The 56,955-nt window shown below is 67.4% G+C and carries 49 protein-coding genes and 1 pseudogene (1 of these 50 only partly in view); 24 read left to right on the forward strand and 26 right to left on the reverse strand.

The annotated features are described in order from the left end of the window. Positions 1 to 36: 36 nt before the first annotated feature. Positions 37 to 444, reverse strand: coding sequence for a hypothetical protein (locus tag U5760_RS12360; RefSeq protein ID WP_322012073.1), 408 nt, complete (start codon positions 442 to 444; stop codon positions 37 to 39). Between the two features lie 81 nt (positions 445 to 525). Here U5760_RS12360 and U5760_RS12365 point away from each other — a divergent pair, with 81 nt between their 5' ends. Next, the gene (locus U5760_RS12365) at positions 526 to 2,736 is read left to right on the forward strand and encodes a heavy metal translocating P-type ATPase (protein ID WP_415914087.1); all 2,211 of its coding nucleotides are present in this window, start codon (positions 526 to 528) and stop codon (positions 2,734 to 2,736) included. Positions 2,737 to 2,743: 7 nt separating this feature from the next. Here the strand turns inward: U5760_RS12365 and U5760_RS12370 are convergent, their stop codons facing one another. Continuing rightward, the gene (locus U5760_RS12370; protein WP_415914097.1) at positions 2,744 to 7,291 is read right to left on the reverse strand and encodes a DEAD/DEAH box helicase; all 4,548 of its coding nucleotides are present in this window, start codon (positions 7,289 to 7,291) and stop codon (positions 2,744 to 2,746) included. A 200-nt stretch (positions 7,292 to 7,491) separates the two neighbouring features. Between U5760_RS12370 and U5760_RS12375 the strand changes: the two genes are divergently transcribed. Further along, positions 7,492 to 8,538, forward strand: coding sequence for an aldo/keto reductase (locus U5760_RS12375; RefSeq protein ID WP_322012075.1), 1,047 nt, complete (start codon positions 7,492 to 7,494; stop codon positions 8,536 to 8,538). Between the two features lie 120 nt (positions 8,539 to 8,658). Here U5760_RS12375 and U5760_RS12380 read toward each other — a convergent pair whose 3' ends face one another. Then, entirely contained in the window at positions 8,659 to 9,006 is a 348-nt protein-coding gene (locus U5760_RS12380) for a BON domain-containing protein (protein ID WP_322012076.1), read from the reverse strand. Between the two features lie 342 nt (positions 9,007 to 9,348). Here U5760_RS12380 and U5760_RS12385 point away from each other — a divergent pair, with 342 nt between their 5' ends. Together U5760_RS12385 and U5760_RS12390 are read left to right on the forward strand one after the other, a co-directional pair. Then, the gene (locus tag U5760_RS12385; protein ID WP_322012077.1) at positions 9,349 to 10,842 is read left to right on the forward strand and encodes an RNA polymerase factor sigma-54; all 1,494 of its coding nucleotides are present in this window, start codon (positions 9,349 to 9,351) and stop codon (positions 10,840 to 10,842) included. A 128-nt stretch (positions 10,843 to 10,970) separates the two neighbouring features. After that, positions 10,971 to 11,630: a TetR/AcrR family transcriptional regulator gene (locus U5760_RS12390; RefSeq protein ID WP_322012078.1), complete on the forward strand. Its 660-nt coding sequence runs from the start codon at positions 10,971 to 10,973 to the stop codon at positions 11,628 to 11,630. A 37-nt stretch (positions 11,631 to 11,667) separates the two neighbouring features. Here the strand turns inward: U5760_RS12390 and U5760_RS12395 are convergent, their stop codons facing one another. Then, positions 11,668 to 12,480 (reverse strand): DUF72 domain-containing protein, encoded by an 813-nt coding sequence (locus U5760_RS12395; protein ID WP_322012079.1) that lies wholly within the window; start codon positions 12,478 to 12,480, stop codon positions 11,668 to 11,670. 184 nt (positions 12,481 to 12,664) lie between these two features. Between U5760_RS12395 and U5760_RS12400 the strand changes: the two genes are divergently transcribed. The 8 genes from U5760_RS12400 to U5760_RS12435 all read left to right on the forward strand — a co-directional run bounded on the left by U5760_RS12400 (position 12,665) and on the right by U5760_RS12435 (position 19,640). Further along, positions 12,665 to 13,081, forward strand: coding sequence for a transposase (locus U5760_RS12400; RefSeq protein ID WP_322012080.1), 417 nt, complete (start codon positions 12,665 to 12,667; stop codon positions 13,079 to 13,081). 197 nt (positions 13,082 to 13,278) lie between these two features. After that, on the forward strand, positions 13,279 to 14,244 hold the full coding sequence (locus tag U5760_RS12405; RefSeq protein ID WP_322012082.1) for an acetyltransferase: 966 nt from the start codon (positions 13,279 to 13,281) through the stop codon (positions 14,242 to 14,244). A gap of 120 nt (positions 14,245 to 14,364) precedes the next feature. Next, positions 14,365 to 15,351: a zinc-dependent alcohol dehydrogenase family protein gene (locus tag U5760_RS12410; protein WP_322012083.1), complete on the forward strand. Its 987-nt coding sequence runs from the start codon at positions 14,365 to 14,367 to the stop codon at positions 15,349 to 15,351. Positions 15,352 to 15,607: 256 nt separating this feature from the next. Further along, positions 15,608 to 16,069, forward strand: a complete 462-nt coding sequence (locus tag U5760_RS12415; protein WP_322012084.1) for a universal stress protein — start codon at positions 15,608 to 15,610, stop codon at positions 16,067 to 16,069. A gap of 410 nt (positions 16,070 to 16,479) precedes the next feature. After that, the gene (locus U5760_RS12420; protein ID WP_322012086.1) at positions 16,480 to 17,013 is read left to right on the forward strand and encodes a hypothetical protein; all 534 of its coding nucleotides are present in this window, start codon (positions 16,480 to 16,482) and stop codon (positions 17,011 to 17,013) included. Further along, positions 17,003 to 17,749: an acetoacetyl-CoA reductase gene (phbB, locus tag U5760_RS12425; protein ID WP_322012087.1), complete on the forward strand. Its 747-nt coding sequence runs from the start codon at positions 17,003 to 17,005 to the stop codon at positions 17,747 to 17,749. Before U5760_RS12420 ends, phbB begins: the two co-directional genes overlap by 11 nt. A 296-nt stretch (positions 17,750 to 18,045) precedes the next feature. Then, positions 18,046 to 18,249, forward strand: a complete 204-nt coding sequence (locus U5760_RS12430; RefSeq protein ID WP_322012088.1) for a hypothetical protein — start codon at positions 18,046 to 18,048, stop codon at positions 18,247 to 18,249. Positions 18,250 to 18,659: 410 nt separating this feature from the next. Then, the gene (locus U5760_RS12435; RefSeq protein WP_322012089.1) at positions 18,660 to 19,640 is read left to right on the forward strand and encodes a hypothetical protein; all 981 of its coding nucleotides are present in this window, start codon (positions 18,660 to 18,662) and stop codon (positions 19,638 to 19,640) included. A 77-nt stretch (positions 19,641 to 19,717) separates the two neighbouring features. Here U5760_RS12435 and U5760_RS12440 read toward each other — a convergent pair whose 3' ends face one another. After that, positions 19,718 to 20,449 carry an SH3 domain-containing protein gene (locus U5760_RS12440; RefSeq protein ID WP_322012091.1) on the reverse strand — a complete coding sequence of 244 codons (732 nt, stop codon included), beginning with the start codon at positions 20,447 to 20,449 and terminating at the stop codon, positions 19,718 to 19,720. A gap of 276 nt (positions 20,450 to 20,725) precedes the next feature. Between U5760_RS12440 and U5760_RS12445 the strand changes: the two genes are divergently transcribed. Further along, positions 20,726 to 22,048 carry a TIGR00366 family protein gene (locus U5760_RS12445; protein WP_322012093.1) on the forward strand — a complete coding sequence of 441 codons (1,323 nt, stop codon included), beginning with the start codon at positions 20,726 to 20,728 and terminating at the stop codon, positions 22,046 to 22,048. A gap of 37 nt (positions 22,049 to 22,085) precedes the next feature. Here U5760_RS12445 and U5760_RS12450 read toward each other — a convergent pair whose 3' ends face one another. Continuing rightward, positions 22,086 to 22,454: a DUF488 domain-containing protein gene (locus U5760_RS12450; protein WP_322012263.1), complete on the reverse strand. Its 369-nt coding sequence runs from the start codon at positions 22,452 to 22,454 to the stop codon at positions 22,086 to 22,088. Positions 22,455 to 22,511: 57 nt separating this feature from the next. Next, a pseudogene (locus tag U5760_RS12455) lies at positions 22,512 to 23,111 on the reverse strand (uracil-DNA glycosylase family protein); the annotation flags it as partial. A 259-nt stretch (positions 23,112 to 23,370) separates the two neighbouring features. On the opposite strand from U5760_RS12455, the gene U5760_RS12460 reads away from it, so the two are divergent. The 4 genes from U5760_RS12460 (at position 23,371) to dld (ending at position 29,528) form a co-directional block, all read left to right on the forward strand. Beyond that, positions 23,371 to 24,897, forward strand: a complete 1,527-nt coding sequence (locus tag U5760_RS12460; protein ID WP_322012095.1) for a GntP family permease — start codon at positions 23,371 to 23,373, stop codon at positions 24,895 to 24,897. Positions 24,898 to 25,102: 205 nt separating this feature from the next. Further along, positions 25,103 to 26,647, forward strand: a complete 1,545-nt coding sequence (gene hpnR / locus U5760_RS12465) for a hopanoid C-3 methylase HpnR (protein WP_322012096.1) — start codon at positions 25,103 to 25,105, stop codon at positions 26,645 to 26,647. A gap of 89 nt (positions 26,648 to 26,736) precedes the next feature. Continuing rightward, positions 26,737 to 27,636, forward strand: coding sequence for a LysR family transcriptional regulator (locus tag U5760_RS12470; protein ID WP_322012098.1), 900 nt, complete (start codon positions 26,737 to 26,739; stop codon positions 27,634 to 27,636). Positions 27,637 to 27,779: 143 nt separating this feature from the next. Next, a complete protein-coding gene (gene dld / locus U5760_RS12475) occupies positions 27,780 to 29,528 on the forward strand; it encodes a D-lactate dehydrogenase (protein ID WP_322012100.1) in 1,749 nt (582 codons plus the stop codon). Between the two features lie 53 nt (positions 29,529 to 29,581). Here the strand turns inward: dld and U5760_RS12480 are convergent, their stop codons facing one another. The 5 genes from U5760_RS12480 to U5760_RS12500 form a co-directional block, all read right to left on the reverse strand. Next, positions 29,582 to 30,343 (reverse strand): DUF4410 domain-containing protein, encoded by a 762-nt coding sequence (locus U5760_RS12480; RefSeq protein ID WP_322012101.1) that lies wholly within the window; start codon positions 30,341 to 30,343, stop codon positions 29,582 to 29,584. Positions 30,344 to 30,588: 245 nt separating this feature from the next. After that, positions 30,589 to 31,935: an ATP-binding protein gene (locus tag U5760_RS12485; protein WP_322012102.1), complete on the reverse strand. Its 1,347-nt coding sequence runs from the start codon at positions 31,933 to 31,935 to the stop codon at positions 30,589 to 30,591. After that, complete coding sequence (locus tag U5760_RS12490; protein ID WP_322012103.1) at positions 31,935 to 32,648, reverse strand: response regulator; 714 nt, start codon at positions 32,646 to 32,648, stop codon at positions 31,935 to 31,937. The genes U5760_RS12485 and U5760_RS12490 overlap by 1 nt, the downstream gene beginning before the upstream one ends. 67 nt (positions 32,649 to 32,715) lie before the next feature. Continuing rightward, the gene (locus U5760_RS12495; protein WP_322012105.1) at positions 32,716 to 33,018 is read right to left on the reverse strand and encodes an EF-hand domain-containing protein; all 303 of its coding nucleotides are present in this window, start codon (positions 33,016 to 33,018) and stop codon (positions 32,716 to 32,718) included. A 76-nt stretch (positions 33,019 to 33,094) separates the two neighbouring features. After that, positions 33,095 to 34,087, reverse strand: coding sequence for a hypothetical protein (locus U5760_RS12500; RefSeq protein WP_322012106.1), 993 nt, complete (start codon positions 34,085 to 34,087; stop codon positions 33,095 to 33,097). Between the two features lie 374 nt (positions 34,088 to 34,461). Between U5760_RS12500 and U5760_RS12505 the strand changes: the two genes are divergently transcribed. Then, entirely contained in the window at positions 34,462 to 35,445 is a 984-nt protein-coding gene (locus tag U5760_RS12505; RefSeq protein WP_322012107.1) for a sterol desaturase family protein, read from the forward strand. Between the two features lie 43 nt (positions 35,446 to 35,488). After that, complete coding sequence (locus U5760_RS12510) at positions 35,489 to 36,199, forward strand: SDR family NAD(P)-dependent oxidoreductase (protein WP_322012108.1); 711 nt, start codon at positions 35,489 to 35,491, stop codon at positions 36,197 to 36,199. 48 nt (positions 36,200 to 36,247) lie between these two features. Here U5760_RS12510 and U5760_RS12515 read toward each other — a convergent pair whose 3' ends face one another. The 4 genes from U5760_RS12515 to U5760_RS12530 form a co-directional block, all read right to left on the reverse strand. Next, complete coding sequence (locus tag U5760_RS12515; protein ID WP_415914088.1) at positions 36,248 to 36,613, reverse strand: hypothetical protein; 366 nt, start codon at positions 36,611 to 36,613, stop codon at positions 36,248 to 36,250. A 117-nt stretch (positions 36,614 to 36,730) separates the two neighbouring features. Beyond that, on the reverse strand, positions 36,731 to 38,260 hold the full coding sequence (locus U5760_RS12520; protein ID WP_322012112.1) for a PepSY domain-containing protein: 1,530 nt from the start codon (positions 38,258 to 38,260) through the stop codon (positions 36,731 to 36,733). A 65-nt stretch (positions 38,261 to 38,325) separates the two neighbouring features. Continuing rightward, positions 38,326 to 40,728 (reverse strand): TonB-dependent receptor, encoded by a 2,403-nt coding sequence (locus U5760_RS12525; RefSeq protein WP_322012113.1) that lies wholly within the window; start codon positions 40,726 to 40,728, stop codon positions 38,326 to 38,328. A gap of 97 nt (positions 40,729 to 40,825) precedes the next feature. Continuing rightward, a complete protein-coding gene (locus U5760_RS12530) occupies positions 40,826 to 41,197 on the reverse strand; it encodes a DUF2946 domain-containing protein (RefSeq protein ID WP_322012114.1) in 372 nt (123 codons plus the stop codon). Positions 41,198 to 41,544: 347 nt separating this feature from the next. Between U5760_RS12530 and U5760_RS12535 the strand changes: the two genes are divergently transcribed. Further along, the gene (locus tag U5760_RS12535) at positions 41,545 to 42,135 is read left to right on the forward strand and encodes a YSC84-related protein (protein ID WP_322012116.1); all 591 of its coding nucleotides are present in this window, start codon (positions 41,545 to 41,547) and stop codon (positions 42,133 to 42,135) included. 38 nt (positions 42,136 to 42,173) lie between these two features. Further along, on the forward strand, positions 42,174 to 42,578 hold the full coding sequence (locus tag U5760_RS12540; RefSeq protein ID WP_322012117.1) for a thioesterase family protein: 405 nt from the start codon (positions 42,174 to 42,176) through the stop codon (positions 42,576 to 42,578). 38 nt (positions 42,579 to 42,616) lie between these two features. Here the strand turns inward: U5760_RS12540 and surE are convergent, their stop codons facing one another. Beyond that, the gene (gene surE / locus U5760_RS12545) at positions 42,617 to 43,399 is read right to left on the reverse strand and encodes a 5'/3'-nucleotidase SurE (protein ID WP_322012119.1); all 783 of its coding nucleotides are present in this window, start codon (positions 43,397 to 43,399) and stop codon (positions 42,617 to 42,619) included. Positions 43,400 to 43,626: 227 nt separating this feature from the next. On the opposite strand from surE, the gene ydiK reads away from it, so the two are divergent. After that, the gene (gene ydiK / locus U5760_RS12550; RefSeq protein ID WP_322012121.1) at positions 43,627 to 44,688 is read left to right on the forward strand and encodes an AI-2E family transporter YdiK; all 1,062 of its coding nucleotides are present in this window, start codon (positions 43,627 to 43,629) and stop codon (positions 44,686 to 44,688) included. Between the two features lie 275 nt (positions 44,689 to 44,963). Here the strand turns inward: ydiK and U5760_RS12555 are convergent, their stop codons facing one another. From U5760_RS12555 to U5760_RS12585, 7 genes are read right to left on the reverse strand one after another with little or no spacing between them, the layout of a single operon-like run. After that, on the reverse strand, positions 44,964 to 46,601 hold the full coding sequence (locus tag U5760_RS12555) for an AMP-binding protein (RefSeq protein WP_322012122.1): 1,638 nt from the start codon (positions 46,599 to 46,601) through the stop codon (positions 44,964 to 44,966). A 60-nt stretch (positions 46,602 to 46,661) separates the two neighbouring features. Beyond that, positions 46,662 to 47,069, reverse strand: a complete 408-nt coding sequence (locus tag U5760_RS12560) for a RidA family protein (RefSeq protein WP_322012124.1) — start codon at positions 47,067 to 47,069, stop codon at positions 46,662 to 46,664. 59 nt (positions 47,070 to 47,128) lie between these two features. Beyond that, positions 47,129 to 48,313: an acyl-CoA dehydrogenase family protein gene (locus tag U5760_RS12565; RefSeq protein WP_322012125.1), complete on the reverse strand. Its 1,185-nt coding sequence runs from the start codon at positions 48,311 to 48,313 to the stop codon at positions 47,129 to 47,131. 4 nt (positions 48,314 to 48,317) lie between these two features. After that, on the reverse strand, positions 48,318 to 49,172 hold the full coding sequence (locus U5760_RS12570; RefSeq protein ID WP_322012126.1) for an enoyl-CoA hydratase family protein: 855 nt from the start codon (positions 49,170 to 49,172) through the stop codon (positions 48,318 to 48,320). A 1-nt stretch (position 49,173) separates the two neighbouring features. Further along, positions 49,174 to 49,728 (reverse strand): MarR family transcriptional regulator, encoded by a 555-nt coding sequence (locus tag U5760_RS12575; protein ID WP_322012127.1) that lies wholly within the window; start codon positions 49,726 to 49,728, stop codon positions 49,174 to 49,176. Continuing rightward, entirely contained in the window at positions 49,725 to 50,507 is a 783-nt protein-coding gene (locus U5760_RS12580) for an SDR family NAD(P)-dependent oxidoreductase (RefSeq protein ID WP_415914089.1), read from the reverse strand. Before U5760_RS12580 ends, U5760_RS12575 begins: the two co-directional genes overlap by 4 nt. Further along, positions 50,507 to 52,879, reverse strand: coding sequence for a bifunctional salicylyl-CoA 5-hydroxylase/oxidoreductase (locus U5760_RS12585; RefSeq protein ID WP_322012129.1), 2,373 nt, complete (start codon positions 52,877 to 52,879; stop codon positions 50,507 to 50,509). Before U5760_RS12585 ends, U5760_RS12580 begins: the two co-directional genes overlap by 1 nt. Before the next feature lie 727 nt (positions 52,880 to 53,606). Between U5760_RS12585 and U5760_RS12590 the strand changes: the two genes are divergently transcribed. Further along, positions 53,607 to 54,698 carry an OpgC domain-containing protein gene (locus tag U5760_RS12590; RefSeq protein ID WP_322012131.1) on the forward strand — a complete coding sequence of 364 codons (1,092 nt, stop codon included), beginning with the start codon at positions 53,607 to 53,609 and terminating at the stop codon, positions 54,696 to 54,698. Between the two features lie 150 nt (positions 54,699 to 54,848). On the opposite strand, the gene U5760_RS12595 is transcribed toward U5760_RS12590, so the two are convergent. Further along, positions 54,849 to 55,625, reverse strand: a complete 777-nt coding sequence (locus U5760_RS12595) for an SDR family oxidoreductase (RefSeq protein WP_322012132.1) — start codon at positions 55,623 to 55,625, stop codon at positions 54,849 to 54,851. Positions 55,626 to 55,788: 163 nt separating this feature from the next. Here U5760_RS12595 and U5760_RS12600 point away from each other — a divergent pair, with 163 nt between their 5' ends. Next, on the forward strand, positions 55,789 to 56,709 hold the full coding sequence (locus tag U5760_RS12600) for a ProQ/FINO family protein (protein ID WP_322012133.1): 921 nt from the start codon (positions 55,789 to 55,791) through the stop codon (positions 56,707 to 56,709). Positions 56,710 to 56,920: 211 nt separating this feature from the next. On the opposite strand, the gene U5760_RS12605 is transcribed toward U5760_RS12600, so the two are convergent. Beyond that, positions 56,921 to 56,955: the 3' portion of a transglycosylase SLT domain-containing protein gene (locus tag U5760_RS12605; RefSeq protein ID WP_322012134.1), read on the reverse strand. 634 nt of this gene lie beyond the right edge of the window; 35 of the gene's 669 nt are visible here — the last part of the coding sequence; its start codon lies off the right edge, out of view; its stop codon occupies positions 56,921 to 56,923.

A 56,955-nucleotide genomic window follows, 5' to 3' on the forward strand; every position in this document is an offset into this window, starting at 1 on the left:
CTCGTGGCTCCCAAAAATGGCTTGACCCTGTAGCCGCTACAGGCTGTTCAATGATTGTGTCACTTTTGGGAGGTAACGGCCATGGTCATGGCTTTCAAGTTGCGGTTTGTCGCAGGGCAGCGATATCGGGCGCGTCTCGACGGACAGGCGGGAGAGCCGTCCGGCGGTGCGGCGGCGCGGGCCGAGGCCGACGCGATGGCGCATGCGGCGCCGGGTGGCCAGTGTGCTGGCGGTTGCGCTCACGATCATGGAACGGATTCGGGGGCGGACCGTCGGCAGGCGCAAGGCCATGGCGCGGATCATGCGCACGATCATGACCACGCGTGCGACCACGACGCTGGCTCCGATGTCGCCGTGATCGAGACGAGCGACGGCACGCAGGAGGGCTGTGGGCACGATCACGCGCACGACCATGGGCATGACCACAGCCACGGTCACGATCATGGCCACAGCGAGGCACACAACCACGCCGACCCCCTGGCCCACGCCTGCTGCCACGGTCACGACCGCGCCGCCGCACCGGCCGTGCCGCCGCCGCCCGCGCCGGACGGCACGCGGCGCGCGCGCTATCGCATCGACAATATGGACTGCCCGACCGAGGAGCGGCTGATCCGCAACCGCATCGAGCCGATGCCGGGCGTCGTGCGTCTTGACTTCAACCTGCTTTCGCGCGAGTTGACGGTTCATCACCGTCTCGACGACACGGAAGTGCTCGTCGTCGCGTTGAAGGCCCTCGACATGGCGCCGCGCGTTCTCGACGAGTCCTCCCCTGCTGTCGCCGCTCCCGAAGCTCCGCGTCTCGCGGTGCGCCAGAAACTGCTGCTCGCGGTCAGCGGCGTCGCGGCCGTGCTGGCCGAGGTGCTTGCCTGGACCACGGGGCAGGACGCCGCGCTGCCGGTGCTCGCCTGCGCGGTCGTTTCGCTCCTGTGCGCGGGCCTGCCGACGTTGCGCAAAGGCTGGATCGCGCTCAAGAACTTCACGATCAACATCTATTTCCTGATGTCGCTGGCGGTGGTCGGTGCCGTGGCCATCGGCAAGTGGCCCGAAGTGGCGATGGTCGTGTTCCTGTTCGCGCTGGCGGAGGAGATCGAGGCGCTCTCGCTCGAACGCGCGCGCCAGGCCATCCGCGCACTTACGGCGCTCGCGCCCGATACCGCCGAAGTCTGGCAAGGCGAAAGCGCCCGGGCCGCGGCCGATGCGCCGCGCAGCGCCGGACAGTGGCTCACCCGCGCGGTGGGCGAGGTGGCGATCGGCAGCCGGATTCGCGTGCGCACCGGTACGCGCGTGCCGCTCGACGCGCGCGTGGTGGACGGCCGCGCGGCGCTCGACCAGGCGCCCATCACCGGAGAAAGCCTCCCCGTCGACAAAGCCGTGGGCGATACGCTCTACGCGGGCAGTATCGCCGTCGATGGCGTGGTGGAAGCCGTCGTGACCGCCGCGGCCGGCGACAGCACGCTCGCGCGCATCGCGGCGGCCGTGCAGGAAGCGCAGGCGCAGCGCGCGCCCACCCAGCGTTTCGTCGACCAGTTCGCGCGTTTCTACACGCCGGCCGTGGTCGCGCTCGCCGTGCTGATCGCCGTGGGCGGTCCCCTCGTATTCGGCGGCAGTTGGTCCGACTGGCTCTACAAGGCGCTCGTGCTGCTCGTGATCGCGTGTCCGTGCGCACTCGTGGTTGCCACGCCCGTGACGGTGGTGAGCGGTCTCGCGGCCGCCGCGCGTCACGGCATGCTGGTGAAGGGCGGCGTGTGGCTCGAACGCGGCCGTCTGCTGAAGGTCGTCGCGTTCGACAAGACCGGCACGCTCACGCGCGGCGAGCCCGTGCTCACCGATGCGATCGCGCTCAACGCGATGCCCATCGAAGACGCGCTCAACATTGCCGCGAGCCTCGACGAGTCGAGCACCCACCCGGTCGCCCGCGCGATCGTGTCGGGCTGGCGCGCGCGTCAGCCGGGCGACGCGCTGGTGCGCATCGACGACTTCGCCGTGCTCAACGGCCGCGGCGTGAAGGCGCGCATCGACGGTCCGGACCGCGAAGGTCCGTTCTGGCATCTCGGCAACCATCGTCTCGTGGAGGAGCTGGGCCTGTGCTCGACGGAGCTCGAAAGCACGCTCGCCACGCTCGAAGGCGCGGGCAAGACGGCCATCGTGCTGTGCTCGCCGCAGGAGCCGGTCGCCGTGTTCGCCGTGGCGGATACCGCGCGGCCCGAGAGCGAGGCGGCGGTGCGCGCGCTGAAGAAGCTGGGCGTGAAGACCGTGATGCTCACGGGCGACAATCCGGCCACGGCGCGCGCGATTGCGGGCCCGCTCGGCATCGACGACGCGCGCGGCGATCTGCTGCCGCAGGACAAGCAGGACGCGGTGGCAGCGCTGGCGGCGCAGCGTGGCATGACGGCCATGGTCGGTGACGGTGTCAACGACGCACCGGCGCTCGCCCGCGCCGATATCGGCTTTGCCATGGGCGCGGCAGGCACGGCCACGGCGCTCGAAACCGCCGACGTCGCGATCATGGACGACGATCCGCGCAAGATCGCCGCCTTCATCGGCCTGAGCCGCAAGGTGGCGGGCGTGCTCACGCAGAACATTGCTCTCGCGCTCGGCATCAAGGTGGTGTTTCTCGCGCTCGCGCTGGCGGGCGACGCCACGCTCTGGATGGCCGTGTTCGCGGACATGGGCGCGAGCCTGCTCGTCGTCGCGAACGGCTTGCGCGTGCGCGGGCATTTCGCGAAGGGCCGCTGAGGCCGGTTCAATACGGACGTGCGAGCCGCGCCTGCAGCGCGGCTCGCGTCGCTTCGTCGAAATTGCCAAGGAATGCGAAGCGTCCGGCGACGAGCGTGGCGGCCGGCACGCCGTCGCGGAACACGAGCCGGTTGCCCGCCACGGCAGGCACTTTTTCGCCGGGCAGCAGCGTGCCGGCCAGATTGAGCGGATCGGTGGCCGAGACGCACATGAGCACTCCCTCGCCCGGCCCGCGCCGGCGGACCTCGCGCAGGAGCGCCACGGCCTCGGGCAGCGCGAACTGTTCTCCCGACAGGCCGGTGACGAAGCGTCCGCCGCGCACGTGGCCGCGCGCTTCCATGCGCTGCAGCACGCGCAGCAGATCGCGCCAGGGCGGCAGCCACGACGCCTCGCGGATCAGCAGTTGCCAGCACACGACGCCGTAGCGGCGCAGCAGCACGTTGGCGACGTGTTCGAGCAGTTCGGGATCGGCGCCCGGGCGGCGTGGCGCCGTTGCGTTCGCGGTGGTTTCTTCGACGGGCGCCTCGATGCGTCTCAAGACGGCCCAGCGTCCCGCGTCGGCCATCCCGCCCACGAGCGGTCCAAAGCCGCGCGGCCGCCTGCGGCCCGCATGCGCGTTGCGCTTTGCCGCCGGCTTCACGAGCGCGCGCAGGCCCGCGAAGCTATCGGCATTCACGAGGCCCGCGGCCACGAGTTCGCCCAGCGCATTCTCCAGTTCGACGCCGAGCAGATGGGCATCGGCAGCCAGTTCGTCGAAGAACATCGCGCCGTGCCGCAGCAGGGCGTCATAGACCCGCTGCGTGCGGGGCGGCAAGCCGGCGGGGTCGGGGGCATCGACGAGCGCGGTCCAGCGTGCGAGTTCGCGCCGCGGCAGGAGCACGACCGGCGTGCTGCGCACCGTCGACCCCGTGGCCGTGCGCGACGGCAGGCGGCCCCACGCGAGACGTCCCGAGCGGCAGAGATCGTCGAGTAGCATCGGCGTGAAGTCGTCGATGCGAGCAGGCAGGATTTCCTCCTCCCACGCCAGTGCCGAAGCCTCCCAGCCTTCCATCTGGCCGATCACGTCGGCGAGCGCGTCGCGCCCCGAGCCGCGTGCCGCGACGTGCTGCCATTCGAACAGGAAGCGCATGAAGTCGTGACGCTCCACCGGTTCGATCTCGCGCCGCAGCTTGCGCACGGTGTAGCGATGGATGCGCGCGAGCAGATGGCGCTCGCACCACTCTTCTTCGCGCGCGCCCGGCGTGAAGCGGCCGCGCATGACCGAGCCTTGCGCTTCCAGGGCCGTGAGTGCCTGCGCGGCGACGCTCGCTTCCAGCGCGAGCGGCCGCGCCACCTGCGCGACCGTGAGCGGCCCGAATCCGGAAAGCCGGGCGCGCAGCAGTTCGACCAGCGCGGCTTCTTCGGTCCAGTGCTCGTCGTAGCCGGGCGGCGCCTGCAACGGCGGCTCGCAGCGCGCCTGCGGATAGACCGCACACACGCAGTTCAGGCGTTCGGCGGCGACCCAGAGCGCGTCGTCTTCGGTTTCGTTGGCCGCAATGGGCAAGCGCGTCGCGCGGCCCGCCTGCGCCAGTTCGTGCAGCCAGCCGGGCCAGCCCGGCTCGCGTTGCGCCTCGTTTTGAGAGATGCACCCGAGCGTCATGAGCGCATCGTGCATCTCATCGGCATCGCGTGCCTGCGGCCAGGCTTCTTCGCGTACACCGGCGATCGCTTCGGCGTCGAGCGCGCCCAGATCGTCCGCCGATTCCGGGTCGCGCAGGCGCCGGCTCAGCACGGCCTGGGTGCGGCGCTCTTCGATCGGGGCGTCGTCGAGGAAGGCGTAGGGGCGCGCCGTGAGGATCTCGGCGGCAAGCGGCGAGGGCGCGTTGAGATCGCGCGCCACGAGCCGGACCTCGCGCCCCTCGATGCGCTTGAGGAGCGCGAGCCAGCCTTCGGTATCCATCGCATCGTGCAGGCAGTCGTCGAGCGTCTGATCGACGAGCGGATGGCGCGGGATCTCGCGCTCGCCCGCGAGGTTTTCCACGCAGGCCACCTGATCGGGGAAGACGGCCGCGAGCAGGTCCTCGCTGCGCATGCGCTGGATTTGCGGGGGTGTCTTGCGCCCGCCCGTCTGGCGCGGCAGCGCGAGCGCCGTGGTGGCGTTCCAGCGCCAGCGCACGCCGAAGAGCGGCGCGTCGAGCAGGGCCTGCACGAGCAGATGCCCGGCCGTATTCGAATGCAGGTAGCGCCAGACCTCGTCCAGCGCGAAGCTGTGCGCGCCGGTGAGCGAGAGGATGATGGCGTCCTCGGTCGCGGCGGCCTGCAGCTCGAAGTTGAACTGGCGGCAAAAGCGCTTGCGCAGCGCGAGGCCCCACGCGCGGTTGATGCGGCTGCCGTACGGCGAATGGATCACGAGTTGCGTGCCGCCCGATTCGTCGAAGAAGCGTTCCATCACCAGCGTGTCGTGGGTCGGCAAGGCGGTGAGGGCGGCGTAGGCGCGGGCGAGGTGCTCGGCGATCTGGCGCGCGGCCGCTTCGTCGAGGCCGATCGTGGCCGTGAGCCAGTCACAGACACGTTCGACGGCGGGGGAAACGGGCGCGCCAGTCCGGGCATTTTCGGCGATCAAAATGTAACTAACAGTCAGTCCCGCCGGGCGCTCGACTTCTGGCGGGCTCGGCGCCACCGGACCTTCTTTGTCTGCAAGATCAAGGGGTACAGGTTCAGCAGAAAGGAGTCGCTCCGCATGCGCTCTCAACCGCCCAATGGCGAACGAAAGCTCGTCGCTGCGGCCGGGCGCCTCGCCGAGCCAGAACGGGATGTTCGGCGGCTGCCCTTGCGCGTCTTCCACGCGCACCCGCCCCGCCTCGACCCGCAGGATCCGGTACGACGCATTGCCGAGCTGGAACACGTCGCCAGCCAGGCTCTCCACAGCGAAGTCTTCGTTGACCGTGCCGATCTGGATGGCCTGCGGCTCCAGCAGCACGGCGTAGTCGGCGTTATCGGGAATCGTGCCGCCCGAGGTCAGCGCCACGAGTTGCGCGCCGCGCCGGCCGCGCAGCACGCCGTGCACGGCATCGCGATGCAGATATGCCGCGCGCGGTCCGTGCCGGCTCGTATAACCCTCGGCGAGCATGCGCAGCACCGCGTCGAACTGGGCGCGTTCGAGCGCTGCCCAGGGCGTGGCGCGCCGCACGAGCGCGAAAAGCGCGTCTTCGTGCCAATCCTCGCAGGCCGCCTCGGCGACGATCTGCTGCGCGAGCACGTCGAGCGGCGCGTGCGGCACGGCAAGCCGGTCGAGTTCGCCGCGCCGCACGCAGTCGAGCAACGCGGCGCATTCGATGAGGTCGTCGCGCGACGTCGGGAAAAGCCGCCCCTTGGGCGTGCCGCCGACCTGGTGACCCGAGCGGCCCACGCGCTGCAGAAAGGCCGCGATCGAGCGGGGCGAGCCGATCTGGCAGACCAGATCGACGTCGCCGATATCGATGCCGAGTTCGAGCGACGCCGTTGCCACGAGCACGCGCAACTCGCCGCGCTTCAGGCGCTGTTCGGCGTCGAAGCGATGCTCGCGCGCGAGGCTGCCGTGGTGCGCCGCCACCGCTTCAGCGCCGAGCCGGTCCGTGAGGTGGCGTGCCACGCGCTCGGCCATGCGGCGGGTGTTCACGAACACGAGCGTCGTGCGGTGCTGCACCACGAGTTCGGCCATGCGGTCGTAGACGCGCTCCCACACGTCGTTGGCCATCACCGCTTCGAGCGGCACCGGGGGCAGTTCGACGGCGAGGTCGCGCGCGCGGGCGTGGCCCACATCGACGATCTCGCACGCGGGCGGCGTATGCGGGTCGTCGCCCATGCCCACCAGAAAACGGGCCACGCTGTCGATCGGCTTTTGCGTCGCCGAGAGCCCGATGCGCAGCAGGCGCCGGCCGCACAGCGCGTCGAGCCGCTCGAGGCTCAGCGCGAGATGGCAGCCGCGCTTGTTGCCCGCCAGGGCATGAATTTCATCGACGATCACGCTGCGCGCCGTCGCGAGCATGCGCCGCCCCGAGGCCGAGCCGAGCAGCACATAGAGCGATTCGGGCGTGGTCACGAGGAGGTGGGGCGCGCGCTTGCGCAGCGCGGTGCGTTCGGGCTGCGGGGTGTCGCCCGTGCGCACGGCGCTGCGGATCTCCACGGGCGGCAGGCCGAGCCGGACCAGCTCTTGCGCAATGCCTTCGAGCGGGCGCTCGAGGTTCAGGCGGATGTCGTTCGAGAGCGCCTTCAGCGGCGAGACGTAGATCACGAGCGTCGCGTCCGGCAGCGCGCCGCCGTTTTCGAGCCCTTCGCGCACCAGTTCGTCGAGCGCGGCGAGAAAGGCCGTGAGCGTCTTGCCGGAGCCGGTGGGCGCGGCTACGAGCGTCGCGCGCCCACTGGCGATCAGCGGCCAGGCGGCGCACTGGGCGGCGGTGGGGCCGGCGAAGCTGCGCCGGAACCAGGCCGCGACGGCGGGATGAAAGCGCGCGAGCGGATCGTCCGCGGCGACGGCTTCGGGGCCGGCCCCAGCGGCGGTTTCGGCATTCGCGGATGCGGAAGAGAACGATGTCATGCGCGCATAGATGAGGGCGCTTACGCGGTTGTCCAGCGGGTTGTTCAGCGGGTTGTCCAGCGTGCGCATGCACCAGTCTCGCAGTTTTCGTACGCGATTGCATGCGGCGGCCAGCCCGGGACGGTTTTCTGCACGCGCGCGCGGCGCGCAGTATTCTCGCCGGGTTGTCGTTCCCCTGTTCTCAAGACGGAGTCATCACCATGCGATACAACCCACTCGGCCGCACCGGCCTGTTCGTTTCGGAACTGTGCCTCGGCACGATGACCTTCGGCGGCGGCGACGGTATCTGGCACCAGATCGGCGACCTGCAGCAAGCCGAAGCCGAAAAACTGATCGGCCGCGCCATCGATGCCGGGATCAATTTCATCGACACCGCCGACGTCTACTCCCAGGGCGTATCCGAGCAGATCACCGGCCAGGCGCTGAAGAACCTCAAGATTGCGCGCGACCAGGTGGTGGTCGCGACGAAGGTGTTCGGGCAGATGGGCGAAGCGCCCAATCAGAGCGGCGCCACGCGCTATCACATCATGGACGGCATCAAGGCGAGCCTGAAGCGCCTGCAGCTCGATCACGTCGACCTGTACCAGATCCACGGATTCGACCCGGTCACGCCGATCGAAGAAACCGTGCGCGCGCTCGATACGCTCGTGCAGCAAGGCCATGTGCGCTATGTGGGCGTGTCGAACTGGGCGGCGTGGCAGATCGTCAAGGCGCTCGGCATCGCGCAGCAGCACGGGCTCGCGCGCTTCGATTCGCTGCAGGCCTATTACACGATCGCGGGCCGCGACCTCGAGCGCGAACTCGTGCCGATGCTGCAGAGCGAAGGGCTGGGGCTGATGGTGTGGAGCCCGCTGGCAGGCGGCCTTCTGAGCGGCAAGTTCGGCCGCGACAAGGACGGCGAGGCAGGCAGCCGCCGCACGACCTTCGACTTTCCGCCCGTGAACCGCGAGCGCGCGTGGGACTGCGTCGATGCGATGCGCTCGATTGCGGAGAAAAAGGGCGTGTCGGTCGCGCAGATCGCGCTGGCGTGGCTGCTGCATCAGCGCGTGGTGAGCTCGGTGATCATCGGCGCGAAGCGCGTCGATCAGCTCGACGACAACGTGGCCGCCACCCGGGTGAAGCTCTCGGAGGAAGAACTGGCGGTGCTCGACGACGTGAGCCGGCTGCCCGCCGAGTATCCGGGCTGGATGCTGGCGCGCCAGGGCGACCGGCGCCGCGAGCAGTTGCGCGAATCGAACCGCGAGTGATCGAGGCCGATTAGCGAGTCTGACTGGCGAGGCGCGATTCGCGCAATGCCGTAGTAAGCCAGGGCGAGGCTCGCCCGCCCTGGCATTCAACCTCAAGCGTTATCTAACCACGGCCCCGGCCTATTCGGCCACGACCTTCAGGTGATTCTTCACCGAGGTCACGCCGGAGACGTTTTCGGCGACCTGCTTCGCATTGTCGCGATCCTCGGCGGTCGGCACGGTACCGGTGAGCGACACGATGCCCTTGCGCGTCTTCACGTGAATGTGCGTGGACTTCACGTTGTTCGCGGAGAGCAGATCGGCCTTGACCTTGGTCGTGATGGTTGTGTCGTCAACGTGCTGGCCCACGGTCTCGGAACTGGCCGCCGGGGTGGTCGAGCCGTTCGTGTCGGTCTGCGCCGTGGCGGCGAGGGCGAAGGTCATGCAGGCGATACCGGCTGCGGTCTTGAGAGTCAGGATGCGCTTCATGGTGGCTTCTCCTTTTCTGGTTGTGTCGGTGCTGCTGTCCCGCAAGTGCTGTGCCGCAGTGCGCAAGACGCCCGCCATCGAGCCGGCGGGTGATGTGCCAAAGCCTGCGAAACACGCGCCGGCAAGCGGAAGATGGCGCGCTTTGGCAGCCCACGCAGCGAGTGAAGAAGAGTCGCGCATATTTTCCGGCCGATTGTAAAAACGTCCTTGCCGGGGTCGGGGTCAACGGGGCCGGGCCGCCCCGAGCAAGCGCCGATCCTGTTTCAAAACAGGGAGTTGTAAAAACTGGCATGAGTGTTGCGTCATGGCGTCCACATTCCTCTATCCCGAACAGGATCCGCCATGCCTTCCATTGCGTTACACGCGCGCCAGCAAATTGCCCTGACGCCGCGCCTGCAGCAGGCGGTGCGCCTCCTGCAGCTATCGTCGCTGGAGTTCCAGCAGGAGCTACGCGAAGCCCTCGATACCAATCCGTTTCTCGAATACGCTTCGCCGACCTCGGAAAACGGCGAGGCCGCCGAAGCCGTCGAAGGCGAGGCGGCCGGCATCGGCTCGGTGGCGGCGAATGCCTCGGCCGAATCGCTTGCCGAACCCGCCGGCGCGAGCATGGGCGACAGCGCCATGGACGACGGCGCGATGACGTCCGAACCGGCGGCCTATACCGCCGACATGCCCGCATCCGGGTCGCTGCGCGCTTCGAGCTACCGCGGCGCGGACGACGGCGAATCGGAAGCCGCCGACTGGGTGCGCGTGCCGATGTCGTTGCGCGAGCAACTGCACGAGGCGCTGCGCCTCTCTCCGCTCGACGATCGCGACCGCGGCGCTGCCCGGGTGGTGATCGAAGCGCTCGACGACGACGGCTACCTGCGCCAGGAGCTCGCCGACCTTGCCGATGTCGAGGGCATGGGCAGCGCGCTCGACGAAGACCGGCTGCGCGTGGCGCTGCGCGTGATCCAGACGCTCGACAGGCCCGGCATTGGCGCGCGCTCGCTCTCCGAATGTCTTGCCTTGCAGCTCGAGGCCATGCCCCAGGACACGCCGCACCGGGATCTCGCGCATCAGATCGTCCTGCAGCATCTCGAACGGCTGGCGCGCCGCGAGAACGGCGAGTTGCAACGCCAGTTGGGCTGCGACGCGGCCTCGTTGCAGGGCGCCTGCGCTCTCGTGCGCCGGCTCGACCCGAAGCCCGGCAACCACTACGGCCGCGCGGACGGGGGCTACGTCGTGCCCGACGTGATCGTGCGCCAGGTGCGCGGCAAGTGGGTCGTGAGCGTCAATCCGGCCATCGAGCCGCGTGCGCGCATCCACCAGCTCTATGCGGAAATGTTCGCGCGCTCGGGGGAAACGAGCCGCTCGCCGCTCGCGCAACAGTTGCAGGAAGCGCGCTGGCTGATCCGCAACGCGCACAAGCGCTGCGAGACCATCCTGCGCGTGGGCGAGTGCATCGTCGCGCGCCAGAAGGCGTTCTTCCAGTACGGCGAAATCGCGCTGCGGCCGATGCTGCTGCGCGATGTGGCCGAAGAGCTCGGCCTGCACGAATCCACCGTTTCGCGGGCGACCGGCAACAAATATATGGCCACGCCGCGCGGCATCTTCGAGTTCAAGCGCTTCTTCCCGCGCGAACTGGAGACGCGCACGGGCGGCACCTGCTCGGCGGCGGCGGTGCGCGCGCTCATCAAGGAGATGATCGATGCGGAGAACCCGCGCGATCCGCTCTCGGACGTGGTGCTCACGCAAGAGCTCGAAAAGCAGGGCGTGCAGGTGGCGCGCCGAACGGTCACGAAATATCGTCAGATGATGAAGCTGCCTGCGGCGGAGATGCGCCGGCAGATTTGAGCGCGCGGTTCGGCACACTTGGGGGCGCGCTTGCGTCCGATGGCCGTGAAGGACCGCGCTGGGCAGCGCAGCCGGACGCCGGTGTAGAATGTGAGCGATCGCTCATATCCTTACCGGCGTCCACGACCATGACCACGAGTACGACGAGACGCAGTCCGCGCCGCCGGACGATTCCGCGCCGGGCGATCCCGCTCGACGCGCGCAAGCAACCCACGCAGCGGCGCGCGGCGGCTACCGTCGACGCGATTCTCGAAGCGGCCGCCCGCATCCTCGAAACGTCCGGCCTGCCGGGCTATACGACCAACGCTGTCGCCGAGCGCGCCGGTGTGAGCGTCGGCTCCCTCTATCAGTACTTTCCGAATCGCGACGCGCTGACGGCCGCGCTTATCGAGCGCGAGAGCGAGTCGCTCCTCGTGGACGTAGATGCGGCGGCCGGGGCGGCGACGTGCGAGGCCAGTCTGCTCGCGCTGGTGCACGCGGCCGTGACCTACCAGATGCGCCGCCCGGCGCTCGCACGCGTGCTCGACTTCGAGGAGCGCCGCCTGCCGCTCGACGAACGCGATGCGCGCGTGGGCGAGCGCATTCATGCGGCGCTGGTGCGTGCGCTGGGGCTTGGCGATGCGCCTCAACTGGACGACCGCGAAACCGCTGCGCACGATGTGTTCGCGATGGTGCATGGCATGGTCGATGCGGCGGGCGAGCGCGGCGAGACCGATGCCGATGCGCTGGAAGCGCGCGTGAGGCGTGCGGTGATCGGCTATCTGTGGCGCACCGAACAGCGGCGCTAAGGGCGCTGAGGGGCACTAAGGGTGCGATGAGGCGCCGTTAAGAAGCGCCCAGCCGCTCGATCAGCGCCATCGCGGCAGCAGGGTTGCGCGCCTTGTAGCCGCTGATCACATACAGGAACACATCGCGCCCAGCCTTGGCGGCAAGCGGCTTGCCGAACGTCGCCAGATCGCCGGGCGTATCGCCGCCGGCCCACGTGCGGGCGCGTTCTGCCCACTGGTCGAGTTCTCCTGAGGAATAGCCGAGCCGCTCGTTTTCGCGGGTTCCCATGATGCGCGCATAGACGAACGGCGCGCTCGCATCGGCGATCTGGGCGTAGTCCGAATCGCCGGACACCACGATTGCCGCTGCGTGGCGGCGCGCCAGCTCGACGAATTCCGGTGTGCAGAAGCTCGTGTCGCGCACCTCCAGCGCGTGCCGCAACGGCACGCCTTCCGCTTCGGTGGGCAGCAGTTCCAGAAATCGCGCGTAATCCTCGGGATCGAACCGTTTGCCCGGCGTGAGCTGCCAGTTGATCGGGCCGAGCTTTGCGCCCAGCTGCAATACGCCTCCCGTGAGAAACCGTTCGATCGTCGGGCCGGCCTCGGCCAGCACGCGCCGGTTCATCGCGAAGCGCGGCGCCTTCAGGGCGAACAGGAAGCCGTCGGGGGTTTCGTCTCGCCAGCGTGCGAAGCTCTCGGGGCGCTGGGCGCCGTAGTAGGTGCTGTTGATCTCGATGGTCGTGAGATGACGGCTCGCGTATTCGAGTTCGCGCCGCTGGACGAGGTCGACCGGATAAAACGTGCCGCGCCAGTCCGGATAGATCCAGCCGCCGATGCCGATGCGAATGCGGGAAGCGGGGGAGGCCTTCATCGGAGTGCGCCCCTGCGAATGGGAAAGCGGCAGTGTAGCGTGCCGGTGCGCGCTGCGCCGCGCGGCAGCCCGGCGCAGGGGCATCTAGGGACATTTAGGCGCCGAGCGGTGTTTTTAGTCATCGTCTGATATTTTTGCGCCGGCCTGGGCGGTACTTTGGTCGGATGATGTCAGAGAGAATGCTATGAATCATCCGATTTCCTTTCGCCCCAGCCCGGCCTTGAGCGACGAGCAGTGGCGCAGCGTCGAATCGCTGTTTCGCGAGGGGCGCCTTGGCGCCCCTCGCCGTGGCCGGCCCGCGCACAAACCGCGCGCCGTGTTTGGCGGTATCCACTGGGTGTTGTGGACCGGCGCGGTCTGGTCCGCGTTGCCCGACCAGTATCCCGATTTTCGCACCTGCCACCGGCGCTTCAAGGGCTGGTTCGAAGCCGGCCTGGTCCAGCAGGCCATGTCGATCCTGTACGGCGACGAAGGCATTGCGCTGTGCGCCGCCATGAGCGAGCGCATGCAGGCCTGGCGGGCGCCGGCCGGTCGCAAGCCGCGTTTCCCGGTCGCTTCCACGCTCCGCTGGCCCGTGGTGCGGCCCATCGTCGTGCGCTGATCCGGTTCGGACGGCGGCGGCACCGACCCGTGCCGCGGTTTTGCAAACCGGCCCCGCAACGTCGCATCCGCCGTAATGCCGCGCCTCGCAGTCGCTCGTTCTTCGCGATTTTCAGGGCGCGGCAAAGTGCGCTTTTTGTCCTGTCGGCCCCCGTGCGCGATACTGTCACGTTTGACGCACGGATAACCAGACAGGACATGGCGCATTTCGACGTATTCAACGGCGATGCAGATGGCATCTGCGCGCTGCATCAGCTTCGTCTCGCGCGCCCGCTCGAGGCGACGCTCGTCACCGGCGTGAAGCGCGACACCGCGCTCGTCGCGCGCGTTCCGGCACAGCCGGGCGACACGCTGACGGTGCTCGACATCTCGTTCGATTCCAATCGCGACGCGCTCGTGAAACTGCTCGACCGGGGCGTGCGGGTCGAGTACTTCGACCATCACTATGCCGGCGATCTGCCGCAGACGGTCAATCTCATCGCCCATATCGACACCACGTCGGAGGTCTGCACGAGCGTGCTCGTCGACCGCCATCTACGCGGTCGCTATCGCGCCTGGGCAATCGCGGCCGCGTGGGGCGACAACCTGAGCGGCACCGCCGCGGCCCTCGCGCGCGAGGCGGGCCTCGATGAAGCGCAGTCCGCGCAACTGCGCGAACTGGGCGAATCGATCAACTACAACGCCTATGGCGACGAAGTATCGGATCTGCTGGTTGCGCCGCACACGCTTTACGAGACGCTCAAACCCTACGCCGACCCCTTCGACTTCATCGCCGCCGAGCCGATCGCGCAGCGGCTCGGCGAATGCCGCCACGCGGATCTCGCGCTCGCGCAGGCGGTGACGCCGCTGATCGCGCTCCAGTACGGCAGCGTGGTCGTGCTGCCCGATGCGCCGTGGGCCCGGCGCGTGCGGGGCGTGTTCGGCAACGCGCTCGCCAACGAGGAGCCCACGCGCGCGCACGCCGTGCTGACCGAGAACGCGGACGGCAGCTATGCGGTGAGCGTGCGCGCGCCGCTCGCGAGCCCGCGCGGCGCGGACGAACTTTGTCGCTCTTTCCCGGGCGGCAACGGCCGGGTGGGGGCGGCGGGAATCAACTGCCTCGCGTCCGACCGGCTCGACGTGTTCGTGACGGCGTTCGCGCGCGTGTTCGGGCGAGGTCACTGAAGCTTCAGCCGGCACGCAGGCCGCGGTACGCGCGGCGACCGCGTAACATGATCGCTATCACGGCCCATACGCGTGCCGCTCCCGCTTCCGGGCGCGGCACGCCGCACCAGGAGCCAGGTTATGCGAGCGATGTTGTTCGACGGCACGAGTCCGTTGCTGCGCGAAGTCGATCTGCCCGACCCGGAACCGGGCGAGGGCGAAATCCTCCTCGATGTGCACGCGTGCGGCGTCTGCCGCACCGATCTTCATGTCGTCGACGGCGATCTTCGGCATCCGAAGAAACCGGTAATTCCGGGGCACGAGATCGTCGGAACGGTGGCGGCGCTCGGGCGCGGCGTCAAGGGTTTCGCGCGCGGCGACCGCGTGGGTGTGCCGTGGCTCGGCCATACCTGCGGCCATTGCCGCTTCTGCCTGCGCAGCCGCGAAAACCTGTGCGACACGCCGGGCTTCACCGGCTACACGCTCGACGGCGGCTATGCGCAGCGCACGGTCGCCGACGCCCGCTATTGCTTCCACTTGCCGCGCCAGTACAGCGACGTCACTGCGGCGCCGCTTCTCTGCGCCGGCCTGATCGGCTACCGCACGCTCGCGATGGCGGGCGATGCCGAGCGCATCGGCATCTACGGCTTCGGCGCGGCAGCGCACATCGTGGCGCAAATCGCGCGGCATCAGGGCCGCATCGTGTACGCCTTTACCCGTCCCGGCGATGCCGCAGCGCAGCAGTTCGCACAGCGTCTGGGGGCGGCGTGGGTGGGCGGCAGCGACGAAACACCCCCCGAGGCGCTCGACGCCGCGTTGCTGTTCGCGCCTGTCGGCGCGCTCGTGCCTGCGGCGCTGCGCGCGGTGACGAAGGGCGGCAAGGTGGTCTGCGGCGGCATCCACATGAGCGACATTCCCGCGTTCCCCTACGCGTGGCTATGGGAAGAGCGCAGCATCGTCTCCGTGGCGAACCTCACGCGCGACGACGGCGCCGCGTTCATGGCGATCGCCGCCCGGCACACGCTCGAAATCGATACCACGCCTTATCCGCTCGCGCGCGCGAACGAAGCGCTCGCCGATCTGCGCGAAGGCCGCCTCACGGGCGCCGCGGTGCTGACGATGCGTTGAACGCGTCTCGCGCGATGTGGAATGCGGAGCACGCCTGTATCGACACTTTGCGGCAACGCGCCGCACGGGCGCGCTTTGGAATCCGCACCCGGATGCAGGAGGATAGTGAGACAGTATTGCGATGGCGCGCCGCTTTCACGGTTCGCGCTTCCTGCAACGGCCGGCTGGCCGTCGCGCGCCGGGTCCTGCCGTGTGCGGGCGAGCGCTGGCGCATGAGGGTAGCCGCGCATCATGGGCGTGGCCCGGGGAGGTAACGATGTACAAGCAGATTCTGGTGGCGATCGACGGCAGCCGCAGCGGCCGCCGCGCGCTCGACGAGGCCGTGAAGATCGCCAGGGCGACCGGCGCTCACGTCGAGGCGCTGTGCGTCGTGCAGCATCCGGCCCGGCTCGTGGACATCAGCTCGGGATTCGCCGAGGAGCAGACCCGCCATTCCGCGGAGAACGACGCCGCGACGGCCGCGCTCGAGGAAGCGAGGACGGTGTTCGCGCAAGAGGGCGTGAACGGCAGCACGCGCGCCGCCGATTCGAACGGCGAGGAAATCGCGGCGGTGATCTACCGGATTGCCGCGGAGGAGGAGGTCGATCTCGTCGTGATGGGAACGCGTGGCCTCTCAGGCATGAAAAGGCTGCTGCTGGGCAGCGTGGCCGAATCGTACCTGCGCGAGGCCGACCGGCCGGTCATGCTCGTGCGCAGCGAGGACACGCCTGCCGCATGAGGCGCGGCGCCGGACGTTTCGCCCCCGCGCATTTCGTGAAGCGTTTCGTGTGCGGCGTGGCGATCCGTCGCGAACGCCACACGAAAGTGATGCAAATCGGGTACCGAACTCGCGTGGGCCCGACTTCCGGGGAGGCGCCCGCGCCCGTTCATTTCCTGATACATGACGTGGATCAGCATCTGGCTGCTCACCCGTCATGCGACAGCCAATCTTCCTGCCTATGATGATGAAGTGAGCCGGCGCGCCCCCGGCGTGCCGCGCTCCCGATCGCCACAACTGCGCTGCCGCATTCGCGGCTTGCAGGCCACCTTCATCCGCTGCGCATCGTCGCGACCGCCGCGCACCCGTTCCGGGTGAACGGCCGGCATCGTGCCGGGCGACGCCGTCTTGAGATTGAGAGGACCGAGAACATGGCTACCGTTTCCAATCCGTCATTCGATGCGTACCGCTTCAACGCTTCGGCCGCGATCAAGCTGTTCGCGCAGGGCGAGCAGTGGCGTGAACAAGTTCTGGAACTGCAGCAGCGCCGTCTGGCCCGAGATCGCGCCGCGCTCGAAGGGACGCTGGAAACGCTGCGCGATGCGCGCGACTGGAGCGACTTCTCGACTGCCAGCCAGTCGGTGCTGCGCGACTATGTCAACGCGAGCGCTGCGATCTGGCAGGAGGGGGTTGCCGCCGCCATGCACGGCGCGGGCGCCTTGGCCGATACGGCGCGCGATCTCACGCAGGAGTGGCACGATTCGCTTTCGGGGCTTCAGCCCGGCACCAATACGCCTTCCGCGCTGCCCATGCGCGAATGGATGGCGGCGTTCGAGCGTGCCGTGGGCCGTGCTTATGGGGTGTCGGGCGAGGTCTTCAGCGGGGCGCCGGGCGGGGAGCGCGGCAAGCCGGGTGCCACGAACGAAGCGGTCGGCCAGGCACACGGAGAGCAACATGGCCGCTAAGCGCGTTGCGTTCGTGACGGGCGGCATGGGCGGACTTGGCGAAGCGATCAGCCGGCGCCTGTGCGACGCGGGCATGACGGTCGTGCTGTCCCGCTCGGCCGGCAACGAACGGGCGCCCGCCTGGCTCGAATCGGAGCGCGCGGCCGGGCGCTGTTTCGCCGCGTACGAGATGGACGTTGCGGACTTCGACTCGTGCCGGCGCGTCGCCGACCAGGTACTGGGCGAATTCGGCCAGGTGGATGTGCTCGTCAACAACGCGGGCATCACCTGCGACCGCACCTTCGTCAAGATGACGAAGTCCGACTGGGACGGCGTGCTGCGCACCGATCTGGATGCGCTCTTCAACGTCACCAAGCCTTTCGTGCCCGGCATGATTGAGCGGGGCTTCGGTCGCATCGTGAACATCGGTTCGGTGAACGGTGCCCGCGGTGCCTACGGGCAGACCAACTACGCCGCGGCGAAAGCGGGGATGCATGGCTTTACGAAGGCGCTCGCGCTGGAACTCGCGAAGAAGGGCATCACCGTGAATACGGTTTCGCCGGGCTACCTCGCCACGCAGATGGTCGAGGCCGTTCCGCGGGACGTGATGGAATCGCGCATCCTGCCGCAGATTCCGGTCGGGCGGCTCGGGCAGCCGGACGAGGTCGCCGCGCTCGTGGCGTTTCTCTGCTCGGACGATGCGGCGTTCATCACCGGCGCCGATATCGCGATCAACGGCGGAATGCACATGCAATAAAGCGTTCCGCGTCGCGCGCTCAATCTGGCAGGTTTGTCATTTTCTTGTGTTTTTCGAAAGATTTAGGAATCCGATTGATATCGAAAATGTGAGGAAAGTCCCGGACAATCGCCTGGAAAATCTTGAAGGTTTTTTTAAGGGCACATCCAGGCGTAACGCAGAGAAACACGGCTGTAGCAAAATTGTACGTTTGAGCGGCTATGCTGGTGGGCACGGGGATTTCTGAACAGCAACCATCTTGCAGGGGACCGGAGCCGGGGCATGAGCCCTCGTTTCCGGCCGACAGGAGAGATTCAATGCTCAGTCATCACGAACTTGCAGCACTTTTGTTGATCCGCGACGCTCGCTCACCCATACAGACGATCGATTCCGATTTTCTTGCCTTGCAGCGATATCAACTGGTCGAGATGGATTCTCTGGAAGGCGATCCGGCACTGCGGCTCACGTCGCGGGGGCAGGAGTTGTTGAAGCGACTCACGCTGGGTGGGGACGGCGGATAACGCGGGGGAGGCGGCCATTGCCTGCCAGGCCGTTTAACCCGGCGCTGCGCGCGTTATAGCTTGATAACGCGTAATGAAACCCCGCATAGCCCCGGGTTATCTGGCGCAAACCATGCCGCACGAAAGTGCGGCATTTTTTTCAATTCATTTCAATAAGGATTACTGATCGATAGGTTGGAGACCGCGAATCGCAATATGGGCGGGGCGTTGAGCGGAACGGGCGTCAGGTCTGTCTGTAATGCCATGTAAACGTTCAGCCAGCGCCTGACACGTCTTCACGCTAAGCTGTGCTGGCTCGGTTACGAGACGATTTTTTGCGATTCCCGGCAGAATAGGTCGCCGGGGTATCTGCTATGGCAGGTCGCGGCCAGGCGGCGCGCCGCGCCTCCATCGAGAGGCTTCGAAAAACGATGAAGGGAAACTGGACATTGGCCCTCGCTGCCGCCGCGCTTTCGGTCGGCTCGGGCTCGTTGCGCGCACAGGAATTCGCGCTCTACGGCGGCGGACTGAAGAGCGGCCCCGACCACACCTATTCGTGGCAGATGGATTACACGGAAGGGTTCGGCGAGTACTTCGCGGGCACCATCTCGTGGCTCAATGAAGGTCACATTCCCGATCATCACCGCGACGGCCAGATGATCCAGGCCTGGGCGCGCCTGCCGCTCGCCCAGCGACGCTTCGTGCTCGCGCTCGGTGTGGGGCCCTACCGGTACTTCGACACGGAGGCCGCGGCGCAGGGCCTCGGCTACTCGAACACGCACGGTTGGGGTCTGGTATACAGCGCGCGGGCGACCTGGTACGCCTCGAACCGCATGACCGCGAACCTGCAGGTGAATCGCGTGGTGGTGGACAGCGGTCCTTCGACGACTGCGGTGCTGCTCGGCATCGGCTATCAGCTCGATGCACCGGACTCGCCTGGCCCGCGCGACTGGGCGCTGCCGCGCACGCACGACGTAACCCACAACGAAATCACGCTGATGGCGGGCGAGACGATACTCAACAGCCTGCAGTCCCAGACTTCGGCGGCGGAGTCGATCGAATATCGCCGCGGGCTCTGGCATTTCGTCGATGCGACGATCGGCTATCTTCACGAGGGCAACGGCGTGAGTGCGCGGCGCGACGGTGGCACGGCGCAGTTGTGGCTCACGCGTGCGTTCTTCGACGACAAGCTCACGCTCGGTTTCGGCGCGGGCCTCTACGCGGCCATTCACCACGGCAAGGATGGCGACGATCGCCCGACGGGCGATGGGATACTCTCAGGTCTCGTTTCGGTCTCGGCGTCGTACCGCTTCACACAGCACTGGGCCGCGCGCGTGACATGGAATCGCGTGGTGACGCGCTACAGCCGCGACACCGACGTGATCCTGGGCGGTATTGGCTACCGCTTCTAGGGTTAGCGCTTCAGATGCTTTTTGACGACGGCCAGTGCATCCCGCGTGGGACGCACTGGCTCGGTGCAGCGAAGCGATCAGCCTCCGCCCGGCGGACGCGAACCGCCGCCACCTCCTCCCCCTCCGCCCGGGCCGCCGCCTCCGGGCGGCCTTCCACCGCCGCCGCCGCCAGGCGGCCTGCCTCCACCACCGCCAGGCGGTCTTCCGCCGCCCGGACCGGGTTGTGCCCCAGGCGGCCGTCCGCCTGGACCCGCATTGGGCGGCGGTCTGCCGCCATGGCCTGCGCCCGGTCCCCCGCCCGGCGGACGTCCGCCGTTGTGGCCATGACCGCCGCCGGGCGGCGGCTTGCCGCCATGGCCCGGTGGCCGCGGTCCCGGCCGGGGCGGCGGAGCGGGTCTTGGCGGCGGGTGCCGTATCCAGCGCGACTGGTTGCCGTACCAGGGCCGGTCGCGATAGTAGCTGCCCCAATAGGTGCCGATCGAGAACGTGACGACGGGCAGGCCGATCCGCGCGCCATAGGTGAGGAGCGGCACGCTGCTGCCCTGATACGGGTAGGTCAGGTAGCCGCCGTACACCCAGCCGCGCAGCCCCGGCATGCTGACATCGCACCAGCTGTAGCCCGCCACGCAGCCCATCACCGCGAGCGACACGCCGCCCGGCACCTGGGCGACGACCGGATAGTCGCCCGCGGGCCCGGCATAGAGATTCACGGTCGTGCTGGTGAAGGCCTGGCTCTGGGCCTGCGCCGGCGGCGAAGCCGCAAGGCCCACGGCGAGGCCGGCCAGCACGGTGCCGACAAGCTTGCGCATCGTTGTTTCTCCTTGAAGGGGGACGGCTCGACGATCGTTGCGCTTTCAGTCATTACGTTAGCAGATATGTCACCGCCGGCGCAGTTGCGCTTGTAACGCCGGATTTCGCGCGGCGTGCCGGGTGCCGCATTGCGCCATGCGGCATGACCCTATGCAGCCTGGGTCGTAGCGCCACGCGTTTGGCCAGGTTGTGAAAGAATCGCGGCTCGGCACGCCATGCAGATAACGACGCACAACAACGCGGCCATTCAGATTCGGATAACAAGGAGTAGACAGGTGATACAGCGCATTGCAGGTTTCTTTACCGGGGTGGTGCATCGGGTGCTGCCCGATCCCCTCATTTTCGCCATCCTGCTGACGGTCGTGACCTTCGTGCTGGCGTTCGCACTCACGCCGCAGCCACCCGCAGCGCTCGTGATGATGTGGGGCTCGGGCTTCTGGAACCTGCTGGCGTTTGCGATGCAGATGGTGCTGATCCTCGTCACGGGTCACGCACTCGCCAGTTCGGGGCCCGTCAAGCGTCTCCTCGTCGCGCTCGCGGGCTGCGCGCGCACGCCGGGGCAGGGCGTGATGCTGGTGGCGTTCGTCGCCGCCGTGGCGTGTGCGATCAACTGGGGCTTCGGCCTCGTGCTGGGCGCGATGTTCTCGCGCGAAGTGGCGCGCCGCGTGCGCGGCGCCGACTATCGGCTGCTCGTCGCCGCCGCCTACATGGGCTTTCTGACCTGGCACGGCGGCCTTTCGGGGTCGGTGCCGCTCGTCGCGGCCACCAAGGGCAATCCGATGGAGAAGGCGGTCGGCCTCATTCCGGTCACGCAGACGATCTTCACGGGCTACAACGCGTTCATCACGATCGGCCTGATCGTCATGCTGCCTTTCCTTGCGCGTCTCATGATGCCGAAGCCCGAAGACGTGGTTTCCGTCGATCCGGCGCTGCTCGAAGATCCGCCCACGGTGGAGCGCAAGCTCGGGCCCGACGCGACGTTCGCCGAACGTATCGAGGAGAGCCGCGCGCTTTCGCTGCTCGTGGCCGCGCTGTGCGCCCTGTTTCTCGGCGTGCGCTTTCACACGAAGGGCTTCTCGCTCGACATCGACACCGTCAACCTGGTGTTCCTCGCCGCGGGCCTCGTGCTGCACAAAACGCCGATGGCCTACGCGCGCGCCGTGGCCGGCGCCGCCAGGGGCGCCTCGGGCATCATGATCCAGTTTCCGTTCTACGCGGGCATCCAGGCGCTCATGGATCATTCCGGGCTCGCGGGCGTGATCACGAAATGGTTCGTCGATATCGCCAACGTTCACACGTTCCCGCTGCTCGTGTTCCTGAGCTCCGCGCTGATCAACTTCGCGGTTCCTTCGGGCGGCGGCCACTGGGTCGTGCAGGGGCCCTTCGTGATGCCGGCGGCGCAGGCTCTCGGCGCGGATCTCGGCAAATCGGCGATGGCGATTGCCTACGGCGAGGCCTGGACGAACATGGCGCAGCCGTTCTGGGCGCTGCCCGCGCTCGCCATTGCGGGCCTCGGCGTGCGCGACATCATGGGCTACTGCGTGACGACGCTGCTGTTTTCAGGCGTCGTTTTCATCGCGGGGATGTATCTGTTCTGATGTTTTCGCAGCGCCGCAGCGCCGCAGCGCCGCAGCGCTAGCGGCGCCCGAGCTTTTTCAGCAGAAACTCGCGCAGCACGATCGCGTGGTTGTGCTCCACGTCGCGTGAGCCATAAAGCAGGGCGACCGGACCCTTCGCGCAGGCTTCGGCCAGCGGCTGCCACGCGGCGGGGTTCGCGTCGAGCTCGGCGACGTAGCGTTGCGCGAACGCGTCCCATTGCGTCAGGTCCTTGTGATACCACTGGCGCAGCGCCGTGCTCGGCGCCACGTCCTTGAGCCACTGCACGTGCGCGAGCGCCTCCTTGCGGAGGCCGCGCGGCCAGAGCCGGTCGACGAGAAAGCACGCGTGATTCGCGGTGGGCGGCGGATCGTACACGCGCTGGATGTCGAGGGTGGGTGGGCTCATCGTGGCGTCTCCTTCTTCTCGTGAATGTTCCGGCGCACGTCGGCGCGCCGGCTGCCGCGCCGACGCCGGCGCAAGCGCCGCGGCAACGCGCTCGCGCAGCGCGGGCAGCACGTCGTGCTCGAACCAGACATGGCGCTTGAGCCAGGGCTGGTTGCGCGGCGACGGATGCGGCAGCGGCAGAAAGTCCGGCAGGTAGTCGAGCGCATGCTCGACGGTTTCGGTGAGCGACGCCCGGCGCCGCGCACCGAGAAAAGCGCGCTGCGCATACTGGCCGACGAGCAGCGTGAGCCGCACATCGGGCAACCGGGCGAGCAGACGCGCATGCCAAAGCGGCGCGCATTCGGGACGCGGCGGGTTGTCGCCGTCGGCGGCGCGGCCGGGATAGCAGAAGCCCATCGGCACGAGGGCGACCTGCGTGGCGTCGTAGAAGGTTTCGCGATCGATGCCGAGCCACGCGCGCAGACGCTCGCCGCTCGCGTCGTCCCACGGCACGCCCGAGGCGTGGACCTTCGCACCGGGCGCCTGGCCGACGATCAGAAGGCGCGCGTGCGCATGGGCTTGCACCACGGGGCGCGGGCCGAGCGGCAGCGCCTCGGCACAGACGCGGCAGGCGCGGATTTCGTCGAGCAGGCGGGGCAGCGTGGGCGTGGCGGGCACGGTGGAATGGTGCGGCTAAGGCGATGCAGTCGATGAGCGCGAGTCTATCAAACCTGCCGCGCGTGCCTCCGGCCCGGCTGCGGCTTCGCACCCGGGCGCGGCGCTTCTTTCTTTTCCGGTAACCTCGCCGATGCTGCGCCTTGCCCGCGCGCCTGCACGGAGCCGCCATGTTCGCCGGAACAGAGACGATTTCCCGACCGATACGCACGGATTTCCCGCCGCCGCCGGATCGCGCCATGCCGGTGCACGGAGCGCGGCAATGAGCACGGGCACGCTCGCGCTCGGCCTGGCCGGCATGCTCGCAAGCCTGGGCCTACTCATCTGGCTCGCGTATCGTGGCTGGAGCGTGCTTCTGCTTGCGCCGCTCGCCGCCATGCTGGCCGCGCTCATTTCGGGCCAGCCGGTGCTCGCGCACTGGACCCAGACCTTCATGGGCAGCACGGCCCGTTTCCTCGCGCAGTTCTTTCCGCTTTTCCTGCTCGGCTCGCTGTTCGGCAAGCTCATGGAGGACAGCGGTTCGGTCGATGCCGTCGCGCAGTTCATGATCGACCGGCTCGGCACCCGTCACGCGCTGGCCGCGGTCGTGCTGGGCGGCGCGCTCGTCACCTATGGCGGCGTGAGCCTCTTCGTCGCGTTTTTCGTGCTCGCGCCGATGGCCGAGGCGCTGTTCCGCTCCGCCGACCTGCCGCGCCGCCTGATGCCCGCGGCGATCATGCTCGGCACGGCGACCTTCACGATGTCGGCGTTGCCCGGCACGCCCGCGCTGCAAAACGCCATCCCGATGCCGTTCTTCGGCACCACGCCGTTCGCGGCGCCCGGCCTCGGCGTGATCGCGAGCCTCGTGATGGCCGGCTTCGGGCTCTGGTGGCTGGGCCGGGCCGCTGCCGCGGCGCGGCGCAACGGCGAGGGCTTCGTCGAGCCGGCGCGCAGTGAGGCCGGTAAGGCCGGGCAGGAGGGGCAAGCGGATGCGGCGGGCGGCAAGTCGGCGCTCGTGCGCGAACGGGCGAGCGTCGCGCAGACCTTCGATCCCGCCGAGATCGGCAGCGGCACGCCTTTCGCCGGCCAGGTGCCGGGCCATGCCGGGCTGCCGCCCGCGTGGGTGGCGCTCGCGCCGCTCGCGGTGGTGGTGGCGATGAACTTCGTGATGAACGTGGTGGTTTTTCCGCGCCTCGACGCGACGTATCTGGCCGAGCCGCGCTGGGGCGCCACCTCGCTTTCCGCCGTGGCCGGCGTGTGGGGCGTGAGCGTGGCGCTCGCCTTCGGCATCGTCGTGCTCGTCGCGCTCAACCGGCGGCGGCTGCCCGCGCTGCGCGAGAGCGTGGATGCGGGCGCCAACGCTTCGGTGCTGCCGGTGCTGAGCGTGGGCAGCCTCGTGGGCTACGGCGCCGTGATCGCTGCGTTGCCCGCGTTCGAAGCCGTGCGCGACTGGGTGCTCGGCATCGGCGGCGGTCCGCTCGTTTCGCTTGCGGTCGCCACCAACCTGCTGGCCGGGCTGACGGGATCGGCCTCGGGCGGTCTCACCATCGCGCTCGACGCCCTCGGCAGCACTTACCTGCAGATCGCCGCCCAGCACCATATCGCGCCGGACTTGCTGCACCGCGTCGCGGTGATGTCGTCGGGCACGCTCGACAGTCTCCCGCACAACGGCGCCGTGGTCACGCTGCTGGCCGTCTGCGGCTCCACGCACCGCGAGAGCTACCGCGATCTCGTGGTGGTGAGCATCGTTGGCGCGGTGCTGGCGCTGGCCGTCGTGATCGTGCTGGGCTCGCTCTTCGGCAGCTTCTGAGGCCGGTGCCCGAAGACGCAACATCCGACGCTGCTGCATTGCGCAGGCGTTGCCCAGGCGCACCGTCGCGAACGCGCATAAACTCCCACTAAGCTCCCTCCAGGCTTCCACGAAGCAGCAGTGTCGAGGGGCGGGCGCGCTTTGTGCTCCGCCGCTCGGGCCACCCGTCCGCGAGCCGTTCCGGCGCGCATCACAAGGAGGCTTCATGCGATTGCTCGCTGTCCACCCGAGCGGCCTGATGTACACGCGCGTGTTCCTGCGCCTCGAGCCGCTGGGGCTCGAATCCGTCGCAGGCGCGGCGCGCGATGCCGGCCACGAAGTGCGCCTGCTCGATCTGCAGGTCGAAACCCATGCCGACCTCATGCGCATGGTGCGCACCTTCCGCCCGGATGCGCTGTGTTTTTCCGGCAACTACCTCGCGAACATCCCCGAGATCGTCGATCTTTCGAAGGCCGTCAAGACGGCGCTGCCCGCGTGCTTCGTGTTCGTGGGCGGCCATAGCGTGTCGTTTACGGCCGGCGACCTGCTGCGCCACGCCCAGGGCGCCATCGACTGCGTGCTGCGCGGCGAAGGCGAGGCCTCGATCGCCGGGCTGCTCGATACGGTTGCGAGCGGCGGCGACTTGTGCGCCGTGCCCGGCGTGCTGACGCCCGACGGTTCGGGGCCGCCGCCGCGTTTCGTCGAACAGCTCGACACCGTGCGTCCCGCGCGCGACTTGCTGCGCCATCGCCGCAAGTACTTCATCGGCACGCTGGATCCGTGCGCCTCCATCGAGTTCGCGCGCGGCTGTCCGTGGGACTGCACGTTCTGCAGCGCCTGGACCTTCTACGGGCGCAGCTATCGCACGCGCAGCCCCGAGGTGGTGGTGGAGGAACTGGCCGCGCTGCGCGAGCCGGGCGTGTTCATCGTCGACGACGTGGCGTTCGTGCACGCGGAGCACGGCATGGCGATCGCCGAGGCGATCCGGCAGCGCGGCATCAAAAAGCGCTACTACCTGGAGACGCGCGGCGACGTGCTCCTGCGCAACAAGGACGTGTTTCGCGCGTGGCAGTCGCTCGGGCTCAAGTACATGTTTCTTGGCCTCGAAGCGATCGACGAGGAAGGGCTCAAGGCGTTCCGCAAGCGCATCAGCCTCGACCGCAATTTCGAGGCGCTGGAATTCGCGCGTTCGCTGGGCATCACGGTCGCGATCAATCTGATCGCCGATCCCGACTGGGACCGCGAGCGCTTCGAGACCATTCGCCAGTGGTGCCTGGAGATTCCGGAGATCGTAAACATCAGCGTGAACACGCCTTATCCGGGCACCGAGAACTGGCAGCAGGAATCGCGGCACCTGACGAGCCTCGACTACCGGCTCTACGACATCCAGCATGCCGTGGTGCCCACGAAGCTGCCGCTGCCGGAATTCTATGCGGAGCTCGTGCGCACGCAGCAGGTGCTCAATCGCAAGCATCTGGGCTGGACCGCGCTGCGCGGCGCGGTGGGGCAGGCCTCGCGCCTGCTCATGCACGGGCAGACGAACTTCGTGCGGATGCTGTGGCGCTTCAATTCGGTGTTCGACCCGCGACTGCAACTCGCCGATCACGTGCGCGAAGTGCGCTACGAGATGACGCCGCCGCCCGCCGCGAACGGTACGCCGCAGGTCGATATGAAGGCCGTCTATATCCACGGGCCGATAGGCCGCAAGGGCCGCAGGATCGACGATGCCACCGAGAAGTTCGTCGACGAGACGCGCATGGGCACCGGCTGAGCCTCGCGGCCGTAGGAAGGCTGAGCCGGGTCTCGACGCCGGGGCGAATCCGGTCCACTATGGCGCGTTCGCATCCAGACGAAAACGCTATGGAATTTCGCCAGCTACGCTACTTTCTTGCGGTCGCCGAGCACCTGCACTTCAGCGCCGCCGCCGCAACGCTGGGCATCGCGCAGCCGCCGCTCTCGCAGCAGATTCTGAAGCTCGAACGCGAGATGGGCACCAGGCTCTTCATCCGGCACTCGCGCCATGTCGAGCTGACCGAAGCGGGGCGGCTCTTTCGCGAGCGCGCGCAGCGCATCCTGGACGAGGCCGGTCTCGCGCTCGCCGAGGCACAGAACGCCGGGCGCGGCGAAACGGGGCGGCTGAGCCTAGGCTTCGCGGGCTCCACGGTGTTTCATCCCCTCGTGGCCAGCGTCTTGCAGCGCTATCGCAGCGCGTATCCGGGCGTGGCCATCGGCTGTGAAGAGAGCAACAGTTCGGTGCTGCTCGAGCGGGTGAGCGAGGCGCGCGTGGATGCGGCCTTCGTGCGTCTGCCGCTCGATTGCCGCGGGCTCGAGACCGAAGCGCTCGCCGAAGAGGACGTGCTCGCCGTGCTGCCTCCGCGCCACCGCCTCGCGCGCCGGCGCAGCCTCGACGTCGCGGAACTGGCCGGCGAGCCGCTGATCCTGTTTCCGCGCCCCATCGGCCCGGACCTCTACGACTCGATCATCAGCGCGTGCCACGCGGCCGGCTTCCAGCCTGTGATCGGCATGGAATCGCCGCAGATCTCCTCGACCGTCAACATGGCCGCCGCCGGCTTCGGCGTTGCGCTGATTCCCTCGTCGATGCGGCAGATCCAGGCAAAGGGCGTGACGTATCATGGGCTCAAGGGCGGCACGCTGCATACGACCATCGCGCTCGTGCACCGTCCGCGCGAGCGCGCGCCGACCGTGCGCAACTTCGTGCGGATCCTGCGCGATATCGCGCGTCAGGCAGCACGTGCCTGACGATCCATAGCTTTTTCGTCTTGATCGCGTATGAGCGCGATATTGGACCTGGCGGCGAGAGCGGCCTATGCTTTGGTTTGCCCGCCCGAAGCGGTTGTCGACACGCTCTCCGGCGCCATTCGTCCCGTGAAGGAGCCGCTTGCATGTCCACCGTCCCACACCATTCCCCGCCGTCTGCCAATATCGCTCGCGGCGCAAGCGGGGCTCTCGTCGAAACGCTACGGAAGGTAGCCGGCCACCCATACGTGCTGACCGGCGACGAAGCCACGCGGCGCTATCGCACCGGGTTTCGCTTCGGCCAGGGCCGGGTGGCGGCCGTGGTGCGCCCCGGTTCCCTGATAGAGCAGTGGAAAGTGCTCGAAGCGTGTCTTGCCGCCAACGCGATCGTGATCTCGCAGGCGTCGAACACGGGGCTCACCGGCGGCTCGACGCCCGATGGCGACGACTACGACCGCGACATCGTGATCGTCAGCATGTCGCGCATGCGCAAGGTCTACGTGATCGAAGGCGGCAAGCAGGTGGTCTGCCTGCCGGGATCGACGCTCGACCAGCTCGAGCAGACGCTCAAACCGCTCGGCCGCGAACCGCATTCGGTGATCGGCTCCTCGTGTATCGGGGCTTCGGTGGTGGGCGGAGTCTGCAACAACTCGGGCGGCGCGCTCGTGCAGCGCGGGCCCGCCTATACGGAAATGAGCGTGTTCGCGCGCGTGGATGCAGCGGGGCGACCCGAACTCGTGAATCACCTGGGCATTCGCCTCGGCAATACGCCCGAAGAAGTGCTCGGCCGTCTGGATCGCGGCGAATTGCCGGAAGGCGACATCGAGCGCGATGCGGGCGCCGCATCGGATCACGGCTACGCCCAGCACGTGCGCGATATCGACGCCGATACCCCCGCGCGCTACAACGCGGATCCGCTGCGCCTCCACGAAGCTTCCGGATCGGCGGGCAAGGTGATGGTCTTCGCGGTGCGTCTCGATACGTTTCCGATCGAAGCGGGCGCGAAGGTGTTCTATATCGGCACGAACGAGACGGCCGAACTCACCGAACTGCGCCGCCATATTCTCTCGGCGATGCCGGCCCTGCCCATTGCCGGCGAATACCTGCACCGCGATGCGTTCGACGTGGCCGAGCGCTACGGCAAGGACACGTTCCTGATGATCCAGTACCTGGGCACGAAACGCCTGCCGGCGCTGTTCGGTCTGAAGAGCCGCTGCGATGCGTTCTTCGATCGGCTGGGTTTCCTGCCGGCCCATTTCACGGACCGCGTGATGCAGGCGGCGAGCCGCCTCTTTCCCGGACATCTGCCCGCGCGGATGAAAGACTATCGCAATCGCTACGAACACCATCTCATGCTGAAGGTCGGCGCCGCGATGGTGGACGAAACACGCGCTTATCTGAAGCAGTACTTCGCCAGCGCGAGCGGCGACTTCTTCGAATGCACCGACGCAGAGGGCGACAAGGCTTTTCTGCACCGCTTCGCGGCGGCGGGCGCGGCAGTCCGTTATCGCGCCGTGCATGGCGACGAAGTGGAGGACATCGTCGCGCTCGACATCGCACTGCGGCGCAACGACCGCGCATGGTTCGAGCACTTGCCGGAGGCGGTCGAGCAGCCCATTGCGATCAAGCTTTACTACGGGCACTTTCTTTGCCACGTCTTCCACCAGGACTACATCGTGCGCAAGGGTAACGACTGCCTCGCGCTGGAGCACGAGATGTGGAAGCTGCTCGACGCGCGCGGCGCCGAGTATCCCGCGGAACACAACGTGGGGCATCTCTACTATGCGAAACCTGCGCTGAAGGCCTTCTACGAGGGCCTCGATCCGTGCAACTGCTTCAACCCGGGCATCGGCCACACTTCGAAGTTCGCGCACTACCGCGAGACTGCCGAATAAGGCAAAACGGCGGCATCGTGCCGCCGTCCCGTTCCCGTACAACGCAATTCGACCTAGCCGGCGGTGCTGACCGGCAGCCAGCCGTTCTTGGCGCTCGCTTCGGTTAGTTGCTTCACGATCGATTTTGCGAGCTTGGCCGTGTCGGCGGAAACGGCATCGTGTTTCGCTTCGGAAACGCCGTGCAAACCGCCGCTCACGGCCACCGACGTCGCGACCTGACCCGCCGCCGCGCCGATACCCGCGGTTTCGGCTACACCGGGCATATGGCCGCTGTCGGCGTTGGCCGAGAACGTAGCGAGCGGCTGCGGCGTGCCATAGGCCGGCTGATACAGCACGGCCACCGAAGCACCCACTTCGCTCTTGCCTGCGCCGAGTCCGATCAGAATGCGGCGCCGGCGATTGCCCGCGTCGATCTTCTCGAACTGGCCTTCGATGATCAGCGCATTGCGGCCCGCGGGAGCGGGGCCGTCCACGCGCATGGCGGGCACGCCCATCGACTGAAGCTGCTGCACGAGGGTATCGGCGAGCTGTTCGCGGGCGGCGAGTGCGGTTTGCTGCTTTTGCGCCGCAGAGGTGCCGTCTCCCGCCGACATGAGTTTCTTCACCATTCCGCCTTCGTCGAGCTTGACCTGGTCCGCGGCGGCGTCGAAAGCATAGACATAAACGATCTCGGCCTTTACCGGCGGCAGCGCACCGGACGTCTGCACTTCGGGCATCGCCGAAGCGCAACCGGCGCTGAAGAGCGAGCCGGCGATCACGGCGGTACCCGCAAGACGCTTTGCCTTGATGACGAGGAATTGGAAAGAGGTGTTCATGTCGATGTCCGTTGCCTGAGTGGCCTGAATGACCTGAGTGAGTGGGCGAATATACGGTGCCGATAATCGCCAGTTAATCAGGATCGCGAACTATCGGGGAGTGTTGCTTCGTGCATCCGGGCCACCGGGGCCGGCATCGTTTCGCAACGCTCAGGCGCAAGTATGAAGGCGGCTGCCCGAACACGCCACGCGCAAATTATGTCGTTTCATGTCATCCGCACGGTCGTGCGCGAATGCGCGCGTGCTCAGGCGTGGCCGTTCGGCGGGGGCGAGGCGGGCGGGTCCAGCGGCAGCGCGACGCGCGCCTCGAGGCCGCCGCCCTCGCGGTCGTGGAACGTGAGCGAGCCGCCGTGCAGGCGGGCGATGCGATCGACGATGGCGAGGCCGAGGCCCGTGCCGCCCGAGTGGGTACGTTGATTAGAACCCCGACTGAAGGGCGCTTTGAGCCTTTCCATCTCGGCGGCGCCGATGCCCGTGCCGCGGTCGCACACGGCAATGTGAGCCGCGCTTTCGTCAGACCACGTGCGCACCGCGAGGCCGGTTTGCGCGTAGGCAACCGCATTTTGCATCAGGTTCATCAACAGCCGCATCACGGCGACCGGGCGGAACGGGAAGGGGGGAATGGGGCCTTCGTCGAAGTCGAATTCGTGCCCCAGCCCGGCGAAATCGGCCACGAGCTGGCCGGCGAGCGTGTTGATGTCGCCCACCTGAAGCGGCTCGCGCTCGCCGCTGCCGGCGTAGTCCATGAACTGCTGCAGGATCGTGTCGATGTGATCGAGATAACCCTCCGACGAAGCCACCAGCGCGTCGTGGGTACCGCGCGGCAGGGCCATGGCGATGGCAAGGCGCAGCTTCGTGAGCGGAGTGCGGATATCGTGCGAGACGCCGGCCAGCATCAGCGCGCGCGTGGTTTCGGCCTGCTGCAACGCCTCGGTCATCTGGTTGAAGGCGCGGCTCACCTGGGCGATCTCGGTCGGGCCGTCGGTGGGCAGCGGCGGCGGGGGGTCTCCGGCGCTCACGCGGCGCGCCGCGCGCGCGAGGTCGGCGAGCGGCCGGTTCAGATGCAGCTGGATCAGGTAGCCGGTCAGCGCGGCCAGCACCGCGAGCAGGAGCGACAGCGCGAGCGTGGTCGCGATGCCGGCCGCCTGCGCGTCGGGGACCATCGGCATCGGCATCCACGCGGGCTCGCCGGAGATGTGCAGGCGAATCCACAGGCGCTGATCGGAACCCGCCTCCCACAGCACGGGCATGTCGGCGGGCAGATGGCGTCGCAGGTCGGCGATGAATACGTCGCGCTGCCACGTGCGGAAGAAGGTCAGAACGCTCACCGGTTCCGCGGGCGGCGCGGGCGGTGTTTCGCGCTGCGCGTGCAGGCGCGCGGCGGCGACGCGGCCTTCGTCGGGCGGCATTCGCGCTACCGCGTCGTCGAGCAGGGTCACGTAATCGGCGAAAATCACCGCGGCGCGCTCGATGCGCGGCCGCTGCACGAAATGCAGCAGCACGGCGAGCGAGCAGATCTGCGCAAGCGCGACGAGCGCCACGAGCAGCGCGATATTGCGCGCGAGGAGCGAACGCGGCAACGGGATGCGCATCACGCCTCGACGCCGGCCACGAGCATGTAGCCGACGCCCCAGACCGTCTTGATGAAGCGCGGCTTCGAGGGATCGTCTTCGACGATCTGGCGCAGCCGCAGGATCTGTACGTCCACGCTGCGGTCGAGCGCGTCGTGATCGCGTCCGCGCGCCCGCGCGAGCAGGTTTTCGCGGCTCACGGCGCGGTTGGGCGAAGAGCCGAGTGCGTGCAGCAGCAGCATCTGCGCGGAATGCACCTCGATGCTTTCGCCGTTGCGCATGAGCGCCTGCTTGCCCACGTCGAACGTGAAGTCGCCGAAGCGCAGCACCTGCGAGGTCACGGTCGGCTCGCCCGCCGCCATTCTCTGGCGGCGCAGCAGCGCGCGGACGCGGGCGACCAGTTCGTCGGGCAGGAAGGGTTTGGCGAGGTAGTCGTCGGCGCCGGTTTCGAGGCCGACCACCTTGTCGGCGGCGTCGCCCTTTGCCGTGAGCATGAGGATGGGCAGCGTCTGCCCTTCGGCGCGCAGGCGCCGGCAGACCGTGAGGCCGTCTTCGGGCTCCATCATCAGGTCGAGCACGAGAAGGTCGTAGGGTTCGCGCTGCAGCAGCCGGTCGAGCCGCTTGCCGTCCGCCACCGCGCGCACCTGGAAGCCGTGGCCGCTCAGAAAGCGCTGGAGCATGTTGCGCAACTCCGCTTCGTCGTCCAGCACGATGATCCGGTGTGCCTGCTCCATCGATGCTCTCCTCGCAGGTGCTTCACAGGTGCCTCGCAGGTGCGTGTTCAACAACCTGCGGCCGGTTTTAACCGCCCTGGCGGGCCGCTGCCTTCTGGCGCATGAAGTCCTCGATCTGCGCCAGCGTGACATAGCCCTGCTGTTGCGTGTCGATCTCGTCGAAATGCCGGGCCACCATCGGCATGCCTGCCTGGGCCTGGGCGCGCGTCAGCCTGCCGTCGTGTGTGATGTTCGCGCCGGCGAAGCGCGCCTGCAACTGGGACATCGCCTGTTCGATACGCTCGCCGTCTGCGCCCGGGGCGGGCATGCCCTGGGCCGAGGCGGCTGCTGAAACGATACACAAAACGAGCAGGGCAATCATCTTCTTCATGGTTTTCTCCGTGGGGTGGCCGGCATCTCTTGCCGGCCGGGTTGGGTTGAAAGGGAACGTTGCTGCCGTATTCGGATCAGGCCCAGTGCGCGGGCACCCAGACGCCACCGGCCCAGTGGCCCGGCACCCAGATGGCGGGACGCGGCGCGGGCGCCACGTAGATGCCGCGCGGCGCGACGTACACGGGCTGGGGCAGCGGGCGCGCCACGTACACGATGCGCGGTGCGGGCGGCGCGACGTAGACGACTTTCGGCGCGGGGGGCGGCGGCGCGACGTAGAGCGTTTTCGGCGGCGGGACCACCACTGCCACCGGCTTCGGCGGGGGCGGCGCCACATACACGGTCGTTGCCGGAGGCGGCGGTGCGACCACCACCGGGGGCGGCACCACCGCCACGCCTACCGTCGCCACCGAGCCCGTTGCAACCGTGCTGCCGTGCACCACGGTCGTCCCGCCCGTGGTCACCGTGCCGCCGTGCACGACCGTCGTGCCGCCGGAGGTGGTCACCACACCGGGTGCCACGCGCGTGGCGCTGCCCGAATGCGTGACCGTGCCGCCGTCCGTGCCGGTGACGGTGCCCGAGCGGTTGCAGGTGGAGCCCGCGCAATCGGTTGCGGCCGAATGGCTCACCGTGTTGCCGCCCGATCCCGTGATCGTGCCCGACGACGAGTACTGGCCCGGCGCCGTGCGCGTGACGCTTCCCGAAGTCGAGGCGCTGTGCCCGTCGGACCCGGTCAGCGTGCCGGTGTGCGAGCAGGTGCCGCCTGCGCAGCTCGTGTCGCCCGAGTGATCCACCGAGCGGCCGTTCGGGCCGACCGCGGTGCCGCTGTTCGAGAACTGGCCGGGTGCCGTGCGCGTGACGGTGCCGGTGTTGGTGGCAACGCCGCCCCATGGGCCGACGGCGCCGCCCGCATGCGAGCAGCTGCCGCCGCCGCACGAGCCCCAGTGCGCGCCGCTATAGGTGCCGTGCGGCGTGTAGGCGGTGCCGTGGCCGGACCAGCCGGCGAAGGCCGGTGCGCTCGCGAAGGCGAGCAGCGAAAGGGCAGCGGCGGCGAGAGTACGGGTCTTCATCAGCGGTCCTTGCGATTCGTTTCGGGGCACGCGATTGCGTGTCAGCGGGACGAACTATAGGACCGGGGCGCGCGCCAGTCGCGTCATAAACCATGTCGCGGTGTTACACCACCGGGCGCGGCTTTTACCAGACGATTCGCCGCTTCAGTTGGCGCAAGGCCGGCGCTGCCGCCTGTGCCGCAGCGCCGGCAGGCCTGAACGGGCGTGTTTCGAGAACCGGCACGGCGCGAGCGGGCGCCGCGATGACATACGGCGACATATCTTGCGCGTGGTTTTTCGCGGGCCGCGCTTCTAGAGTGCGTCTCATCCGGCGCGCCGGCGGTCCGATCCGCTCACGACACGCCTCTTTCAACCGACAAAAGAAACGCACCATCATGCTTATCACCGAAAAAATCGCGTACTCCGTGACGGCGTTCGTCATCGCCGTCTCGCTGATCGAGGCCTGCGTGCTCACCTGGCGAAGCCGGCGCGGTGGCGCGCCGTTCGACTGGAGCGAAGTGTGGCTCTCGCTTGCCGACATGGCCGGGCGCAAGCTGTTCGCACTCCTGCCCATTTCGCTCGCCCTGCCGATCCTCGATTTCGTCTGGGCGCATCGCCTTTTCACGCTGGATCTTCCGTTCCTGCCGCTCGTGCTCGTCATCTTCATCGGCCAGGAGTTCTGCTACTACGGGTATCACCGCGCCTCGCACCGCATCCGCTTCTTCTGGGCGACCCACGCCGTGCATCATTCGCCGAACCAGTTGTCGCTTTCGTCCGCGTACCGGCTCGGCTGGACCGGCAAGCTCACCGGCCCCGCGATGTTCTTTGCCCCGCTCGTATGGGCAGGCGTGCGGCCCGAAGTCGTGCTCTCCATTCTGGGGCTCAACCTGCTCTATCAGTTCTGGCTGCACAACACCTGGATACCGAAGCTCGGCTGGCTCGAATACGTGTTCAACACGCCTTCGGCCCATCGCGTGCATCATGCTTCGAATGTCGATTACCTCGATGCGAACTATGGCGGCGTGCTGATCGTGTTCGATCGCCTCTTCGGCACCTATGTGGCCGAACGTGCCGAAGAGCCGTGCCGCTACGGGCTCGTCACACCCACACGCTCGCGCAATCCCTTCGTGGTCGAGTTCGAGCACTGGGCGAGCCTCGTGCGCGATGTCGTCAAGGCGAAAAATCTCTGGACGGCCGTGCGGCATGTCGTCATGCCGCCGGGCTGGCTCCCGGACGGCAAGGGGGAAGCGACCGAGGAATTGCGTCTCGCGCAGCGTCGTGCCCGGATGTCATTCGTGCCCGTGAATCGCGCTGCGCTCATACCTGCACAGAGCGAGCGCTTGAATCGAACGGCCCGCTCGCGTAAGGTGCGCGCGTAGGGCGGCCAGCCGGCCGCCGCGATCGACTCGAATGGATTCGCATATGGAAACCGGTGTGAAGGGAAAAGTAGTCGCCATTACGGGTGGTTTTGGCAACCTCGGTGTGGCCACGGCAGCGTGGCTCGCCGCACGCGGAGCACGCGTGGCGCTCATCGGGCACGGCGCGGCGCCGGCGCCCGATGCGTTGCCCGAGGGCCTGGGCGACGCGCTCGTCATCGGCGGCGTGGACCTGGCGGATGCCGCGGCGGCGCGTCAGGCGCTCGATACCGTGAACGCCCGGCTCGGCAGCCTCGACGCGCTGCTCAACATCGCCGGCGCATTTCGCTGGGAAACGGTGGCGGACGGCGATCCCGCCACCTGGGACCTGATGTTCGAGCTCAATGTGAAAACGGCGCTGAACGCGTCGAGGGCGGCGCTGCCGCATCTGTTGCGCAGCGCCGCAGGGCGGATCGTGAATATCGGCGCGGGGGCAGGCCAGAAGGCAGGGCTCGGCATGGGCGCTTATGCGGCGGCGAAAGCCGGCGTGGCGCGTTTGACCGAAGCGCTGGCCGAGGAGCTCAAGGACAAGGGTGTGACCGTGAACGCGATCCTGCCGAGCATCATCGATACGCCGCAGAATCGCAAGGACATGCCCGATGCGGATTTCACGCGCTGGGTCGCGCCCGCCGAGATTGCCGCGCTCATCGGCTTCCTGCTGTCGGCCGATGCGCGCGCGATTACGGGCGCGTCGATTCCGGCGAACGGGCGCGTATGAGTTGAGCGCAGCGGCACGGCCGCTGCGCGAGCCGGGCTGCTGGCGCGTTCAGTGGCCGTGGCCGCCCATGCCTCCCATCCCGCCGTGGCTGCCGCCTTGCCATTCGCCGCCGCCGCCGTGGGAACCGCCGCCATGCCAGCCGCCGCCGTGCCAACCGCCGCCGTGCCAGCCCCCATGCCAATGGGGGTTGCCGTGCCACCAGTAGCCGCGATAGTAGTAACCTCCACCGCCGCCGCCCCAGATGCCGATGCTCGCGTCACCCGGGTAGTAGCCGTAGCCATAGGGGTAGGGATAACCGTATCCGTAGTCGGGGTAGCCATTGCCGTCGTAATACGGATAGCCATAGCCCGGCCAGGGCGCGACAGCGCAGCCGCCCAGAATGGCTGCCGCCGCGAGTGCTGAAATTAGCCGCAACACAATCGTCTCCGTTAGTCCTTTAGCTTGGAAAGCCAGCTTCAGGGTCGGGTTCAAGCAGAATTGTGTCGCAAGTTTACCGGCTCGCGCAGCGGCACGCAGAAACGGGCCGGATCGTCAGGAAACCGACAGCTTCGAGGCCTGCTCCGCAGCTTTCTTCGCGTCGCGCTTTGCAGCGAACCGATCGACGAGCCACACGGCGACGATCGTCGCGCCCATCAGCGGAAACACGATGCCGAGTACGACGAGGCCCGCTTTCCACGCCCGCATGGGCGGTGCGGCGCGCTCCCGTGCGGGCGCGCCGAGCCCATCGGCCATGCCGTTTACGCGTGCGGGCCGGCGCTGCCACCACATCACGAAACCCGTTACGGCAAGCGCGCAGAGCCCCATCGAAATCGCCGCGCAGATCAATTGATTCAGGAAACCGAAATATCGGCCCATGTGCAGCGAAGTGCCGTAAGAGATCGCCTGGGATACCGAACCATAATTTTCGTAGCGGATGTCCTTGAGAACGCTGCCGTTGTACTGGTCGATATAGACGGTGCGCTCGTCGCGCGGGTCCGCGGGAAAATACGACACCGTATAGACCCCCGTGGACGAAACAGGCAGCGCGATGTCATAGCCGCCTGGCACGCCCAGTGCGCGCATCTGCGACATCACCTGGTCGAGCGTCCAGCGCGGCGTGTCCGCATGGTCGGGGTGTGCCGTATCGGCTGCCTGCGGCACCGGCACGGCGCCCACGGCCCACGGGACGTTGGGTAGCGGCAGATCGTCCATCACCATGCCGGGCATGGAACTCATGTCGTGGCCCGCGTGCTCATCGGTGCCGATGGCTGCGCCGCCACCGGGCACGATGGACTTCATCGACGGATCGCTGCCCCAGGAACCGGCGGGAGCGCCGAAGTTGGCGCGCGTTGCGAGCGCCTTGAACTGCTTGCCCCACGAACCGGTCCACGGCAGCCCCGTGACGACGAACGCGAACGCGCCCACCGCGAGCCAGATGCCGATGACCCCATGCAGCCGCTTCCAGAAAAGCCGGCCGCCCGGTGCCCGACGGGCGGGCCGCGGCAGTGTCAGCGCGGCGCGCCACGACGCCCCCGCGCGCGGCCACCAGAGCGCGACACCCGTGGCGATCATCACGAGGGTCCAGCACGCGGCCAGTTCCATCAGCAGCTCGCCGGTCTTGCCGAGCAGCAGCTTGCGATGCAGCATGCGGTCGATCTGCATGAAGCGCCGCTCGGCATCGAGGGTGCCCAGCACGGCGCCGGTGTACGGGTTCACGTACACGCTTTCCTTGACGCCGCCGGGCAGCGCGAAGGCGAACTCCGCGCTGCGTGCGGGATTCGCGTCGACATGTGCGCGGATCGCTCGCGCCCCAGCGGGCACGGCGGTGCGGGCGCGGGCGAGCAGGGCATCGGCGGGCAGCCGCGGCACGGCCATGGGCTCGACCACGAGGCGTTGCGGATACAGCAGCGGCTCGATCTGCGGCTGGAAGCAATAGATCGTGCCGGTGATGGCGAGCACGATCAGAAACGGCATGACAAAGAGCCCGGCATAGAAGTGCCAGCGCCACAGCGTACGATAGCCGGGATGAACGGCGCCGGCGGGGCGTGCGGGACGCGCAGCGCGGGTTGCGGAAGCGGACATCGGATGTTCCTCTCGAAGTTCGGGCAAGGTTCGGTGTTTAGGTATCCTCAAGCGTTCAGCATCGCTCAGAGACGCAACTTCGCCTCGCAGTAAAACGTGCGGCCCGGATACGGGTGATAGACGAAGTAGCGTTCGTCGAAAAGGTTGTCGATGCCCACGCCGATTTCGCTCGTTTTCGTCGGCCGGAACGTGAATTTCACGTCGGCGACCGTGTAGCTGCTCGTGCCGCCGAACACGTACGGGTTCGTATCGACGTTGGTGAGCGTGTTGTACTGACGCCCCGAATAGCGGACGCCCGCCGTGAGCGCCGTGCGCGCATCGAAGCGCCACGTGGCGACGAGATTCGCGCGCCACAGCGGTATGCGGTAGAAGTACTTGCCCACGCTCGCCGGGTTCTGCGCGTTCTCCAGAATCTTCGACTGCGTGTACGCTACGCTGGCCGCGAGGTCGAGACCGTTCAGGAGTACGTCCTGTCCCTGGTAACTCGTTTCCACGCCGCGCGAGCGTACCTTGCCGATGTTCTGGAAGTTCGTGACGTTCGGAATGACGGTCGTATCGGTCTGGCTGAAGATCGTGTTCTTCACGTCGTCCTGGAAAAGCGAGAAGCGGAAGAGTCCGTTCCAGTGGGCCCATTCGGCGGTCAGCTCCTTCGAGAGATCGTCTTCGGGGCGCAGGTTCGGGTTGTTGTTCACGATCGACGAGCCGTTTATCTGCCCCTGGAACAGTTCGCTCACAGTCGGAAAGCGGTACGCGCGGCCGATCGAGGCGCGCAGCGTGAGGTCGTCGGTGACGTCGAACGAGAGCGAGGCCTTGGGCGAGACGTGCTGGTCGCTTGCGTTCGCATACGGCACCGTCGAGGCGCCCAGCGCCTGGTAGCCGTCGTAGGCGCGCCAGTTTTCCCAGCGCAGGCCGTAGACGAATTTCCAGCGCGGCAGGAAGCGCCAGGCGTCCTGGGCATAAAGCGCCTGGGTCTGTGTCTTGCCCGAGAACGCGTTCGCGAAGCTGCCCGCGCCGCCGTCGCGCCACGCGAGCGTGTTGAACGTGCGGTTGTCGAGGAAGTAGTTGTCGTAGTGATAGCCGAACGTCAGCCAGTGCGCACCGAGTCCTGCATCGGGCGTGGCAGGCGTCCACGTTGCCTTCAGGTCGAGCGTTTTCCAGCCCGTGCCGTCGCCGAACGTCACGACACCCGGACCGTCGCCCGGTCCTCCCTGGCTGGCCGTGCGCGCGACGCTGTTCGATACATCGTAGTACGAAGCAGTGGCCTCGGCGTTCCAGCCGCTCGCTTGGTGCGTGCGCAGCGTGGCGCCATACAGCCAGTTTTCGCTCCAGCCGCTGCTGGGCGCGAGCGCGGCGGCCGGTATGTTGTACTCGTAGCCGTCGATCGCAACCTTGCCGCTGTACACGGGGTTGCCGTTCGCGTCGTAGAGGAACGTGGAGGCGCTGCTGTTGTAGCTCTGGTGCCAGTAGCCGAGCGTCAGGCCGCCCTGCACGGTGGGCGTGAAGTCGTACTGCATGCGCAGCTTGAGCTGGTCCTGGATCGTGTGCTCGATGCCTTCGCCATTCACGCCCAGCACCACAGTTCGCGCATTCGTCTGGTTGTTGTAGAAGTACGCGCCGTGCACGGGTATGTCGCCGGGTTTGGCCGGCGTGCTCGACTGGGCGAGCGTGGCGAACTGCAGCGGCTGGCTCGTGTTCTCGAGATGGTTCACGCCGAGCAGGTACGAGAAATGGCCGATGCGGTCGCCGATCGAGGCGCTCGTTTCGCTGCCGTTGAAGTTCTGGTTCACGCCGAAGAGGCTGAAGTGCTGCGTGAAGCCCTTGACGTCGGCGGTGGCCTCGAACTCTTTCGGCATGCGCGTGGTGATCAGCACCGTCGCGCCGAGCGAGTTGCCCGGATAAAGCGCCGAATAGGGACCGTAGATCACGTCGACCTGCTGGATCTGGTCGGGGAACACCATCGACCAGCGCGGCGGAAACGAGTAGCTGTTGCCGAGCAGGTTCGAGAGCAGGAGGCCGTCCGCATAAACGAGCCCGCGCGCGCTTTGTGTGTTGCTCGTGCCGCGCACCGCGATGATCGAGTTGAGGTCGCCGATGAAGCGCTTGCGCACCGCGAGGTTGGGCAGGTACTTCAGCACGTCTTCGGTGTTGACGACGTTCCAGTTCTGGAATTGTGCCGGCGTGACGGTTTCGACCGTGGCGGGCAGGTTCGGATCGACGGCGGGCGTGGGCGCGCCGCTCGGGGCGCTGGCTGAGGCGCTCACCGTGACGGTGGGCAGGGTCGCGACATCGGCTGCGGTGGTTTCCGCTCGCGCGCCTGACGCTGCGAAGGAGAGGGCAAGAGATAGTGGCAGCGGCAGCAGGCCGAGCGGCGCGCTCGCGGTGAGGGCGAGGCGGGCGTGGCGCAGCGCGCGCGGCACGACGCGCTCGCGCAGGCGAGCGCAGCCGCCGCGCGGATAAGGCGTAAGCATGAAAGGGTTTCCGGTTGCGATGGGCGAGCGGCCGTGCACGCCCAGGCGCGATCAGCGGATCAGGCGGGCGTGCGGCAACGGCCGGTGACGGCAGCGGTCAGGAAACGAGGGGTGGCCCGCGTGGACGCCCGGACGGGAAGGCGCCGAGCGGCGTGAAGCGAGTGGACAGCGCGGCAACGCTGGCAACGCGGATGAGCGGCGTAGCGGCCAGTTGCGGCGGCGCGATGGCGGTCATCGCAGTCTGGTGCTGGAGCAGATGGCAGTAGCCGCAGGCGCCGAAGGCATCGTCGTGCGAGAGATGCGTGGCCGCCGTATCGGGCTGGCTGGCCGAGCACAGCGCGAACATGGCGTCCGGCTCGTGTGCGCGGTGCGCCTCCACGAGCTGGCTCGCGAGCGGCGCAAGCACGATGAGCCACATGGCGACGAGGCCAAGCCATGCGGTCAGCAGTGCGCGCTTGCGTGAAGTCATGACAGTGAAAGGAAAATCGCGGCGAAGTGTAACACGGTGTATCGCACGCGCGCGCGGCTTCCCGTCGCGAGCAGCGCGATCCGCGTCGCGAACACGCGGCGTTTGCGCCCGACGCCCGAGTGCGTTTGCCCCGGGTTTTCACGGAGAGCGGCGAACTCGCTATGCAGCCGGGGGTCTTAACCCGCCAAAGACGGGCAGGCGCGGCCGTTGCGGCGATTTCTGCAGGCCGGCGGCCCGCCGCGTTATGCTGTGCCCCTTCCCCGGGCGAGCGCTCGCGCATGCGGCCAGCGCCGCCGGCCCGGAAGGGAATTGAAGCAACTGAAATCGACTTCTACAGGGACACCGTTATGCGCCGACGCCAATTTCTCCTTCATTCCAGCGCCGCTCTCGCTACGGCGGGTCTTGCCCTCGCGGGCTGCACCACCACGACGCCCGGCGGCGGCGACCTCGAAGCCCAGAACGCAGCGAAGCGCCAGAGCATCGACGCGGACGTGGACGCCACGCTCTCCCGGCTCTACGGCAAGGTGGGCGGCTCGCGTGAACTGCTTTCGAAGGCGAGCGGCGTGCTCGTGTTTCCGGGTGTGATTTCGGCCGGCTTCTGGATCGGCGGCCAGTACGGCACCGGCGCACTGCGCGTGGACGGCCGCACGACAGGCTATTACAGCACCGTGGGCGGATCGTTCGGTCTGCAGATCGGTGCGCAGTCGCAGGCCATCATCTTCGCGTTCATGAATCGCGAGGCGCTGGACCGCTTCCTGAGCAGCCAGGGCTGGTCGGCGGGGGCCGATGCCACGGTGGCGCTCGTGACCGTGGGCGCGAACGGCAATGTGGATACCTCCACCGTCACGAGCCCCGTCGAAGCCTTCGTGCTGACCAACGCCGGATTGATGGCCGGCATTTCGCTGGAAGGCGTGAAGGTGTCGCGCCTCGTCATCTGAGACGGGACGCGCGCCGTAATAGCCACATGCACACCCCCATGCGCACTTATAGTCAGCGGCACAAGATCCGGTTTTCCGAATGCGATCCGGCCGGCATCGTGTTCTATCCGCAGTATTTCATCCTGTTTAACGACCTGATCGAGTCGTGGATCGACTCGCTCCTGCCCGACGGCTATCACGGCGTGATTGGCACGCGCCGCATCGGCATGCCGACCGTGCATCTCGAAGCGGACTTCAAGGCGATCAGCAAGATGGGCGAGGAAGTCGTGCTCTCGCTCGACGTCGAGCGGCTGGGCGAGAAGTCGCTCACGCTCGCCTGGGCCTGCACCGGCGCAGACGGCGTCGTGCGCATGGCGGCGCGCCAGACCATCGTAACGACTTCGCTCGACACGCATCGGGCCATTGCGATTCCCGACGATCTGCGCGCCGCCATCGAGCGCTAGCCAGACCACGTTCTGCCGCGGACCGCCGCGGCTTTTGCCTACGCCGCCAGCGCGGCCTGCAGGTGGGCGAAGACCCGCTCGTCGGTGCGCTCGAAGTGCAACGGCGTGACGCAGACGCGGCCCGAGTTGACGACTGCCGTTTCCGTATCCGGACCGTTCTCGCGCGGACCGCGATTGAAGCGCAGCCAGTGATAGTCGATGCCGCGCGGATCGATCTGCGGCACCACGTCGATTCCCTGCACGAGGCCCACGCCCTGGCGCGTGACGGTGAGCGGGCCGGCCGCGCTCGCGTCGATATCGGGAAAGTTCACGTTCAGGCACACGGGCGCATCGTGGGCGACGGCCGTGAGGCGCCGGATCGTCTCCGGTGCGAGCGCGCGCGCCGTATCCCAACGCACCCGCTCGCCGTCGCGGAAGGTCTGGCTGAGCGCGATCGAAGGCACGCCGAGCAGCAGGCCGGTCATGGCCGCGCCCACCGTTCCGGAAAACATCGTTTCCACACCGAGATTGCCGCCGCGATTGATGCCCGAGAGCACGAAGGTGGGCCGCACGTCGCCCATCAGATGCCGCACGGCCATCACCACGCAGTCGCCGGGCGTGCCGAGCACGCCGAAACGCCGCTCGCCGCGACGGGTAACGCGCAGCGGCGAGTGCAGACTGATGGAATGCGAGGTGCCGCTCTGATCGTGTTCCGGCGCCACGACCCATACTTCGTGCGCCAGTTCGGCCGCGACGGCTTCGAGCACGGCGAGGCCAGGCGCGTCGATACCGTCGTCGTTGGTCAACAGCACGCAGGGGAGTTTCTGATCGGAAACGGACATGGCGGATCTCTTCGCGAAGGGGAGTTCGGGGAACCGCCATTATTCCAGAGTGAGACCACGGCCGCCTCACGGGCCTGCGCGATGCGGAGCGATTTCCGGACGGGCTCGCGTAAGCTTTCCGGCTTCCGCGCTAGACTGGCGACCACGCTGCGGTCCCCGCCGAGAGAGCGGGGCTGCTCAAGCCCGAAACCGGCGCCCTGTACGGCGCCCGCCAAAAGGAGAACACCGTGAAGCCGCAAGACACGCCGGATATTGCCCGCGTTCTCTTTGTCGTCGCCATTCTGTGCGCCCTGACGATCGGCTCGCTCTATGTGATGCGCCCGTTCATTCCCGGGCTCATCTGGGCGACCACCATCGTCGTCGCCACCTGGCCCGCGATGCTCGCCGTCCAGCGCCGCTGCGGCAACCGCCGCTGGATCGCCACGCTGGTCATGCTGGTGATCCTGCTGTTCGTGATCGTCCTGCCTCTCTACGAAGCCATTTCGACGCTCGCGCAGCACGGCGGCGACATCATGCAGCTGATCCGCAGCCTGCCCGACTACACGCTCGCGCCGCCGCCGGACTGGATCCACGACGTACCGGTGGTCGGCGCGCGCATCGCGGACAAGTGGCAGACGCTCTCCGATGCCGGTCCCGGCGGTCTGCTCGCCCAGCTGGAGCCGTATGTGTCGATCGCCGCGCACTGGTTGATCGGCCACGCCGCTTCGGTAGGCGTGTTCGTGATTCACATGTTCGTGACGGTGATCATCACCGGCGTGCTCTACAGCCAGGGGGAGCACGCGGGCGCGTACATCACGCGCTTTGCGAATCGCATTTCCCCGCAATACGGCAGCGAGGCCGTGCGTCTCGCTGGGGCATCGATTCGTGCGGTCGCGCTCGGTATCGTGGTGACGGCGGTGATCCAGTCGGCACTCGGCGGCATCGGGTTGTGGGTGGCCGGCGTACCCGGCGCGGGCGTGCTGACTGCCGTGCTGCTGATGCTGTGCCTCGCGCAGATCGGGCCATTTCTACCGATGCTCGGCGGCGTGGCCTGGCTCTTCATGCACGACGCGCGAATCGCGGCGATCGTCTTGCTCGTGTGGTACGTGGTGGTCGAACTCGTGGACAAGCTGCTGCGCCCGGTGTTGATCAAGCGTGGCGTCAATCTCTCGATGCTGCTGATTCTTGCGGGCGTACTGGGCGGCTTGTTCGCCTTCGGTATCGTGGGTCTCTTTATCGGGCCGGTGATACTCGCGGTGTCTTCGACACTGCTTTCGGCGTGGATCCGGGAGACGCGGGCGCCGGCTTGAGGAGCGGTGAGGCGCGTTACCGGTAACGTGATTTCGGGGGAGGGCAGCGGGGCTTCGGCGGCAGGTTCTGTTGCCGGAGCACTTCCAGCGTCTTTGGGCTCAGGGATGCGCGCCACAGCGTGGATTTTCTCTAGCAATCGACATTATATGAATAATGTCAAATTTCATCTCTACGATAATTGTATATTTAACGTATTACGTTGAATTACCAACTAAAGAGAAACTTGAGGGCCGAAAAAACGGCAAGCGCCGCTGCCCGCGGCGCCATCCACCCATCACATCGTCCTTAGCACCGCACGTTTGAGCTTGCCCGTCTCCGTACGCGGCAGGGCATCGATAAACGCAACGACGCGCGGGTACTTGTACGCCGCCACGGCGTTCTTCACGAAGTTCTGGAGTTCGCTCACCATCGCCTCGTCCCCCTTGAACCCGGGCCGCAGCACGACGAAGGCCTTCACCACCTGCCCGCGCAGCTCGTCGGGCGCGCCGATCACGCCGCACTCCGCCACCGCCGGATGCTGCATGAGGACCGTCTCGACTTCGGGCCCCGCGATGTTGTAGCCCGAAGAGACGATCATATCGTCGGCACGCGCCTGGTAGTACACGTAGCCGTCGGCGTCGATCGAGACCGCGTCGCCCGGCAGATTCCAGCCGTTGCGCACGAACTTCATCTGCCGTTCGTCGGCGAGATAGCGGCATCCCGTCGGGCCGCGCACCGCAAGATGGCCGGTCACGCCCGGCGCCACCGGTTCGAGCGCATCGTCGAGCGCCTGCACGACGTAACCCGGCACGGCGCGTCCGATCGAACCCGGGCGCACGTCGCCGCCTGCCGAAGAGATGAAGATGTGGATCATCTCCGTACCGCCGATGCCGTCGATCATCTCGATGCCCGTCGCTTCGCGCCAGAGGTCGCGCGTCGCCTGCGGAAGCGCCTCGCCCGCCGAGACGGTTTTGCGTAGACTCGAAATATCGGCATCCTTAACAAGTGGCGCCATCTGCCGGTAGAACGTCGGCGCCGTGAACACGATCGTCGCGCGAAACTGCTCGATGGCTTGCAGCAGTAGCGGCGGCGTGAGCTTCTCGATCAGCACCGTCGAAGCGCCGGAGCGCAGCGGGAAGCACAGAATGCCGCCCAGGCCGAACGTGAAGGCGAGAGGCGGCGTGCCGCAGAACACGTCCTCGGCCGTGGGCTTCAGCACATGGCGCGGGAACAGGTCGCACATCGAGAGTACGTCGCGATGAAAGTGCATGCAGCCTTTCGGCGTGCCGGTCGTTCCGCTCGTGAACGCGATCAGGCATACGTCGTCGCTTGCCGTGTCGCAGGCCGTGAACGTGTCCGGCTTGCCGGCCGCAAGCTGCTCCAGGCTTCCGGGCGCGTCGTCGTGGAAAGGGCGCACCTGCTTCAGGCCGGCACAGAAGAACTCGTCGTCGGGATTCGTGCAGCGCGAGAGTTCGTCGGTCAGCCGCGCGTCGCAGAGCGCAGCGGCGATCTGCGCCTTGTCGACGATCTGTTTGAGCTCCTTCGCGCGCAGGAGCGGCATGGTCGGCACGACCACGAGGCCGGCTTTCAGCGCGGCGAGGAAAGCCACCGCCATCTGCAGCGTGTTCGGTCCGCGCAGGAGCACGCGGTTGCCGGGCACGAGGCCCATGTCTTCGACCAGAACGTGCGCGCTGCGGTCCACGAGCGTGCGCAACCGGGCATACGTCGTGGCGTGCGGCTTGCCATCGACCTCCGACCAGATCGCGGGGGCCGCGCCGCGTCCCGCCTCGATCGCGCGATCCAGCAGTTCCGCCGCGCAATTGAGCCGCGCCGGGTAGGCCACGTCGGCATTGTCGAGCAGCAGCACGGGCCATTGCGACTCGGGCGGCAGGTTATCGCGGGCGAAGGTATCGACGTGGGCAGTCGCTTCCATGACGTCTCCAACTGATGTTTTCGTACGGCCTGTTGCAGCCTCGCGGCACTTCTCTCGCGCTCAGGCGCGCCCGTCGTCCGGGATCACGGCGGTGGCCTCGATCTCGACTTTCGCGTCGTCCTCCACGAGCGCGACCACCTGCACCGCGCTCATGGCGATGTCGTAGTCGCCGATCAACTCGCGAAACGCCGCGCCGATCTCCTTGAGCGACGCGAGGTACTCGCGCTTGTCGGTGACGTACCACGTGAGGCGTACGAGATGTTCCGGCTTGCCGCCGGCAGCCTGGAGCACCGCGACGATGTTGCGCAGCGCCTGGACCGCCTGCGCGCCGAACGCGAGGCTCGTGAAGCGGGCGTTCTCGTCCCAGCCGATCTGGCCGGCGATATAGACCTGCGTGCCGCGCGCGGCGACGCCGTTCGCATAGCCGCGCGGCTTGACCCAGCCGGCGGGAAGAAGAGCTTGTTTCATAGGTCGTCCGATTCGATGAATGGCGTTGGCGTTAAGGCGAGGCAGGCGCTTCAGGTGCTTCAGGCGCCGACGTGGGTCTTGAGCAGATCGCGGCCGACAATCAGTTGCTGCACTTCTGTCGCGCCCTCGTAGATGCGTAGCGCGCGGATCTCGCGATAGAGCATCTCCACGTTGGTGCCGCTTTGCACGCCCATGCCCCCCCACAGTTGCACGGCGGCGTCGATCACCTGCTGGGCGCCCTCGCTTGCGTGCCACTTGGCCATCGCGGCCTCGCGCGTGACGCTCTCGCCCTGATCGCGCAGCCAGGCAGCGCGATAGACGAGCAGGGCGCTGCTGTCGATGGTGAGCGCCATCTGCGCGAGCTTTGCCTGGGTTAACTGAAAATCGCCCAGCGTCTGGCCGAACATCTTGCGCGATGCGGCGCGCGCGAGCCCTTCGGCGAGCGCGCGCCGCGCGAAGCCGAGCGAGGCCGCCGCGACCGACGTGCGGAAGATATCGAGCGTGCGCATGGCGATCTTGAAGCCTTCGCCCGGCGCGCCCAGCATCTGGCTGCGCTTCACGCGCGCGCCCGCGAAGCGCAGGCGTGCGAGCGGGTGCGGCGCGATCACGTCGATGCGCTCGGCGATTTCGAGCCCCGGGGTATCCGCATCGACCACAAAAGCGCTGATGCCGCGTGCGCCCGGAGCTTCGCCGGTGCGCGCGAACACCACGTAGAAGTCCGCGATGCCGCCGTTCGAGATCCAGGTCTTTTCGCCGTCGAGCACGTAATCGTCGCCTTCCGCGCGTGCCGCGAGCGCCATTGCCGCGACATCCGAGCCGGCGTCAGGCTCGGAGAGCGCGAAGGCGGCCAGCGCTTCGCCACGCGCCACGCGCGGCAGGTAGTGTGCTTTTTGTGCGTCGGTGCCGGCCAGCGAGATGGCGCCGGAGCCCAGGCCCTGCATCGCGAGCGCGAAGTCCGCGAGGCCGGAGTGCTTCGCGAGCGTCTCGCGCAGGAGGCACACCGCGCGCGTATCGATCGTGTCGCCATGGCCGCCGTACGCGGTGCCGCCCACGCCGTAGCGCAGCCAGCCCGCTTCGCCCAGCTTGCGCACGAGCGCGCGGCAGGTGGCGTCGACGTCGTCGTGCGGCACGTGAGCCAGGTGTTCGCGCGACCACGCTTCGATACCGGCGGCGAGCGCACGGTGGCGGTCCTCGAAGAACGGCCAGGCGATGGCGTCGTGCGCGTTGAATTCAGCGGATGCCATCGCGTCAGTCTCCTTCGAACACGGGACGGGTCTTCGCCGCGAAGGCGGTATAGGCGCGGCCGAAATCGCGCGTGGCCATGCAGATGGCCTGGGCCTGCGCCTCGGACTCGATCGCTTCGTCGATGCTCATGGTCCATTCCTGGTGCAGCATCGTCTTCGTGATGCCGTGCGCGAACGTGGGGCCGGCGGCGAGATCCGCGGCCAGTTGCTGTGCATCGGCCAGCAACGTGTCGGGGTCGCACAGGCGGTTGTAGAAACCCCATGCCTGTCCTTCCTCACCGCTTGCGGAGCGGCCCGTATAGAGCAGTTCCGCGGCGCGTCCCTGGCCGATGATGCGCGGCAGGATCGCGCAGGCGCCCATGTCGCAACCGGCGAGGCCCACGCGCGTGAAGAGGAACGCGAGCTTGCTGCGCGCCGTGCCGTAGCGCAGGTCGGAGGCCATCGCGAGAATGGCGCCCGCGCCCGCGCACACGCCGTCCACGGCCGCGATGATGGGCTGCGGGCAGTGGCGCATGGCTTTGACGAGGTCGCCCGTCATGCGCGTGAACATCAGCAGTTCGGGCATGGGCAGATCGACGAGCGGCGCGATGATGTCGTGCACGTCGCCGCCGGAGCAGAAGTTGCCGCCCGCGCCGTGCAGCACGATGGTCTTGATGTCCGTTGCGTAAGCGAGCTGGCGAAAGAGGTCGCGTAGTTCTGCATACGATTCGAACGTGAGCGGGTTCTTGCGCTCGGGACGGTTCAGCGTGATGGTCGCGACGCGGCCTTCGACGGACCAGCCGAAGTGCTGCGCGCGATAGTCCGCGAGCGTGACGCGGTTGCCCGCGAAGAGCGCAGCGGCGTTGGAACGGGTGGTCAAGTTAGTCTCCTTGAAGGCTGTCGCGCAGATGTTGCTTGAGCTTGCCGAGGCGCTCGTGCATCTTCGACTTTTCGTCGAGCGAGAGGCCGCCCAGCATTTCCACGACCCATTGCTCGTGCGCGACCGCCATGCGGTCGAAGAGGGCGCGGCCCTCGGGCGTGAGGCGCACGGCAATCGAGCGGCGGTCGTCCGGGTCCGCGTCGCGTACCACGAGGCCTTCCTTCTCCAGTTGATCGGTGATGCCGGTCACGTTGCCGCCCGTGACCATCATGCGGCGCGAGAGCTCGGTCATGCGCAAGCCTTCGGGATGGCGTTCGAGCTGCGCCATCAGGTCGAAGCGGGGCAGCGTGGTGTCGAATTCCACGCGCAGGCGGCGGCGCAATTCGGCCTGCACGAGGTTGGTGGTGGTGAGCAGGCGCAACCACAGGCGCAGGCCCATATGGCTATCGGCGCCCGTGCTCATTTCCATGTCGAAGACGTTCTCGGCGGGTTTCGCGACGCCCTTGCGCGAGCTCTTCGCGGCGGCGGTCTTGCGTGCGGACACAGGCGAGGTCATGTGATTTCTCCACCGGAAACGGAAATGGACTGCCCCGTGATCGAGGCGGAACCGGGCGCGCAGAGCCACAGCACGGCGTTGGCGACTTCATCCGGCGTGACGAAACGCTGCTGCGGGTTGTGGCGCACGAGGATCTTGCGTGCTTCTTCCGCGCTGCGCGAAGTCTTGCGCGTGATCTGCTCGATCGAAGCCTGCAGAAGCTCGGTTTCCGTGTAGCCCGGACAGACGGCGTTGACCGTCACGCCCTGGGTCGCGACTTCGAGTGCGAGGGCGCGCGTCATGCCGATCACGCCGTGTTTCGAAGCACAATAAGCCGCCACATAGGGATAGCCCACCTGGCCCGCCGTGCTCGCGACGTTGACCACGCGGCCGCTCTTGCGCGCGAGCATGCCCGGCAGCACGGCGCGCGCGCACAGGAACGCGCCCGTGAGGTTGACGTCGAGCATGCGGCGCCAGAGCGCGAGATCGGTTTGCACGAACGGCGCGGCCTGCGCCTGGCCTGCGTTGTTGACGAGAATATCGACTGCGCCGAAGCGCTCGGCGGTCTGCGCGAACGCGGCTTCGACGGCGTCTTCGTCGGTCACGTCGACGCTTGCACAGGCGATGTTTTCGCCGCCGGCCAGCGCTGCGCGCTGCGCTTCGAGGCGCGCGGCGTCGCGGCCCATCAACGTGACGCGTGCCCCGGCGCGCAGCAGCGCGGCGGCCGTGGCCGCGCCGATGCCGCTGCCGCCGCCGGTCACGACGGCATGAAGTCCTGCGAGGGTGGCGTGTTCGCTCATCACACGGTTCCCTCTGCGCGCTGCGCGCGTTCGAGTGGCGAGAGACCCGCGCTCGCCGCGGCTGCGGCGCGCTCGCGTTCGATGTTGCGTTCGAGCTGCGTCTTGGCGGCGGTGTACTGGCGCGGCCACATCACGTCGAAGTAGCCGATCTTCGCGGCCTCGGTGAGCGTCCACGAAGGGTTCGCGAGGTGCGGGCGCGCAACGGCGCACAGATCGGCACGACCCGCCGCGATGATGCCGTTCGCGTGGTCCGCTTCGGAGATCGCACCCACGGCGATGGTGGCAATGCCGGCTTCGTTGCGCACGCGATCGGCGAAAGGCGTCTGGAACATGCGGCCATAAACGGGACGCTCGTCCTTGCTCACCTGGCCCGACGAAACGTCGATCATGTCGGCGCCGGCCGCCTTGAAGGCGCGGGCGATTTCCACGCCGTCGTCGGGCGTGTTGCCGCCTTCCACCCAGTCGTGCGCTGAGATGCGCACCGAAATCGGCTTGTCTTCGGGCCACGCTGCGCGGACCGCGGCAAACACTTCCAGCGGGTAGCGCAGGCGGTTTTCCAGCGAGCCGCCATAGGCGTCGCTGCGCTGGTTGGTGAGCGGCGAGAGGAAGCTCGAGAGCAGATAACCGTGCGCACAGTGCAGTTCGAGCCAGTCGAAACCCGCCTCGGCGGCCATCTGCGTCGAGCGCACGAATTGCGCCTTGATCTCCTGCAGTTCCGCGACGGTGGCTTCGCGTGCCCATTGGCTCACGCCGCGCAGATACTGCTGCGGCGACGCGGAAACGAGCGGCCAGTTGCCGTCCGGCAGCGGCTGGTCGATGCCTTCCCACGCCACGCGCGTCGAACCCTTGGCGCCCGAATGGCCGAGCTGGATGCCGATCTTCGCGTCGCTCTGCGCATGCACGAGATCGACGATGCGCCGCCATGCGTCGCGCTGGGCCTCGTTATAGAGACCCGGGCATCCCGGTGTGATGCGCGCTTCCGGCGACACGCAGGTCATCTCGGTCATTACGAGGGCTGCGCCGCCCATTGCGCGGGCGCCCAGATGCATGAGGTGGTAGTCGCCGGCCACGCCGTCGTGCGCCGAATATTGCGCCATCGGCGAGACCAGAATGCGGTTCTTCAGCGTGACGCCGCGCACCGTGTACGGCGTGAACATCGGCGGCACCGCGCGACCGCTCGCGCCGGCATTCACGCCCGCGCGGGCCGCGAGCCACGATTCGAAGTCCGAAAGCCAGGCCGCATCGCGCTCGCGCAGGTTCTCGTGCGAAATGCGCTGCGAACGCGTGAGCAGCGAGTAGGCGAACTGCTCCGGCTCGAAGTGCGCGTAGCGGTCCACGTGCTCGAACCACTCGGTCGAATTGCGCGCGGCGTTCTGGATACGCAGCACGTCGACGCTGCGCACGCTCGTATAGTGCGCCAGCGCGGCGCGCAGGTCGCGCGGATGCGCTTCCATGCTGTTGGCGAGTTCGATCGCATCTTCGAGTGCGAGCTTGGTGCCGGAGCCAATCGAGAAGTGCGCCGTATGTGCCGCGTCGCCCATCAGCACGACCGGCGTCTGATGCCCGTTCGCGCCGCTCTTCCAGTGCACCCACTCGCGGTTGACGACGCGCGGGAAGCGGATCCATTGCGACGAGCCGCGCAGATGCGACGCATTCGAGCGCAACGCGTGGCCGTCCAGATAGCGGGCGAAGAGCTTTTCGCAGAAGGCGATGCTGTCTTCCTTGCTCATCGTGTCGAGCCCCGCGGCACGCCAGACGTGCTCGGGCGTTTCCACGATGAATGTCGAGGTGTTTTCGTCGAAGCGGTAGGCGTGCGCCTGGAACCAGCCCCATTCGGTTTTCTCGAACGCGAACGTGAACGCATCGAAGAGCTTCGACGTGCCGAGCCACACGAAGCGGCAGTCGCGCAGGTCGGTGTCGGGCTGATAGGTGGCCGCGTACTTCTGGCGCGTGGCGCTGTTCAGGCCGTCGCTCGCGATGATCAGGCCGGCTTCGCCGATGTCTTCGTCGGTGCCCTGCGTGTCGAACACGAGCTTGACGCCGAGCGCTTCGCAGCGCGCCTGCAGGATGTTGAGGAGGCGCTTGCGGCCGATGCCGCAGAAGCCGTGCCCCGACGAGCGGATCGCCCGGCCGCCGAAATGGATCTCGATGTCGTCCCAATGGTTGAACGCATCGAGTATTTCGGCCGCGCTTTCCGGGTCGGCCGTACGCAGGTTGCCGAGCGTCTGGTCCGAAAACACGACGCCCCAGCCGAACGTGTCGTAGGGCCGGTTCCGCTCGATTACGGTGATGTCGTAGTCCGGGTGGCGCCGCTTCATCAACAGGCCGAAGTACAGGCCTGCGGGGCCGCCACCGATGCAAACGATGCGCATGTTCGCTCCTTGTGTATCCGCGCAATCAATGTAGGTTTAAATATTTTATATGTCAAGTAATTTGGCGAGGCTGAGCGGAGCGGTCATCGATCTACAGGCTGGTTTGCAAATCGATGGAACCTGCCGCGCGTAGCGGCGTCAACCAAGCCATGAGCGCTGAGTGGACGGCATATGTGAGCTTACGAATGCCTTGGTGTGGCGCGTGCGCGTTTGTTTGGGGTCTGGCACCACGAACGTGCGGACGGTGCTTCGTTGTGCGGGATACGCACCGAACTCGCCCGCGCGCGGGAGCGGCACATGCGCCTCTTCAACCGTGAGGGAAGGGTGCTGCTCGCGATGCGATTGCGAAGGCATCGATCGAGGTTTGGCTGGAAAGGCGCATGGTGTCTCGATCTGAGAATGAGCAAGGACGGCGAGGTAAAAGAGGGTGCGCAGCAGAGAATTGCTACTGGCCGTTACGAACGTCCCTGGGCCGTTTTTCTGGCATTAAAGTCGCATTGCAGACCGCTCGATCCTGGCGCTGCTCGCCGTGCACGTCGGGCCATTACGCGCTCCTTTCACGCTGAAATAGTGGGAAAGACCGCCGTAGGCGAGTGGAAAGGCCGGATCGATTGATCAGGCATGCTTACAAAATGATTGTTATGCGTGGCGAATCGAAGCGCAGCGTACACACGCGCCTGATTCATGTGTTCAACCGGATTCTGCGACCTGAATGGAGTTGCCATTGATGAGTCAGACTGCGAAGCGATCGATCGAAATCGACTTTCTGCGAGGATACGCGTTGATCGCCATCGCGCTCGATCACATTCCGTCGAGCGTGCTTTCGCACGTCATGTTGCACAACTTCGCCTTTTGCGATTCCGCGGAGGTCTTCGTATTCGTGAGCGGCTATGTTTCCGCGGCAAGCTGGCTCGGGCTCGCCGCGCGCAGGGGCACCGATGCGGCTAACCGGCGTTTCTGGCGGCGCGGCCGCGAGATCTATGCAGCCTATCTCTGCACGGCCGCGTTGATGCTGCTTTCTGGCGCGGCCGCCATGTTGCTGCGCGTGGATTCGCCGCTCGTCACCGATTCGGGCATCGCGCGCTTTGTCGCGCATCCGGTCACGATGCTCGCGAATGTGGCGCTGTTCCGCGATCAGCCGTATCTTGCCGGCGTCTTGCCGATGTATGTCGCGCTGGTTCTGGCCCTGCCGTTCGTCATGCCGGTGGCGCGCCGCTCGCCCGACCTCGCGCTTATGGGCAGCTTCGGCATCTGGTTTGCGTCGTGCTGGCTCGTGCGCTATCTGCCGGCAGCGCCTGGTGCGATCTGGCCGTTCAATCCGTTCGCGTGGCAGGCCATGTTCATGCTCGGACTGCTATGTCGTCTTTACCCCGTATCGCAAGCATTTCAGGTGTCGCTCACCGGGCGCGCGATCACGATCGTGGCGATTGCCATTGTCGTCGGTTTTGCCGTCATCCGTCTGTGGGTGGAGGTCGAGCCGCAGCCGGGCTACATGAAGCAGAATCTCGCCAGCCTGCGCATCGTGAGTTTCGGCGCCGTCGCCTGGCTCGTCGCGCAGGCGGTGCGGCTCGGCTGGGTGCGGTACCTGGCCGAACGCCTGCCCGGCATGGTGACGGTCGGACAGCAGGCGCTGGTCTGTTTCGTAGGCGGCGCCGTGGCGTCGAATGTGGTCGATACGCTGTTGCGCGCCTTGCATTTGACCACCTACTTTCCGGCGCGGCTTGCCGGCGATCTGCTGGCCATTGCGGCACTGCTCACGCTGGCCGGCGGCGCGCGCTGGCTCAAGACGCCGCGCTCGCGCAGCGTGGCGCTCACCTGAATACGTCCCTATCAGCTGAAGGTGAGCGTTTGCGGGAAGCAACGCTCACCCGCTTCGCGAGCCAGCGTTATTTTCCGTGCAAACAGGGACTTCGCGTAGCTCGCTTCGGCCGCCGTGCACACGCACAGGTGAGCGTTTGCGGGAGCCACGTCACGTTTTGACGAGTTCGCGCACGTCCGCCGTGGGAGTCGATCCGAACGCGTCACTCAAGGCGTAATCGATCAATTGCAGGGCGGCGGTTTCCGGTGTGGCCAGCTGGCCGTTCTGCTTGAGTTGCTCGAAGCGCTCGCGCAACGGGAACTGTTCGATACCCGTCGCGCGGATCGTCGCCTGCATGCCGGTATCGACCACGCCGGGCGCGACGCTGCAGATGCGCACACCATGCGGTGCGTCGAGCGCGACGGCCCTCGCGTGATGATCGAGTGCCGCTTTCGTCGCGCAATAAATGCTCCAGCCCGAATACGCGTTGCGCGCGGCGCCGCTCGATACGTGCACGATGCGGCGTTCGGCTTCCGGGTTCGCCGCTGCTCCGGGAGCGGCGATCGCGTTGGCCAGCATCAGCGGCGCCGCGACGTTGAGCGTGACGGCGCGGGCAATCGCGCCCGCATCCTGGGCGCCGCAGGGAGCGATCGGATCGACCGTGCCGGCATTGTTGAAGAGCAGTACGCAGCGGGCCTCGCCGGTGAAGCTGCGCAGCGCATCGGTGGCGAGCCAGCGTTCGAGGGCGGCGGGATCGGCCAGATCGACCACGGCCTGAACAAGCGCCTCGCCATGGCGGGCGGCGAGCGCCGGGTTCGTGCCCCGTCCGAGGCCGAGAACACGGATGCCGCGCGCGAGCAGCAGATCGGCCAGCGCAGCGCCGAGGCCCCGGGTATGACCGGTGACGATTGCGCAGGCGGGGGCGTGGGAAGGCGTGGAAGCAGTCATGAAAGTGCGGAAATGAAGGGACAGGTACGCAAAAAACGAGGGCCGGCGCCAGGAAATGCAGCGCGGCAACGGGGCTCGCGAAGGGTTATTGATGCGGCGCGCCGGAAATGCCGCCCGCGATTCTGTATCATAGCGTCCGATCCAATAAGGAAGAGAGCTGGACGTGAAAGCCGCATCGCAACAACGCCGCCCCCTGAGCCTCAAGGAAGGTCTGCTGGAACTCAAGCGGAGCATGGGGAAGGGCACGGGGCAAACGCCCGAAGAACAGCCGCAGGCGCCTGAGAGCAAGCCCGCGCGCAAGGGTCCGCCCGCACAGGGCAAGGACACGCGTGCGCGCGGCCGCCCGCAACAGTCCGGCGGCGGCCGGCCGCAGGGGGCCAAGCCCCAGCAGCCGAGGCAGGCCCGTGCGCAGCACGGCGGCCAGAACCCCGGCCAGAATGCGGGGCAAAATCCCGGTCAAAAGCCGGCCCAGCCGCATGGCCAGCGGCCTGCTCAGCATCGCCAGCGGCCGGCCCGCGCCCAGCAGCCGGCGGCCAACCTGACCGAGGCCGAAAAGGCGCGCATCGAGCGCAATCGCCAGCTCAACACGGTCTGGAACGTGTTCGCGAAGCACTATCCGGCGTTTCGCGACCGTTTGCCGCTGAAGATCGGCGTGGCCGAAGACCTCGTTGCGCGCCATCCCGATTACGACCGCACGTTGATCGTGGCCGTGCTCAAGCGCCACGTGAACCATCCGCGTTACCACGAGCGCGTGGCGGCGGGCGGTTCCCGCTACGAGCTGGACGGCAGCGCGTCGGCGGGCCCGGGCATCGAGGCGTCGCACATCGGCCGCGCGAACGCGGCGCTCGCACGTCAGAAGGCCAAGGCCGAGGCACAAGCCAAGGCTAAGGACGCGGGCGCGGAGCCGCCGAAGGCTGCTGTGCCGGAGCCGGAAGCGCAACAGCCGACGTCGCAGCCTGCCGTGCAGGCTGAAGAACCGGTGGTGGAAGCTGCCGTGCAGGCCGAACAGCCGCCGGTGGAAGCCGAAACGCCTGTTCAGGCCGCACCGGCGGGCAATACCGAGCCGCCTGCTACCGACGCTTGAGCGTTTGAAGCAACGCACCGGTCGATATCCGATCGGTGCTGCTGCCATGGTGTGCCGCCAAGGTGTGGTTCCCCGCCCCGACATATTCAACTAAATATGGCGGGGTTTTTCGTTGGCGCGTGCCATGCGTAGTATGGGTTATGAAAATTGCTCGGCACTGCCAGGCAATAACGCAAAGGCGGTTGCCACTTCGGCTCACCGTCTTGTGCGCTTAGTGCGTGGTTTGAACGGCGGCCGTCGCGGCAG

This window comes from Paraburkholderia sp. J12 (genome assembly GCF_905220215.1).
GTDB lineage: Bacteria > Pseudomonadota > Gammaproteobacteria > Burkholderiales > Burkholderiaceae > Paraburkholderia.

Coding starts and splice junctions, on each gene's coding strand:
- U5760_RS12440 (WP_322012091.1), bottom strand. CDS start 20,449: ATGCGCAAGCTTGTCGGCACCGTGCTGGCCGGCCTCGCCGTGGGCCTT.
- U5760_RS12560 (WP_322012124.1), bottom strand. CDS start 47,069: ATGAAACAAGCTCTTCTTCCCGCCGGCTGGGTCAAGCCGCGCGGCTAT.
- U5760_RS12480 (WP_322012101.1), bottom strand. CDS start 30,343: ATGAACACCTCTTTCCAATTCCTCGTCATCAAGGCAAAGCGTCTTGCG.
- U5760_RS12490 (WP_322012103.1), bottom strand. CDS start 32,648: ATGGAGCAGGCACACCGGATCATCGTGCTGGACGACGAAGCGGAGTTG.
- U5760_RS12470 (WP_322012098.1), top strand. CDS start 26,737: ATGGAATTTCGCCAGCTACGCTACTTTCTTGCGGTCGCCGAGCACCTG.
- U5760_RS12410 (WP_322012083.1), top strand. CDS start 14,365: ATGCGAGCGATGTTGTTCGACGGCACGAGTCCGTTGCTGCGCGAAGTC.
- U5760_RS12385 (WP_322012077.1), top strand. CDS start 9,349: ATGCCTTCCATTGCGTTACACGCGCGCCAGCAAATTGCCCTGACGCCG.
- U5760_RS12525 (WP_322012113.1), bottom strand. CDS start 40,728: ATGCTTACGCCTTATCCGCGCGGCGGCTGCGCTCGCCTGCGCGAGCGC.
- U5760_RS12415 (WP_322012084.1), top strand. CDS start 15,608: ATGTACAAGCAGATTCTGGTGGCGATCGACGGCAGCCGCAGCGGCCGC.
- surE (WP_322012119.1), bottom strand. CDS start 43,399: ATGTCCGTTTCCGATCAGAAACTCCCCTGCGTGCTGTTGACCAACGAC.
- U5760_RS12405 (WP_322012082.1), top strand. CDS start 13,279: ATGGCGCATTTCGACGTATTCAACGGCGATGCAGATGGCATCTGCGCG.
- U5760_RS12565 (WP_322012125.1), bottom strand. CDS start 48,313: ATGGCATCCGCTGAATTCAACGCGCACGACGCCATCGCCTGGCCGTTC.
- U5760_RS12450 (WP_322012263.1), bottom strand. CDS start 22,454: ATGAGCCCACCCACCCTCGACATCCAGCGCGTGTACGATCCGCCGCCC.
- U5760_RS12400 (WP_322012080.1), top strand. CDS start 12,665: ATGAATCATCCGATTTCCTTTCGCCCCAGCCCGGCCTTGAGCGACGAG.
- U5760_RS12505 (WP_322012107.1), top strand. CDS start 34,462: ATGCTTATCACCGAAAAAATCGCGTACTCCGTGACGGCGTTCGTCATC.
- U5760_RS12435 (WP_322012089.1), top strand. CDS start 18,660: ATGAAGGGAAACTGGACATTGGCCCTCGCTGCCGCCGCGCTTTCGGTC.
- U5760_RS12500 (WP_322012106.1), bottom strand. CDS start 34,087: ATGAAGACCCGTACTCTCGCCGCCGCTGCCCTTTCGCTGCTCGCCTTC.
- U5760_RS12495 (WP_322012105.1), bottom strand. CDS start 33,018: ATGAAGAAGATGATTGCCCTGCTCGTTTTGTGTATCGTTTCAGCAGCC.
- U5760_RS12485 (WP_322012102.1), bottom strand. CDS start 31,935: ATGCGCATCCCGTTGCCGCGTTCGCTCCTCGCGCGCAATATCGCGCTG.
- U5760_RS12520 (WP_322012112.1), bottom strand. CDS start 38,260: ATGTCCGCTTCCGCAACCCGCGCTGCGCGTCCCGCACGCCCCGCCGGC.
- U5760_RS12535 (WP_322012116.1), top strand. CDS start 41,545: ATGCGCCGACGCCAATTTCTCCTTCATTCCAGCGCCGCTCTCGCTACG.
- U5760_RS12430 (WP_322012088.1), top strand. CDS start 18,046: ATGCTCAGTCATCACGAACTTGCAGCACTTTTGTTGATCCGCGACGCT.
- U5760_RS12590 (WP_322012131.1), top strand. CDS start 53,607: ATGAGTCAGACTGCGAAGCGATCGATCGAAATCGACTTTCTGCGAGGA.
- phbB (WP_322012087.1), top strand. CDS start 17,003: ATGGCCGCTAAGCGCGTTGCGTTCGTGACGGGCGGCATGGGCGGACTT.
- U5760_RS12390 (WP_322012078.1), top strand. CDS start 10,971: ATGACCACGAGTACGACGAGACGCAGTCCGCGCCGCCGGACGATTCCG.
- U5760_RS12375 (WP_322012075.1), top strand. CDS start 7,492: ATGCGATACAACCCACTCGGCCGCACCGGCCTGTTCGTTTCGGAACTG.
- U5760_RS12370 (WP_415914097.1), bottom strand. CDS start 7,291: ATGACATCGTTCTCTTCCGCATCCGCGAATGCCGAAACCGCCGCTGGG.
- U5760_RS12595 (WP_322012132.1), bottom strand. CDS start 55,625: ATGACTGCTTCCACGCCTTCCCACGCCCCCGCCTGCGCAATCGTCACC.
- hpnR (WP_322012096.1), top strand. CDS start 25,103: ATGCGATTGCTCGCTGTCCACCCGAGCGGCCTGATGTACACGCGCGTG.
- U5760_RS12540 (WP_322012117.1), top strand. CDS start 42,174: ATGCGCACTTATAGTCAGCGGCACAAGATCCGGTTTTCCGAATGCGAT.
- dld (WP_322012100.1), top strand. CDS start 27,780: ATGTCCACCGTCCCACACCATTCCCCGCCGTCTGCCAATATCGCTCGC.
- U5760_RS12395 (WP_322012079.1), bottom strand. CDS start 12,480: ATGAAGGCCTCCCCCGCTTCCCGCATTCGCATCGGCATCGGCGGCTGG.
- U5760_RS12360 (WP_322012073.1), bottom strand. CDS start 444: ATGATCGTGACCGTGGCTGTGGTCATGCCCATGGTCGTGCGCGTGATC.
- U5760_RS12580 (WP_415914089.1), bottom strand. CDS start 50,507: ATGAGCGAACACGCCACCCTCGCAGGACTTCATGCCGTCGTGACCGGC.
- U5760_RS12555 (WP_322012122.1), bottom strand. CDS start 46,601: ATGGAAGCGACTGCCCACGTCGATACCTTCGCCCGCGATAACCTGCCG.
- U5760_RS12530 (WP_322012114.1), bottom strand. CDS start 41,197: ATGACTTCACGCAAGCGCGCACTGCTGACCGCATGGCTTGGCCTCGTC.
- U5760_RS12420 (WP_322012086.1), top strand. CDS start 16,480: ATGGCTACCGTTTCCAATCCGTCATTCGATGCGTACCGCTTCAACGCT.
- U5760_RS12510 (WP_322012108.1), top strand. CDS start 35,489: ATGGAAACCGGTGTGAAGGGAAAAGTAGTCGCCATTACGGGTGGTTTT.
- U5760_RS12380 (WP_322012076.1), bottom strand. CDS start 9,006: ATGAAGCGCATCCTGACTCTCAAGACCGCAGCCGGTATCGCCTGCATG.
- U5760_RS12460 (WP_322012095.1), top strand. CDS start 23,371: ATGAGCACGGGCACGCTCGCGCTCGGCCTGGCCGGCATGCTCGCAAGC.
- U5760_RS12575 (WP_322012127.1), bottom strand. CDS start 49,728: ATGACCTCGCCTGTGTCCGCACGCAAGACCGCCGCCGCGAAGAGCTCG.
- U5760_RS12585 (WP_322012129.1), bottom strand. CDS start 52,879: ATGCGCATCGTTTGCATCGGTGGCGGCCCCGCAGGCCTGTACTTCGGC.